This window comes from Thermomonas sp. (genome assembly GCF_041905325.1).
In the GTDB taxonomy this organism is placed as follows: Bacteria; Pseudomonadota; Gammaproteobacteria; order Xanthomonadales; family Xanthomonadaceae; genus Thermomonas.
This window is the reverse complement of record NZ_JAYRLK010000006.1, coordinates 199,854-247,636: the sequence shown is the minus strand read 5'-3', so window position 1 is coordinate 247,636 and position 47,783 is coordinate 199,854. Positions and strand designations below refer to the sequence as shown.

Annotated in this window: 50 protein-coding genes and 2 tRNA genes (1 of these 52 only partly in view); 35 read left to right on the top strand and 17 right to left on the bottom strand. The window is 68.1% G+C overall.

All coding sequences use genetic code 11. The features are described 5' to 3' along the window. Window positions 1-79: 79 nt before the first annotated feature. From prpF to acnD, 4 genes are all read right to left on the bottom strand, one after another. Window positions 80-1,261 carry a 2-methylaconitate cis-trans isomerase PrpF gene (gene prpF, locus ACE3OK_RS09195; protein WP_374249232.1) on the bottom strand — a complete coding sequence of 394 codons (1,182 nt, stop codon included), beginning with the start codon at window positions 1,259-1,261 and terminating at the stop codon, window positions 80-82. A gap of 61 nt (window positions 1,262-1,322) precedes the next feature. Beyond that, window positions 1,323-2,759: a bifunctional 2-methylcitrate dehydratase/aconitate hydratase gene (locus tag ACE3OK_RS09190; RefSeq protein WP_374249231.1), complete on the bottom strand. Its 1,437-nt coding sequence runs from the start codon at window positions 2,757-2,759 to the stop codon at window positions 1,323-1,325. A gap of 135 nt (window positions 2,760-2,894) precedes the next feature. Beyond that, entirely contained in the window at window positions 2,895-4,685 is a 1,791-nt protein-coding gene (locus tag ACE3OK_RS09185; RefSeq protein ID WP_374249230.1) for a diguanylate cyclase, read from the bottom strand. Between the two features lie 84 nt (window positions 4,686-4,769). Continuing rightward, a complete protein-coding gene (gene acnD / locus ACE3OK_RS09180) occupies window positions 4,770-7,382 on the bottom strand; it encodes a Fe/S-dependent 2-methylisocitrate dehydratase AcnD (protein WP_374249229.1) in 2,613 nt (870 codons plus the stop codon). Window positions 7,383-7,456: 74 nt separating this feature from the next. Between acnD and dusA the strand changes: the two genes are divergently transcribed. From dusA to ACE3OK_RS09155, 5 genes are all read left to right on the top strand, one after another. Further along, window positions 7,457-8,476, top strand: a complete 1,020-nt coding sequence (gene dusA, locus ACE3OK_RS09175) for a tRNA dihydrouridine(20/20a) synthase DusA (protein WP_374249228.1) — start codon at window positions 7,457-7,459, stop codon at window positions 8,474-8,476. After that, entirely contained in the window at window positions 8,463-9,374 is a 912-nt protein-coding gene (locus tag ACE3OK_RS09170; protein ID WP_374249227.1) for an arginine deiminase-related protein, read from the top strand. Before dusA ends, ACE3OK_RS09170 begins: the two co-directional genes overlap by 14 nt. A 115-nt stretch (window positions 9,375-9,489) precedes the next feature. Further along, entirely contained in the window at window positions 9,490-9,831 is a 342-nt protein-coding gene (locus tag ACE3OK_RS09165; protein ID WP_374249226.1) for a PepSY domain-containing protein, read from the top strand. A 51-nt stretch (window positions 9,832-9,882) separates the two neighbouring features. Continuing rightward, the gene (locus ACE3OK_RS09160) at window positions 9,883-10,566 is read left to right on the top strand and encodes a response regulator transcription factor (protein ID WP_374249225.1); all 684 of its coding nucleotides are present in this window, start codon (window positions 9,883-9,885) and stop codon (window positions 10,564-10,566) included. Between the two features lie 17 nt (window positions 10,567-10,583). After that, the gene (locus tag ACE3OK_RS09155; RefSeq protein WP_374249224.1) at window positions 10,584-12,032 is read left to right on the top strand and encodes a sensor histidine kinase; all 1,449 of its coding nucleotides are present in this window, start codon (window positions 10,584-10,586) and stop codon (window positions 12,030-12,032) included. A gap of 93 nt (window positions 12,033-12,125) precedes the next feature. On the opposite strand, the gene ACE3OK_RS09150 is transcribed toward ACE3OK_RS09155, so the two are convergent. Continuing rightward, complete coding sequence (locus ACE3OK_RS09150; RefSeq protein ID WP_374249223.1) at window positions 12,126-12,425, bottom strand: hypothetical protein; 300 nt, start codon at window positions 12,423-12,425, stop codon at window positions 12,126-12,128. Between the two features lie 128 nt (window positions 12,426-12,553). On the opposite strand from ACE3OK_RS09150, the gene ACE3OK_RS09145 reads away from it, so the two are divergent. The 8 genes from ACE3OK_RS09145 (at window position 12,554) to ACE3OK_RS09110 (ending at window position 18,743) form a co-directional block, all read left to right on the top strand. Next, window positions 12,554-14,374 (top strand): DegV family protein, encoded by a 1,821-nt coding sequence (locus ACE3OK_RS09145; RefSeq protein ID WP_374249222.1) that lies wholly within the window; start codon window positions 12,554-12,556, stop codon window positions 14,372-14,374. A gap of 43 nt (window positions 14,375-14,417) precedes the next feature. Beyond that, window positions 14,418-15,038 (top strand): glycerol-3-phosphate 1-O-acyltransferase PlsY, encoded by a 621-nt coding sequence (gene plsY / locus ACE3OK_RS09140; RefSeq protein ID WP_374249221.1) that lies wholly within the window; start codon window positions 14,418-14,420, stop codon window positions 15,036-15,038. Next, window positions 15,035-16,024, top strand: coding sequence for a bifunctional biotin--[acetyl-CoA-carboxylase] ligase/biotin operon repressor BirA (gene birA, locus ACE3OK_RS09135; protein WP_374249220.1), 990 nt, complete (start codon window positions 15,035-15,037; stop codon window positions 16,022-16,024). Before plsY ends, birA begins: the two co-directional genes overlap by 4 nt. Continuing rightward, window positions 16,021-16,737 carry a type III pantothenate kinase gene (locus ACE3OK_RS09130; RefSeq protein ID WP_374249219.1) on the top strand — a complete coding sequence of 239 codons (717 nt, stop codon included), beginning with the start codon at window positions 16,021-16,023 and terminating at the stop codon, window positions 16,735-16,737. Before birA ends, ACE3OK_RS09130 begins: the two co-directional genes overlap by 4 nt. A gap of 9 nt (window positions 16,738-16,746) precedes the next feature. Beyond that, window positions 16,747-17,400: an SPOR domain-containing protein gene (locus tag ACE3OK_RS09125; RefSeq protein ID WP_374249218.1), complete on the top strand. Its 654-nt coding sequence runs from the start codon at window positions 16,747-16,749 to the stop codon at window positions 17,398-17,400. Window positions 17,401-17,478: 78 nt separating this feature from the next. After that, a tRNA-Thr gene (locus ACE3OK_RS09120) sits at window positions 17,479-17,554 on the top strand. Between the two features lie 56 nt (window positions 17,555-17,610). Then, window positions 17,611-18,534 carry an arginase gene (rocF, locus tag ACE3OK_RS09115; protein ID WP_374249217.1) on the top strand — a complete coding sequence of 308 codons (924 nt, stop codon included), beginning with the start codon at window positions 17,611-17,613 and terminating at the stop codon, window positions 18,532-18,534. 74 nt (window positions 18,535-18,608) lie between these two features. After that, window positions 18,609-18,743, top strand: a complete 135-nt coding sequence (locus ACE3OK_RS09110) for an entericidin A/B family lipoprotein (RefSeq protein WP_374249216.1) — start codon at window positions 18,609-18,611, stop codon at window positions 18,741-18,743. Window positions 18,744-18,765: 22 nt separating this feature from the next. Here the strand turns inward: ACE3OK_RS09110 and ACE3OK_RS09105 are convergent, their stop codons facing one another. Next, the gene (locus ACE3OK_RS09105) at window positions 18,766-19,572 is read right to left on the bottom strand and encodes a hypothetical protein (RefSeq protein ID WP_374249215.1); all 807 of its coding nucleotides are present in this window, start codon (window positions 19,570-19,572) and stop codon (window positions 18,766-18,768) included. A gap of 116 nt (window positions 19,573-19,688) precedes the next feature. On the opposite strand from ACE3OK_RS09105, the gene ACE3OK_RS09100 reads away from it, so the two are divergent. Further along, complete coding sequence (locus ACE3OK_RS09100) at window positions 19,689-21,014, top strand: tryptophan--tRNA ligase (RefSeq protein WP_374249214.1); 1,326 nt, start codon at window positions 19,689-19,691, stop codon at window positions 21,012-21,014. 184 nt (window positions 21,015-21,198) lie between these two features. On the opposite strand, the gene ACE3OK_RS09095 is transcribed toward ACE3OK_RS09100, so the two are convergent. The 3 genes from ACE3OK_RS09095 to pdhA are packed head-to-tail and all read right to left on the bottom strand — an operon-like array spanning window position 21,199 to window position 24,660. Next, on the bottom strand, window positions 21,199-22,593 hold the full coding sequence (locus tag ACE3OK_RS09095; RefSeq protein ID WP_374249213.1) for a dihydrolipoamide acetyltransferase family protein: 1,395 nt from the start codon (window positions 22,591-22,593) through the stop codon (window positions 21,199-21,201). Between the two features lie 10 nt (window positions 22,594-22,603). Continuing rightward, the gene (locus ACE3OK_RS09090; RefSeq protein WP_374249212.1) at window positions 22,604-23,590 is read right to left on the bottom strand and encodes an alpha-ketoacid dehydrogenase subunit beta; all 987 of its coding nucleotides are present in this window, start codon (window positions 23,588-23,590) and stop codon (window positions 22,604-22,606) included. Beyond that, entirely contained in the window at window positions 23,587-24,660 is a 1,074-nt protein-coding gene (pdhA, locus tag ACE3OK_RS09085) for a pyruvate dehydrogenase (acetyl-transferring) E1 component subunit alpha (RefSeq protein ID WP_374249211.1), read from the bottom strand. The genes ACE3OK_RS09090 and pdhA overlap by 4 nt, the downstream gene beginning before the upstream one ends. A 333-nt stretch (window positions 24,661-24,993) precedes the next feature. Here pdhA and ACE3OK_RS09080 point away from each other — a divergent pair, with 333 nt between their 5' ends. Then, entirely contained in the window at window positions 24,994-26,496 is a 1,503-nt protein-coding gene (locus ACE3OK_RS09080) for a peptide MFS transporter (protein WP_374249210.1), read from the top strand. A gap of 86 nt (window positions 26,497-26,582) precedes the next feature. Here ACE3OK_RS09080 and ACE3OK_RS09075 read toward each other — a convergent pair whose 3' ends face one another. After that, window positions 26,583-27,056, bottom strand: a complete 474-nt coding sequence (locus tag ACE3OK_RS09075; protein ID WP_374249209.1) for a MarR family winged helix-turn-helix transcriptional regulator — start codon at window positions 27,054-27,056, stop codon at window positions 26,583-26,585. Window positions 27,057-27,140: 84 nt separating this feature from the next. On the opposite strand from ACE3OK_RS09075, the gene hppD reads away from it, so the two are divergent. From hppD to nhaA, 3 genes are read left to right on the top strand one after another with little or no spacing between them, the layout of a single operon-like run. Continuing rightward, on the top strand, window positions 27,141-28,238 hold the full coding sequence (gene hppD, locus ACE3OK_RS09070; protein WP_374249208.1) for a 4-hydroxyphenylpyruvate dioxygenase: 1,098 nt from the start codon (window positions 27,141-27,143) through the stop codon (window positions 28,236-28,238). Between the two features lies 1 nt (window position 28,239). Continuing rightward, window positions 28,240-29,535, top strand: coding sequence for a homogentisate 1,2-dioxygenase (hmgA, locus tag ACE3OK_RS09065; RefSeq protein WP_374249207.1), 1,296 nt, complete (start codon window positions 28,240-28,242; stop codon window positions 29,533-29,535). A gap of 33 nt (window positions 29,536-29,568) precedes the next feature. After that, complete coding sequence (gene nhaA / locus ACE3OK_RS09060; protein ID WP_374249206.1) at window positions 29,569-30,780, top strand: Na+/H+ antiporter NhaA; 1,212 nt, start codon at window positions 29,569-29,571, stop codon at window positions 30,778-30,780. Here the strand turns inward: nhaA and ACE3OK_RS09055 are convergent. The 3 genes from ACE3OK_RS09055 to ACE3OK_RS09045 all read right to left on the bottom strand — a co-directional run bounded on the left by ACE3OK_RS09055 (window position 30,777) and on the right by ACE3OK_RS09045 (window position 33,170). Next, a complete protein-coding gene (locus ACE3OK_RS09055; protein WP_374249205.1) occupies window positions 30,777-31,667 on the bottom strand; it encodes a universal stress protein in 891 nt (296 codons plus the stop codon). The two genes, nhaA and ACE3OK_RS09055, sit on opposite strands and share 4 nt — an antisense overlap. Window positions 31,668-31,747: 80 nt before the next feature. Further along, window positions 31,748-32,188: a hypothetical protein gene (locus tag ACE3OK_RS09050; RefSeq protein WP_374249204.1), complete on the bottom strand. Its 441-nt coding sequence runs from the start codon at window positions 32,186-32,188 to the stop codon at window positions 31,748-31,750. 85 nt (window positions 32,189-32,273) lie between these two features. Next, entirely contained in the window at window positions 32,274-33,170 is an 897-nt protein-coding gene (locus ACE3OK_RS09045; RefSeq protein ID WP_374249203.1) for a phosphoribosylaminoimidazolesuccinocarboxamide synthase, read from the bottom strand. A gap of 74 nt (window positions 33,171-33,244) precedes the next feature. On the opposite strand from ACE3OK_RS09045, the gene ACE3OK_RS09040 reads away from it, so the two are divergent. Both ACE3OK_RS09040 and rpe read left to right on the top strand, forming a co-directional pair. Then, on the top strand, window positions 33,245-33,625 hold the full coding sequence (locus ACE3OK_RS09040) for a DnaJ family molecular chaperone (protein ID WP_374249202.1): 381 nt from the start codon (window positions 33,245-33,247) through the stop codon (window positions 33,623-33,625). After that, the gene (gene rpe, locus ACE3OK_RS09035; RefSeq protein WP_374249201.1) at window positions 33,622-34,314 is read left to right on the top strand and encodes a ribulose-phosphate 3-epimerase; all 693 of its coding nucleotides are present in this window, start codon (window positions 33,622-33,624) and stop codon (window positions 34,312-34,314) included. Before ACE3OK_RS09040 ends, rpe begins: the two co-directional genes overlap by 4 nt. Window positions 34,315-34,397: 83 nt before the next feature. On the opposite strand, the gene ACE3OK_RS09030 is transcribed toward rpe, so the two are convergent. Continuing rightward, the gene (locus ACE3OK_RS09030; RefSeq protein WP_374249200.1) at window positions 34,398-34,739 is read right to left on the bottom strand and encodes a VOC family protein; all 342 of its coding nucleotides are present in this window, start codon (window positions 34,737-34,739) and stop codon (window positions 34,398-34,400) included. Between the two features lie 551 nt (window positions 34,740-35,290). Here ACE3OK_RS09030 and trpE point away from each other — a divergent pair. The 9 genes from trpE (at window position 35,291) to ACE3OK_RS08985 (ending at window position 42,752) form a co-directional block, all read left to right on the top strand. Further along, entirely contained in the window at window positions 35,291-36,775 is a 1,485-nt protein-coding gene (trpE, locus tag ACE3OK_RS09025) for an anthranilate synthase component I (protein WP_374249199.1), read from the top strand. 120 nt (window positions 36,776-36,895) lie between these two features. Continuing rightward, window positions 36,896-37,114: a hypothetical protein gene (locus ACE3OK_RS09020; protein WP_374249198.1), complete on the top strand. Its 219-nt coding sequence runs from the start codon at window positions 36,896-36,898 to the stop codon at window positions 37,112-37,114. A gap of 45 nt (window positions 37,115-37,159) precedes the next feature. Beyond that, a complete protein-coding gene (locus tag ACE3OK_RS09015; protein WP_374249197.1) occupies window positions 37,160-37,399 on the top strand; it encodes a hypothetical protein in 240 nt (79 codons plus the stop codon). Between the two features lie 124 nt (window positions 37,400-37,523). After that, window positions 37,524-38,201: a response regulator transcription factor gene (locus tag ACE3OK_RS09010; RefSeq protein ID WP_374249196.1), complete on the top strand. Its 678-nt coding sequence runs from the start codon at window positions 37,524-37,526 to the stop codon at window positions 38,199-38,201. Continuing rightward, window positions 38,198-39,550: an ATP-binding protein gene (locus ACE3OK_RS09005; RefSeq protein WP_374249195.1), complete on the top strand. Its 1,353-nt coding sequence runs from the start codon at window positions 38,198-38,200 to the stop codon at window positions 39,548-39,550. The genes ACE3OK_RS09010 and ACE3OK_RS09005 overlap by 4 nt, the downstream gene beginning before the upstream one ends. 76 nt (window positions 39,551-39,626) lie before the next feature. Then, the gene (locus tag ACE3OK_RS09000) at window positions 39,627-40,211 is read left to right on the top strand and encodes an aminodeoxychorismate/anthranilate synthase component II (RefSeq protein WP_374249194.1); all 585 of its coding nucleotides are present in this window, start codon (window positions 39,627-39,629) and stop codon (window positions 40,209-40,211) included. Beyond that, window positions 40,208-41,248, top strand: coding sequence for an anthranilate phosphoribosyltransferase (trpD, locus tag ACE3OK_RS08995; protein ID WP_374249193.1), 1,041 nt, complete (start codon window positions 40,208-40,210; stop codon window positions 41,246-41,248). The genes ACE3OK_RS09000 and trpD overlap by 4 nt, the downstream gene beginning before the upstream one ends. Further along, a complete protein-coding gene (gene trpC, locus ACE3OK_RS08990) occupies window positions 41,245-42,033 on the top strand; it encodes an indole-3-glycerol phosphate synthase TrpC (RefSeq protein ID WP_374249192.1) in 789 nt (262 codons plus the stop codon). The genes trpD and trpC overlap by 4 nt, the downstream gene beginning before the upstream one ends. Then, window positions 42,030-42,752, top strand: a complete 723-nt coding sequence (locus tag ACE3OK_RS08985) for a haloacid dehalogenase-like hydrolase (RefSeq protein WP_374249191.1) — start codon at window positions 42,030-42,032, stop codon at window positions 42,750-42,752. Before trpC ends, ACE3OK_RS08985 begins: the two co-directional genes overlap by 4 nt. Here ACE3OK_RS08985 and ACE3OK_RS08980 read toward each other — a convergent pair. Both ACE3OK_RS08980 and crp read right to left on the bottom strand, forming a co-directional pair. Continuing rightward, window positions 42,744-43,214 carry a GNAT family N-acetyltransferase gene (locus ACE3OK_RS08980; RefSeq protein WP_374249190.1) on the bottom strand — a complete coding sequence of 157 codons (471 nt, stop codon included), beginning with the start codon at window positions 43,212-43,214 and terminating at the stop codon, window positions 42,744-42,746. The genes ACE3OK_RS08985 and ACE3OK_RS08980 overlap by 9 nt on opposite strands. Before the next feature lie 23 nt (window positions 43,215-43,237). Beyond that, the gene (gene crp / locus ACE3OK_RS08975; protein ID WP_374249189.1) at window positions 43,238-43,918 is read right to left on the bottom strand and encodes a cAMP-activated global transcriptional regulator CRP; all 681 of its coding nucleotides are present in this window, start codon (window positions 43,916-43,918) and stop codon (window positions 43,238-43,240) included. 137 nt (window positions 43,919-44,055) lie between these two features. On the opposite strand from crp, the gene speD reads away from it, so the two are divergent. Continuing rightward, window positions 44,056-44,847, top strand: coding sequence for an adenosylmethionine decarboxylase (gene speD / locus ACE3OK_RS08970; RefSeq protein WP_374249188.1), 792 nt, complete (start codon window positions 44,056-44,058; stop codon window positions 44,845-44,847). Between the two features lie 87 nt (window positions 44,848-44,934). On the opposite strand, the gene coq7 is transcribed toward speD, so the two are convergent. Next, window positions 44,935-45,579: a 2-polyprenyl-3-methyl-6-methoxy-1,4-benzoquinone monooxygenase gene (coq7, locus tag ACE3OK_RS08965; RefSeq protein ID WP_374249187.1), complete on the bottom strand. Its 645-nt coding sequence runs from the start codon at window positions 45,577-45,579 to the stop codon at window positions 44,935-44,937. 179 nt (window positions 45,580-45,758) lie between these two features. Here coq7 and rplM point away from each other — a divergent pair, with 179 nt between their 5' ends. The 5 genes from rplM to ACE3OK_RS08940 form a co-directional block, all read left to right on the top strand. After that, window positions 45,759-46,187 carry a 50S ribosomal protein L13 gene (rplM, locus tag ACE3OK_RS08960; RefSeq protein WP_374249186.1) on the top strand — a complete coding sequence of 143 codons (429 nt, stop codon included), beginning with the start codon at window positions 45,759-45,761 and terminating at the stop codon, window positions 46,185-46,187. Between the two features lie 12 nt (window positions 46,188-46,199). After that, on the top strand, window positions 46,200-46,592 hold the full coding sequence (gene rpsI, locus ACE3OK_RS08955; RefSeq protein ID WP_374249185.1) for a 30S ribosomal protein S9: 393 nt from the start codon (window positions 46,200-46,202) through the stop codon (window positions 46,590-46,592). 24 nt (window positions 46,593-46,616) lie between these two features. After that, window positions 46,617-46,691 (top strand) — tRNA-Gln (locus ACE3OK_RS08950). 128 nt (window positions 46,692-46,819) lie between these two features. Next, window positions 46,820-47,560 carry a 2OG-Fe dioxygenase family protein gene (locus ACE3OK_RS08945; RefSeq protein WP_374249184.1) on the top strand — a complete coding sequence of 247 codons (741 nt, stop codon included), beginning with the start codon at window positions 46,820-46,822 and terminating at the stop codon, window positions 47,558-47,560. A 48-nt stretch (window positions 47,561-47,608) separates the two neighbouring features. Beyond that, window positions 47,609-47,783 carry the 5' end (the start) of a fumarylacetoacetate hydrolase family protein gene (locus ACE3OK_RS08940; RefSeq protein ID WP_374249183.1) on the top strand. The gene runs 812 nt beyond the window's last position, so 175 of the gene's 987 nt are visible here — the first part of the coding sequence; it begins with the start codon at window positions 47,609-47,611; its stop codon lies off the right edge, out of view.

Genomic DNA, 47,783 nt, shown 5'->3' with positions numbered 1-47,783 from the left:
GGAGGCCGCGGGCGCAAGGCCGCTGCCGGGGGGCATTCGCGGAAGGAGGAGGCTCGCTGGCGCTCCCCGCGTCATGCCGTCAGCCCTGCGGCACCCGCACCCAGCCTTCCATCAGCACCCGCGCGGAGCGCGACATCACCGCGCGCGTCACCGCCCACTGCCCGTTGACCTGATCGACGGACGCGCCGACCGTCAGCGTGCCGGACGGATGGCCGAAGCACACCCGTTCGCGGCTGCCGCCGCCTGCCGCGATGTTCACCAGCGTGCCCGGCACCGCCGCTGCGGTGGCGATGGCCACCGAGGCGGTGCCCATCATCGCGTGGTGCAGCTTGCCCATCGACATCGCGCGTACGTTGAGGTCGATGGCATCGGCGGCGATGTGCTTGCCACTGGACGCGGTGTAGTCCTGCGCCGGCGCAACCAAGGCGACCTTCGGCGTGTGCTGGCGGGTGGCCGCTTCTGCCGCCGTCTTGATCAACCCCATGCGCAGCGCGCCGGCCACGCGGATCGCCTCCAGCTTCGCCAGCGCCGCCTTGTCCTCGTTGATCGCCGGCTGCAGCTCGGTGCCGGCAAAGCCGATGTCGGTGGCGTTGACGAACACGGTGGGGATGCCGGCGGTGATCATGGTCGCCTTGAGCGTGCCCACGCCCGGCACGTCGAGATCATCGATCAGATTGCCGGTGGGGAACATCGAGCCGCCTTCCCCTTCGTCGTCGGAAGGATCGACAAACTCCAGCACGATCTCGGCGGCGGGGAAGGTCACGCCATCCAGTTCGAAATCGCCGGTCTCCTGCACCTGCCCGTCGCGCACCGGCACCTGCACCAAGATGGTCTTGCCGATGTTGGCCTGCCACACCCGCACGGTCACGGTGCCGTCCCGCGGGATGCGCTCGGCGGGGATGAAGCCATTGGCAATGGCGAACGGGCCGACCGCGGTGCTCAGGTTGCCGCAGTTACCGGACCAGTCCACGAACGCGGTGTCAATGCTGACCTGCCCGTACAGGTAGTCCACGTCGTGATCGGGCACGCTGGCGGCGGCGATGATCACGCACTTGGACGTCGACGAGGTGGCCCCGCCCATGCCGTCGGTGTGCTTGCCGTAGGGGTCGGGCGAGCCGATCACCCGCAGCAGCAGCGCATCGCGCGCCGGCCCCGCCACCCGCGCCGCTTCCGGCAGGTCGTCGCGCCTGAAGAACACGCCTTTCGAGGTGCCGCCACGCATGTAGGTGGCGGGGATGCGGAGTTGCGGAAGCGATGACATGGGGGTGCCTGCAGTGGGTGCGGACCACCATTTTCACCGCTTGCCGCCGTCGGTGCGAATGTCAGCCCGCCAGCAGGTCCATGAAGTCGCGCACCGGCATCGCTTCCAGCGTGGCTTGGTCCAGTGCCGCGGCGAGGATGCGCTGCTGGCGCCCGGCATCGAAGCGCCGTGCCAGGTTGCGGCGGAATTTTTCCTCCAGCAGCGGGATGCCGTCGGCGCGGCGGCGGCGATGGCCCAGCGGGTATTCCACCAGCACCTCGTCCAGCACGCTGCCATCGTTGAAATGCACGGTCAGGCCGTTGGCAATGCTGCGCTTGTCGGGGTCGTGGTAGTCGGCGGTGAACTGCGGCTCCTCCACGCAGCGGATGCGGGCGCGCAGCGCGTCGATGCGCGGGTCGGCGGCCACCGTGTCTTCGTAGTCGGCGGCGGTCAGGTGGCCCAGCAGCAGCGGCACCGCCACCATGTACTGGATGCAGTGGTCGCGGTCGGCGGGATTGTCCAGCGGGCCGTGCTTGTCGATGATGCGCAGGCACGCGGCATGGGTGCGGATGACGATCTTCTCGATGTCCTCCACGCGGCGCCCTGCCGCCTTGAGCGCGTGGTGCACGGTCATTGCCGCCTCCACCGCGGTTTGCGCGTGGAACTCGGCCGGGTAGCTGATCTTGAACAGCACGTTTTCGATCACGTAGCTGCCGAAGTTGCGGTCGAAGCGGAACGGCCGGCCCTGGAACGAGACATCGTAGAAGCCCCACGCGGGGGCGGTGAGTGCGCCCGGGTAGCCCATCTCGCCGGTCTGCGCGATCAGTGCCAGCCGCACCGCGCGCGCACATGCATCGCCCGCCGCCCAGCTCTTGCGCGAGCCGGTGTTGGGTGCGTGCCGGTAGGTGCGCAGGCTCTGGCCATCCACGAACACCTGCGACAGCGCCGCCAGCGTGCGTTCGCGGTCCAGTTCCAGCAGCTTGCAGGTGACGGCGGTGGACGCCAGCTTCACCAGCGCCACGTGGTCCAGGCCGACCTGGTTGAACGAGTTCCGGATGGCGATGATGCCCTGCAGTTCATGCGCCTTGATCGCGCACTCCAGCACGTCGCGCATCGTCAATGCGGCGCCGTTGCGGCTGCGCCAGTCGGCCACGGCCAGGATGGCGCCGAGATTGTCGGAGGGGTGGCCCCATTCGGCCGCCAGCCAGGTGTCGTTGTAGTCCAGCCAGCGGATCGTGGCGCCGATGTCGAACGCGGCCTTGACCGGATCGAGCTGGTACGCGGTGCCGGGCACGCGTGCGCCGTTGGCCAGGGTGGCACCGGGCACCAGCGGGCCCAGCAGCTTGGTGCAGGCGGGGTATTCCAGTGCCTCCAGCGCGCAGCCCAGCGAGTCGATCAGCATGTGGCGCGCGGTCTGCCACGCCAGCGGGGAGACCGGTTCGAAATCGTGGAGGTAGCGGGTGATCTGGAGCAGTTCCGCATCCCAGCCGGGACGGGTGTTGTCATCGCCAATGGACATGGAAGGGCGGTCCGCGCGTGCAGGAGGCGGCCAGTGTGCGCGCGGGGTTGCGCAGCCCGCGTGAAGCCTTCCAGGCAGTCTTGGAACACGTCGCTATCGTTCGTCATTCCCGCCATCGCGGGAGTGACGGCTTGTTCAGGGCTTCCCTGGGTTGTCGTCGCCGTCGGCATTGGTCCGGTTGCGGCCGCCGCGCTTGGCGCGATACAGGTTGCGGTCGGCCTGTGCGATCAGGGTGTCCGGCGTTGCCTCCGATGTGGGCAGGCGGGTGGCCACGCCTACGCTGACGGTGACCACCGGGGCCACCGGCGAGCCGGCGTGCGCCAGCGCCCGCGCCTGCACCGACTGCCGCAGGCTGTCGGCAAGCCGCAGGGCGCCGCTGGCATCGCACTCCGGCAGCAGGCAGACGAATTCCTCGCCGCCGTAACGCGCGGCCAGATCCTGTGCGCGCAGCAACCCGGCGTGCAGGCAGGCGGCCACCGCTTGCAGGCATTCGTCACCCTGCTGGTGGCCGTACAGGTCGTTGTAGGCCTTGAAATGGTCGATGTCGAACATCAGCAGCGACAGCGGCTTGCCGTTGCGCTGGCAGCGCCGCCATTCGGCCAGCAGGGTTTCGTCGAAATGGCGGCGATTGGCGATGCCGGTCAGGCCGTCGATGTAGGCCAACTGCTGCAGGCGTTCGCTCTGCGCCTGCTGCTCGGTGCGATCTTCGAACGTGGCCATGAAATGGTTGCCGAAGGTCAACCCGCCGATGGCCATGATGCGTTCGCTGCCGTCGCGCAGGGTGATGCGGTAATGCTTGCGCGGAATCTCGCCGTCATGGTTGCGGGCGTGCGCCGTGGCCTCGCGCCAGTCGCGAATGGCCACGATGCGGTAATCCGGGTCCGGGTAACTTTCCCGCCACCACTGCGGCAGGTCCAGCGGCACGTCGTCGGGAAAGCCGAAGTAGTCGTGGAAGCGGCGGTTGCGGAAGTAGAAGTGGCCACTTTCGTCCACCAGGCACAGCCCGATCGGCATCTCGTTCATCAGCCGCTGCAGCAGGCGTTCGGTGTCCCGCAGTTTCAGTTCCTGCTGCTTGTCGGTGGTGATGTCGCGGATGTAGCCGTGCCAGAGCACCGAGCCATTGTCGAGTTTCTGCGGCTTGGCATAGCCGCTGAGCCAGCGTTCGCCGCGCCCGGGCAGGTTGACCCGGTACTCCGCCTGCCAGATGCCCAGCGTGCGCGCCGAGGCCTGGATGCCGGGGATGCCGCGCTCGCGATCGTCCGGATGCAGGCGTTCGAACACCTTGCCGGCGTCGGTGCGCAGTTCGTCCGGGGTCAGGCCGTAGATGTCGACCGCGCCCGCGCTGGCATAGGGAAAATGGCTGCTGCCATCGGGGTCGAGCTGGTACTGGTACAGCATGCCCGGCACGTTTTCGGCCAGTTGATCCAATTGCAGCTGGAACAGTTGTCGCTGGCTGGCTTCCAGCTTGGTGCCGATGATCCGCAGCGGGTGCCCGTCGGCGGCGCGTTCCACCACCCGGCCGCGATCGAGGACCCAGTGGTAGCTGCCGTCGCGATGACGGACGCGGTGGATGTTCTCGTAGAACGGCACGTCGCCACGCCAGTGGCTGGCCATGTCGGCGCGGACCCGCGCCACGTCATCCGGGTGGATGCGCTGCATCCATGCCTCCAGCGTATTGCCGACGGGTTCGTCGGCATAGCCCAGCAGGGCCTTCCACAACTGCGAATGACGCACGATGTCGGCACGCGCGTCGTAGTCCCAGGCACCTTGCTGGGTGGCTTCCAGCACGGCCTGCCAGATGCCGTCGAAGGGCTGCGCCGGGGCGGGTGCGGGCCGGGCGGGGTGCCTGGCCAGCGGGCGTCGTGCCGCGAACCAGTGCCCGCGGCGTTGCCTGTTGCGTGCTGGCCCGCGCCGGTTGTGCTGCAAGACAAGCTCCACCGTCCCTGCGGTCGCAGGGGCTTGTTCGCACCCGATGATGCCGTGGTTCGCGCCGGAAAACGAGGGGGCGGCTTACACGGGGGCGAACGTGGACATGAAATCCTGCGCGAACCGTTGCAGCACGCCGCCGGCCTCGTAGGTGGTCACGTCGTCGTCGGAATCCAGCCGGCAGGTGACCGGCACGTCCACGCTGTCGCCGTTCGTGCGGTGGATCACCAGCGTCAGCGTGGCACCCGGCGCGCGCTGGCCGCGCACGTCGAAGGTTTCGCTGCCGTCGATGCCCAGTGTCCTGCGGGTGGTGCCGGGCAGGAATTGCAGCGGCAGCACGCCCATGCCGACCAGGTTCTGGCGGTGGATGCGCTCGAAGCCTTCCGCCACGATGGCCTCCACGCCGGCCAGCCGCACGCCCTTGGCGGCCCAGTCGCGCGAGCTGCCCTGGCCGTAGTCGGCGCCGGCGATGATGCACAGCGGCTGCTTGCGCTGCATGTAGGTTTCGATGGCCTCCCACATGCGCATCACCTGGCCGTCGGGTTCGACGCGCGCCAGCGAGCCTTGCTTCACCGCACCATCGACCACCACCATCTCGTTGAGCAGCTTGGGATTGGCGAAGGTGGCGCGCTGCGCGGTGAGGTGGTCGCCGCGATGGGTGGCATAGGAATTGAAGTCTTCTTCCGGCAGGCCCATCTGCGCCAGGTACTCGCCTGCCGCGCTCGACCGCAGGATGGCGTTGCTGGGCGACAGGTGGTCGGTGGTGATGTTGTCGGGCAATACCGCCAGCGGCCGCATGCCGGTCAGCGTGCGCGCGCCGGCCAGCGCGCCTTCCCAATACGGGGGGCAGCGGATGTAGGTGGATTGCGGTCGCCAGTCGTACAGCGGTTTGGCGCGGGCCACGTTGCCGCCACGCGCGAACATCGGCCCGTAGATGCGGCGGAACTGCTCCGGCTTCACGCTGGCCTTCACCACCGCGTCGATCTCGGCATCCGACGGCCAGATGTCCTTGAGCCGGATGTCATTGCCGGCGGCGTCCACGCCCAGCACGTCCTTCTCGATGTCGAAGCGCACCGTGCCGGCGATCGCGTAGGCGATCACCAGCGGCGGCGAGGCCAGGAACGCCTGCTTCGCATACGGATGGATGCGGCCGTCGAAGTTGCGGTTGCCGCTCAAGACGGCGGTGACGTACAGGTCGCGTTCCAGCACTTCCTTCTGGATCGCCGGGTCCAGCGCGCCGCTCATGCCGTTGCAGGTGGTGCAGGCGAAGCCGACGATGCCGAAGCCCAACTGCTCCAGTTCGTCCAGCAGGCCGGCGTCCTTCAGGTACAGCTCCACCGCCTTCGAGCCGGGCGCCAGCGAGGTTTTCACCCACGGCTTGCGGGTCAGCCCGCGCGCGTTGGCATTGCGCGCCAGCAGCGCGGCGGCGATCACGTTGCGCGGGTTGGAGGTGTTGGTGCAACTGGTGATGGCGGCGATGATCACCGCGCCGTCGGGGATCAGCCCATGGGCCTCTTCGGTGCGCGCGGCATCCAGCTTGGCGGCGTCGGCGATGCCGCGCTCGGCCAGCGCATCCACCGGCAGCCGGCGGTGCGGGTTGCTGGGGCCGGCCAGCGTGCGGGTGACGCTGGACAGGTCGAAATGCAGGGTGCGTTCGTACTGCGCATGCGCCAGGTCGTCGGCCCAGAACCCGGCGGTGCGCGCGTAGGTTTCCACCAGCGCCACCTGCGCGTCGTCGCGGCCGGTCAGGCGCAGGTAGTCCAGGGTGTTGTCGTCGATGAAGAACAGCGCGGCGGTGGCGCCGTATTCCGGGGCCATGTTGGAGATCGTGGCGCGATCGCCGATGGTCAGCGCCGCGGCGCCCTCGCCACGGAATTCCAGGTAGGCGCCCACCACCTTCTGCTGGCGCAGGAACTCGGTCAGCGCCAGCACCACGTCGGTGGCGGTGATGCCGGGGCCGGGCTTGCCGGCCAGCTCCACCGCCACGATGTCGGGCAGGCGCATCATCGACGGCCGCCCCAGCATCACGCTTTCCGCTTCCAGCCCGCCCACGCCCACCGCGATCACCCCCAGCGCATCCACGTGCGGGGTGTGCGAATCGGTGCCCACGCAGGTGTCGGGGAAGGCCACGCCGTCCTGGGTGTAGATCACCGGCGACATCTTCTCCAGGTTGATCTGGTGCATGATCCCGTTGCCCGCCGGGATCACGTCGACATTGTCGAACGCGCGCTTGCACCATTCGATGAAGTCGAAGCGGTCGGCGTTGCGGCGGTCTTCGATCGCGCGGTTCTTGGCGAAGGCGTCCTTGTCGAAACCGGGCGCTTCCACTGCCAGCGAATGGTCCACGATCAATTGCACCGGCACCACCGGGTTGACCTGCGCCGGGTCGCCGCCTTGCCTGGCAATCGCCTCGCGCAGCCCCGCCAGGTCCACCAGCGCGGTCTGGCCAAGGATGTCGTGGCACACCACCCGCGCCGGGAACCACGGGAAATCCATGTCGCGGCGGCGCTCGACCAACTGCGCCAGGCACGCGGCGATATCCACCGGCTCGGCCATGCGCACGATGTTCTCGGCATGCACCCGCGCGGTGTACGGCAGCTGCGCCCACGCCCCCGGCCTGAGTGCCTCCACCGCCTCGCGGGCGTCGAAATAGTCCAGGGCGGTGCCGGGCAGGTATTTGCGGTAGCTGTTGTTCATGGGGCGTGCTGGACGGGATGCCGGAATGCGTCATTGTCGCGCATCCCGGCTGGGGTTGCTCCCGGCTCCGTACAATGCACCGCGTGAACGCCTCCCCCGCCATTCCCGCCGACCAGTTGCGCCTGTCCGTCGCCCCGATGATGGATTGGACGGATTCGCACTGCCGCGTGTTCCACCGGCTGCTGGCGCCACGGGCGCGGCTGTATTCGGAAATGGTGCATGCCAACGCGGTGGTGCTGGGCGACCGCGCGCGGCTGCTGGCGATGGACCCGTGCGAGCATCCGGTGGCGCTGCAGCTGGGCGGCAGCGAGCCGGCGCTGTTGGCGCAGGCGGCGCGGATTGCCGCCGATTGGGGCTATGACGAGGTCAACCTCAACTGCGGTTGCCCGTCTGACCGCGTACAGGCGGGGCGCTTTGGTGCCTGTTTGATGCGCGAACCTGCGCTGGTGGCCGACTCCGTGGCGGCAATGATTGCGGCAGCGCCGGAGATTCCGATCACCGTGAAATGTCGCCTCGGCGTAGATGATGACCACGAGTGGGAGCGTTTCGCACGCTTCATCGACATCGTCGCCGAGGCCGGCTGCCGAATGTTCGTGGTGCACGCCCGCAACGCATGGCTGAAAGGGCTGTCGCCGAAAGAAAACCGCGAAGTGCCGCCGCTGCGCTACGACTGGGCCTACCGCCTCAAGCGCGAGCGCCCGCAGCTGCAGGTGTTGGTGAACGGCGGCATCGCCGATGCCGAGGAGGCCACGCAGCATCTTGTCCATGTCGATGGCGCGATGCTGGGCCGGGCCGCGTACCACACGCCGTATCTGCTGCATCAGCTCGATGTGCGCTGGTTTGGCGGCGAATTGCGTTCGCGTGCGGATCTGCTGCGCGCCTACCGACCTTATGTGGAAGCGCAGTTGGCCAAGGGCGTTTTCCTCAAACACATCACGCGCCATCTGCTGGGCCTGTTCGCAGGCCAGCCCGGTGGCCGCGCCTTTCGCCAAGTGCTCAGCGAAGGCGCGCACAAGCCCGGTGCCGGCTGGGCGCTGGTCGAGCACGCCATTTCCCTCACCGAACGAGAGCCCGTTTCGCATGATCACCCGTGATGTTGCCGCGTTTTCCACCTTCTTCCAGCAGGCGACGACCGACTTCGGCCCCGCCACGGCACGCGCCACGTTCCTGATTGCCCCCGATGGATTTGCGTTGGCCGAGCAGTCGGCGCAAGACAATGCGTACATGGCCGATGCCGCCGCCTTCGATGCCGTGCGTGCGTCCGCGCAGCATCGTGATTTGCAACGTGCGTTGTCATCGGTGGTGCCGACGGTCTGCTTCGCCGGCCGCGAGGACACGCCGGATGCGCTGTTTCCCAACAACGTGTTCGGCACTGCGGCTGGCCGCAGCATTATCGGCCGCATGCGCCACGAAGTGCGCCAGCGCGAAGCCGCGCGTGACGACATTCGCGGCTTCTTCCGCAACGTGCTGGGGCGCGAGGAAGTCGACTTGTCGCCGCAGGCGCATCCGTGTGAACTCACTGGCGCGCTGGTGATCGACCGCGCGCGCGGGCTGGGCTTTTGCGGCCTGTCCGAACGCTGCGACGAAGAAGGCGCGCGGCTGATGCACGACGCCTTCGGCCTGCGTGCGACGCTGTGCTTCGACCTTGCGCCCGGCGAATACCACACCAACGTGGTGCTGGCGGTGCTGGCCGGGCGAGCGGCGGTAGTGTGCCCGAAGGGCTTTGCCCGGCAGCCGGTGGCCGCAGCCATTGCGCAACTGTATGCGCCGCATGCGGTGCTGTGCAGTGATGCCGAACACGCAGCGTTCGTCGGCAACTGCATCGCGGTGAGCCGCGATGTGGTGTGGATGAGCGCCGATGCCGGGCGCGCCTTGTTGCCGCAGCATCGCGATGTGCTGGCCGCTGCCGGCTTCAGCGTGCGCACGGTGGCACTGGATGCGATCGAGGCGGCCGGTGGTTCGCTGCGCTGCTGCGTCGGCGAAATTTTCTGAAGCGGCCGGCGGCAGGACGCTGAACGAAGCGGTATCCTGTTCAGGAAACTTCAGGGGGGGTTCACCCCCTGTTTCCAAGAATGCCCACGTCTCTTGCAGATCAGCGTCGCACGCCATGTCCCGCACTTCGATCGCACTACCCAACCTGCTTGCCGTCGCCATCCTGGCGGCGCTGCCGGTGGCGTCGGCGTGGGCGCAGCAGATGCCGCCACTGCCGCGCGAGCGTGGCCAGGACCGGCCGCCGCCAACGCGGGACAGCCTGTCCGACGCGGTGCGCCGGGTGGAGCGCGATACCCGCGGCGAGGTGCTGTCGGCCGAGCGCATCCAGTACGACGGTCGCGACATGCACCGGGTGAAGGTGGTGGACGATCAGGGCCGGGTGCGGGTGTACATGCAGGAACCGGCGCGTGCCGGCGGCCAGCCACAACGGGCCAAGCGCGACGGGGATGAGGATTGAGCGCGCGCAGGCGCGTGCTCGACGCTTTCGTTCGTTATCCAAGGAGTGTCCATGCGTATCCTGCTGGTCGAAGATGAGGCCCCGTTGCGCGAGACCCTGGCCGCGCGCCTGAAGCGTGAAGGCTATGCGGTGGATGCCGCGCAGGATGGCGAGGAAGGCCTGTACATGGGGCGCGAGGTGCCGTTCGATGTCGGCATCATCGATCTTGGCCTGCCGAAGATGAGCGGCATGGAATTGATCAAGGCGCTGCGTGCGGAAGGCCGCAAGTTCCCGGTGCTGATCCTGACCGCGCGTTCCAGCTGGCAAGACAAGGTGGACGGCCTGAAGCAGGGCGCCGACGACTACCTGGTCAAGCCCTTCCACGTCGAGGAATTGCTGGCGCGCATCAACGCGCTGGTGCGGCGCGCCGCCGGCTGGAGCAAGCCCACGCTGGAATGCGGCCCGGTGCACCTGGACTTGGCCGCGCAGACGGTCAGCGTCGCCGGCAGCAACGTCGACCTGACCAGCTACGAATACAAGGTGCTGGAATACCTGATGATGCATGCCGGCGAGCTGGTTTCGAAGGCCGACCTCACCGAGCACATCTACCAGCAGGATTTCGACCGCGATTCCAACGTGCTGGAAGTCTTCATCGGCCGCCTGCGCAAGAAGCTCGACCCCGACGGCGCGCTCAAGCCGATCGAGACCGTGCGCGGGCGCGGCTATCGCTTCGCCATCGCGCGCAGCGGCGAGTGAGCGCCTGACCACGGGGCATGACCGCCGCAGCGCCTGAACCCGTCGCCACCGCCGCCCCGTCGCGGCGGCTGCGCATCGCCCAGCCGCGCTCGCTGCAGTCGCGCCAGCTGTGGGCGGCCAGCCTGGGCCTGGTCGCCTTCCTTGCCCTTGCCGGCTATGCACTTGATCGCGCGTTCCAGAGCACCGCGCAGAGCGGCTTGCGCGAGCGCCTGCACAGCTATGCACTGGCCTATGCGAACAGCGATTTCGCCCGCGACGGCAGCGTGATCCCGCCGTGGGACCCGCCGGATCCGCGCTTCCGCCGGCCCGGCAGCGGACTGTATGCGCAGATCGTGATGCAGCAGGGCAATGATTGGGAATCGGACTCCGCGCAAGGCCCGCGGTTGCCGAAGGGCGCGATGCTGGCGCCCGGGCGGCAGGTGTTCGAAGGCCCGTTGCCGCTGACCCAGATCAACGGCACCCCGGGCCAGGTCTATCGGTTCGGCTATGGCCTGGCCTTGAGCGATGGTGCCGAGCAGGCACACGAGATTCCCTACACCGTCTACATCCTCGAAGACAGCACCGCGTTGGGACGGCAGGTGGCGGCCTTCCGCGCCGCGCTGTGGCGCTACCTCGGTGGTGCCGGCGTGGTGTTGCTGTTGCTGCAGATGCTGGTGCTGCGCTGGAGCCTGCGCCCGCTGCGCGACGTGATCGACGAGCTCAAGCGCGTGCAATCCGGTGCCGCCGCCGGCATGGGGCAGGCGCACCCGCGCGAACTGGAGCCGCTGACCGAAAGCATCAACGCCTTCATCCAGAGCGAACGCGAGAACCTGGAGCGCCAGCGCAACACCCTGGCCGATCTGGCGCACAGCCTGAAGACGCCGCTGGCGGTGCTGCGCACGCGGCTCGACAGCGGCACCGGCGAAGCCGAGCTGCGCGGGGAAGTGGATACGCAACTGCGACGGATGAACGATCTGGTGAGCTACCAGCTGGCGCGCGCGGCGCGTTCGGGGCATCAGTTGTTCGCCGCGCCGATTGAAATCGAGCCGCAGGCCGAGCAGATCGTGGTCGGGCTGGAAAAGGTCTATGCCGCGAAGGGCGTGCTGTGCGAATTCGAGATCGCCCCCGAGGCGCGCTTCCACGGCGAGACCGGTGATTTGCAGGAGCTGCTGGGCAACCTGCTGGAAAACGCCTTCAAGTGGGCGAAATCGCGAGTGTTGCTGACCGTGGCGGAAGGCCCGCAGGCCGCCGGTCGCCGCGCCGGCCTGCTGATCGTGGTGGAGGACGACGGCCCCGGCATCGCCGACGACCGCATCGCCTTCGTGTTGCAACGTGGCGTGCGCGGCGACGAGCGCGTGCAGGGCCACGGCATCGGCCTGTCGATCGTGCAGGACATCCTCAAGAGTTATCGCGGCCAGTTGCACGTGGGCCGCTCGCGGGAGCTGGGTGGCGCGCGCTTCGAGGCGGAATTGCCAGCAGGCTTGTAGTGTCTGGCCGGTGCCACCGCAGGCATGTTTCGGCGTGCGGGGAGGCGTGCCCCGTGGGCTGGCAACGCCCGGATGGCGTTGTTCAGGCCTTCCTTAGCGGAACATGCCCGGCAGGAAGCTGTGGAAGCGCGAGGGCAGGGCGCGAGTGTCGCCGGCGGTACGCGCGGCCGGGGCAGGGGCCTGCGTGCGTGCGCGTTGCGGGCGTTGCGCATGGCTGGCGGCCACCGCGCCGTCGATGTCGGCTTCTTCCATGCGGTCGATCTGGCCGGTCGCCGCATCGGCATTGACCGCAGGTTCGGCGGGCAGGTGGCGCAGTTCGGCGGCTGCGACATGGGTGCAGCTGCCCAGCAGGGCGAAACCAACCAGCAGTTGTTGCAGCGTGGGAAGGCGCATGGGCGTCACCTGGGGAGGACGGTTGCCGCGTGGCACGGACAGCCACAGGCGACTATAGCAGGCCACCGCCAGCCCCCCCTGTTGCGATGCAGCAACCACGCCGGGGGCGTGACCGGCACACTGCCGTCATGACCACCGCCACCTTGCCACTACCGCCCTTGCCGTCCCTGAGCGCTGCCGCCCTGCGGCGCGCGTTGATCGCCGGTGCCGCGCGGGTGATCGCCGCCCGCGACGAGCTCAACCGCATCAACGTCTTCCCGGTGCCGGACGGCGACACCGGCAGCAACCTGGCGTCCACCCTGGGCTGCGTGCTGAACGGCGCACTGAGCCGCCGCTGCGTGCATGCCGGCGAGTTGTTGCAGCGCGTGGGCAACGATGCCATCGATGGTGCACGCGGCAATTCCGGCGCGATCATGGCGCAGTTCCTGGTGGGCGCGGCCGAGCACGTGCGTGCATTGCCCAGCCTGGATGCAACGGCCTTGGCGGAGGCTGTGCGACGGGGCGCGGAGAGCGCGCGGGCGGCGTTGGCGCAACCCGTGGAGGGCACCATCCTCAGCGTGATGGCGGCCTTCGCCGAGGCGCTGGGGGACAGTGCACGGCAGCACCGCAGCAATGCCCGTGCCGCGTTTGACCACGCCTTGCAGCGCGCCCGGCAAGCGCTGCAGGACACGCCGAAACAGATGGCGGTGTTGCAGAAGGCGGGCGTGGTGGACGCCGGCGCGCGCGGGTTCGTGGATTGGCTGGAAGGCATGGCCGCCTACGCCGAGGGCGATGGTCGCCTGCCGCGGCCAGTGGGCGTGATGCCTGCGGTGGATGCGGAAGAGGTGCCGCACCTGCATCAGGACGTGGATCCGCAGCGCCGCTACTGCACCGAATGCCTGGTCGTCGGCGAAGGCATCGACCGCGACGCCCTGCGCGTGGCGTTGCTGGCGCAGGGCATCGACTCGCTGGTGGTGGCCGGCAGCAGCCGGCGCGTGCGCGTGCACGGGCACGCCGGGCAGCCGCAGCAGTTGTTCGACACCGCCGCCCGCGTCGGCCGGGTGGAGTCGATGAAGGCCGACGACATGCTGCTGCAACAACGCAGCGTGGAGACCCCCGCGCAGGTGGCCATCATCACCGACAGCGCATCCGACCTGCCGCCGGTGCTGGCCGACCGGCATGGCATCCACGTGGTGCCGGTGCGGGTGAGCCTGGACGGGCGCGACTACCTGGATCGGCTGGGCCTGAGTGCCGCCGAGTTCTACCGGCGCATGGCCCGCTGCGCGCAACTGCCGCAGACCAGCCAGCCGCCGCCGGGGGATTTCCGGCGCGTGTTCGAGCATGTGCTGGGGCACCAGCCCGCGGGTGTGTACGTGGGGCTGTCGCGGCCGTTGTCGGGCACCTTGCAGTCGGCGGAAACGGCGGCGCGCGGGCAACGCCGGCCGTTGCGGTGTTTCGATACCGGCAATGCCACCGCCGGGCAGGCGTTGCTGGCCTGGCGCGCGGGCGAACTGGCGCAGGCGGGCATGGACGCCGATGCGATCGAGGCCGAACTGGCGCGGTTGCGGCCGCAGACGCGGATGTTCGCGCTGGCGCGCGACATTTCGCATGCCGTGCGCGGTGGCCGCATCCCGCGCTGGGCCGGCGTACTGGTGCGCGCGTCCGGGCTGGTGCCGGTGGCGAAGATGACGCCGGAGGGGGTGTTGAAAGTGGCGGGTGGCCTGTTTGCACGCCGGCGCGCACCGGAGGCGTTCGCGCGGTTCGTGGCCCGGCGCATGCCGGCGGCGACGGGCTGGCGGTTGATCGTGGGCCATGCCGATGCACTTGCGGACGGCCAGCGCCTGCTGGCCGCGTTGCGGCAGCGCCTGCCGGTGGTGGAAGCGCATCTGGTGGAAGTGGGGCCGGCGATCGGTGCGCACGCCGGGCAGGGCGCGCTGGTGGTGGGTTTGCAGCCGGCGCCGGTGGCCTGAGCATGCCGCGTGGATGGTGGCCGCGCTTGCGTATCATGGCGCGATGACAGTGTCGCCGATCGTTGTTGCCATCCTGCTGGTCGCTTACCTGTTGGGCTCGCTCTCGGGCAGCTTGCTGCTGGGCCGGTTGCGCGGCGTGGACGTGCGCACGCTGGGCAGCGGCAATGCCGGCGGCACCAATGCGTTCCGCACCCAGGGCGCGCGTTTCGCGCTGGGGGTGGTGGTGATCGACATCGGCAAGGGTGTGCTGGCGGCGTGGCTGGCGCTGCGATTTGCGCCGGCATGGGCATACCCGGCGGCGGCGCTGGCGGTGGTGGGCCATGTCTGGCCGGTCTGGCACGGATTTCGTGGCGGCAAGGGTGCCGCCACCGCAGTCGGCGGCTTGCTGGTGCTGTGGCCGTGGGCGTTGCTGCCGTTGCTGCTGGCGTGGCTGCTGGTGCTGCTGTCCAGCGGCTATGTCGGGCTGGCCACGGTGGTGGCGGCCGCAGTGTTGCCGGCGTGGGGCGCATGGCAGGGGATGTCGTCGCCGCAGGCGGTCTTCGCGGCGGGGCTGGCGCTGTTCATCGCCTTCACCCACCGCGCCAATCTGGTGCGGGTGTGGCGGGGCCAGGAATCCCGCTTCGAAAAAGCGCGCCTGTTGCACCGCTGGCGGATGCGGGCATGAGTGCGGCATTGCACGAACGTGCCCTGCTGCAGCGGTTGGCGGCCGGGCCTGCCAGCGGCGATGCGTTGGCCCGCGAGGCCGGGTTGACCCGGGCGGCGGTGTGGAAGCGGATCGAAGCATTGCGCCAGGCGGGCATCGGGATCGTGGCGGAAGCCGGGCGTGGCTATCGCCTGGCCCACCCGCTCGACTTGCTGGAACCGGAGGCCATTCGCGCCGCCCTGCCGGCAGCCGTGCAGGCCCGGCTGGCCGGGCTGGAAGTGGCGTGGACATTGGAATCCAGCAACAGCGAATTGCTGCGGCGCACGCCACCCGCGCAGGGCTGCGCGGTGTTGCTGGCGGAACGCCAGACCGGTGGGCGCGGGCGACGCGGGCGCAGTTGGGCATCGCCGCTGGCGGCCAACCTGTACCTGTCGCTGGCGCGCTGTTTCGACGGCGGGCTGGCGCGGCTGGGGGGCTTGAGCCTGGCGATGGGCGTGGCCAGCGTCGAGGCGCTGCATGCGCTGGGGGCGGTGCAGGTACGGCTGAAATGGCCGAACGACCTGGTGGTCATCGAGGCCGGCGGGCTGCGCAAATTGGGCGGCCTGCTGATCGAGGGCGGCGGTGAAGTCGCCGGCAGTGCGCGCGCGGTGGTCGGGTTGGGGCTGAACGTGCGGATGCCGCCGGCGTACGCGGCCGGCATCGACCAGCCCTGGGCCGATTTGGCCGGCCTGCTGCCGGTGCCGCCGGCGCGCAACACGCTGGCGACGGTGCTGCTGGCGCATCTGTTGCCGGCCCTGGACGTGTTCGAGGCGCAGGGGTTGCCGGCGTTCCTGCCGCGCTATGCCGCGCTGGATGCGCTGGCCGGGCGCAACCTGCGCATCGAGACGCCTGCCGGCCATTGGCAGGCGCAGGCATTGGGCCTTGCCGACGATGGCGCCTTGCGTGTCCGCGATGCGCAAGGCGTATTGCGGCATGTGCACGCGGGCGACGTGAGCGTGCGGCCATGACGACGTGGTTGTTCGACCTCGGCAATACCCGCGTGAAATATGCCCCGTTGCTGGCAGATGGCCAGCTGGGCCCGGTAGTCGCGTGCGCGCACGACGACGGCGGCTGGCTCGACGCGCTGCCGGTGGGCCGCGTGGCCTGCCTGGCCAGCGTGGCGCCCGCCGCGCACCGGCAGGCACTGGCGGATGCCTTGGCGTCGCGGTTCGCGCAGGTACGCGAGGTGCGCACGCAGGCGGCACTGGGACCGCTGCGGATCGCCTACGCGCAGCCCGCCCATCTCGGCGTGGATCGCTTCCTGGCCCTGTTGGGGGCCTGCACCGGCGAGGCAGCGCTGCTGGTCGGGGTGGGCACGGCATTGACCGTCGACGTGCTGGATGCCGGCGGCCGCCATCACGGTGGCCGCATCGCGCCCTCGCCGCAGCTGATGCGGGCATGCCTGCACGCCCGCGCCGCGCAGTTGCCGGCCAGTGGCGGCACGTATGCCGAATTCGGTGACGACACCGGCCACGCACTGGCCTCCGGTTGCGAGGGTGCCGCCCTGGCCCTCGTCGAGCAAAGCCTGCATGCGGCACACGCCTTGCTGGGCCAGCCGGTGCGCCTGTGGCTGCACGGCGGCGGAGCCGAAGCGCTGCGCGAGCGCCTGCCGGTGCATCGTTGGGCACCGGACCTGGTGTTGCAGGGAATGGCGCGCTGGCACGCGCTGCAGATCGCATAAACTGCACCCATGCTGCTGCGCGCCACCATCGTCATGCTCGTGATGCTCAACCTGGGGGCGGCGGGTTGGTGGGTGTTCCAGCCGGCGGCCAAGCCGGTTGCCGCGTCGACGGCTCCCGCGTTGCGGTTGCTGGCCGAAGCCGGCGTGCCGGCGGCCACCGCTGCCGCACCGGCCGCTGTGCCCGACCAAGACCTCCGCCAGGACACACCGGCGGAGGCGTGCCTGCGCTTCGGCCCGTTTGCCGACGTGCCGGCGCGTGAAGCCGCGCAGCGCGCATTGGCACGTGCGGGGGTATCGGTCCGCGTGCAGGCCGAGGGTGTGCGTGCCGCGCGGGGCTGGAAGGTCTACCTGCCTGCGCAGGCCACCCCGGAAGCGGCGCAGGCGCTGGCCGCCAAACTCAAGGCGGCGGGCGTGTCCGATCTGTTCGTGATGAACAAGGGCGCCGATGCCAACAGCATCGCGCTGGGCCGCTTCAGCAGTGAAGACGCGGCCCGGCGACGGCAGGCGGAGTTGCGGGGCAAGGGCGTGCAGGCCCTTGCCGAACCGGTGGGCGGCACGTCGGCGCAGGCCTGGCTGGATGCGCGCCTGCCGGCCTCGATCGACCCCGCCACGCTGGCGGCCATCGCCCCCGCGCAGCCGCTGGATTGCGCCGCATTGCGCTGAGCATGCCCGGCAAGGGTGGCAAGGGTGGCAAGCGCGGCAAGGCGTGGCCGCAACCTGCCTGCTAGAATCTGCGCCCGCGCCGCTTTAGCTCAGCAGGTAGAGCAACCGCCTTGTAAGCGGTAGGTCGTCCGTTCGATTCGGACAAGCGGCACCATCTCGTGCTTCGCGGGCCCCCGCAGCGGGTACCTGCACCAGACCGGCAGCCTCGCCATGATGCGTACCTATCCCCCCGTTTCCGTATTTGGCGTGCCCACCGACATCGGTGCCTCCCGGCGCGGGGCGTCGATGGGACCGGAGGCCCTGCGGGTGGCGGGGCTGGTGGAAGCGATCGCCGCGCGCGGGGTGGACGTGCGCGACCTGGGCGACGTGCAGGGGCCGCGCAACCCGGTGTCGCCGCCGGTGTACGGTTATCGCCACCTGCACGAAGTGGTGGCATGGAACCGCGCGGTGTTTGACGCCAGCATGCGCGAATTGCGCGATGGGCGGCTGCCCATCCTGCTGGGCGGCGACCATTGCCTGGCGATCGGTTCGATCGCCGCCGTGGCCGCGCACTGCCGTGCCAACGACAAGCAGTTGCGGGTGCTGTGGCTGGACGCGCATGCCGATTTCAATACGTCCGACATCACCCCCAGCGGCAACATCCACGGCATGCCGGTGGCCTGCCTGTGCGGCCTCGGCCCGGAGGCGCTGACGGGGTTGAGTGGCGTGCGTCCGGCGATCACGCCCGGGCAGGTGCGGCAGATCGGCATCCGCTCGGTGGATCCGGGCGAGAAGCGGCTGGTGCAGGAACACGGCCTGGATATCTACGACATGCGCTACATCGATGAAGTGGGCATGCGCCGCAGCATCGAAGAGGCGCTGGAGGGCGTGGACGACAACACCCACCTGCATGTCAGTTTCGACGTGGACATGCTGGACCCGGCCATCGCACCGGGTACCGGCACCCGCGTGCCCGGCGGCGTGAACTACCGCGAGGCGCAGCTGATCATGGAAATGGTGGCCGATACCGGGCGGCTGGGTTCGCTGGACATCGTCGAGGTGAACCCGGCGCTGGATCGCCGCAACATGACTGCCCGGCTCGCGGTGGATCTGGTGGAAAGCCTGTTCGGCAAATCCACCCTGATGCGCGATTGAGCGATATTCACGCGCAGTTCGTGTTCGATCGCGGTTTAATGTAGGCGGCTGTTCCACCCTTTCCCGAGGTTCCCATGAAGCGTCTGCTTGCCCTGCTCGTGCTGGTGGTGTTCGCCAGCGCCACCCTGACTGCCTGCAACACCATGGCCGGTGCCGGCAAGGACATCAAGCGCGCCGGCGAGAAGCTGGAAGGCGCGGCGAAGAAGTAACGCGCCTTCGGCCTGCAGCGGATCACCAGCGCGGCGGATCCGGCACGAACCCGCCGGGAAACGCCTGCGGCGTGCTGCCGGCATAGGTGGGGATGCGCGGCGGTATCACCCCCATCGCCACCAGTGCGTCGGCGTCTTCGTAGCGCAACTGGCTGACCTGTGCCGGCCGGCTGCTGGCGCGCTCGAAGGTGGTCTGCCCGATCGGTGACCATTCGCGCGCGCCATGCCCGGTGCCGATGCGTTGCGGCTGCGCCCGCGCTTCCGACATTGCGCGGCCGGCACTGGCCGGGGCGGCGGATTTGGCCATGCTGTCGCTGGCCTGCTCGCGTGCCGCCAGTGGTGGTGCCGGCATTGGATAGGGTGCGGAATACACCGGCGGCTGCGGTTTTTCGCGGAACACCGCGATCCCCACCACGCCCACGTTGGCCGGGCGCCCGGTGCGCGCGGCGTAGCTGTCTTGCAGGTCGGTGAACACGAACTGGGCGACGTCATCCAGCGATTTGCGCCAACCGGCAATGTCGGTGGACTCCCACGGGCCCAGCACATAGCCGGCCTGCGAGGCGGCGGCGGTCTGCCCGCTGACCGCGTTCACGCCATCCACCGACAACACCACCAGCACGCGTTCGCCGGTGGTGTTGGTCAGGCGCACGGCATAGCGATGCCCGGGCACGCCCGGCACCCAATGCTGGCCATGCCAGGGGTATTCGGGGAGGGTCTGGCCGCTGTCGCGGTCCACCACGCCCAGGGTGACGAGATCGCGGCCCTGCGCGGGCAGCGCGCAGCCGGTGGCGGCGGTGACGGCAAGGGCAAGCACGAGTTGACGGAACATGGCGGTCTCCAGAGGCGCGACGATCGCGCTGCCCTCCTGTCAACGCGCGGGCAAGGAAAACGGGGTTGCGCCGCGACCGCTTAGAATGCGGATCCGTTTCGAAACCAGCCCCGCGCATGAGCAAGACCCGCATCCTCACCGGCATCACCACCTCGGGTACCCCGCACCTGGGCAACTACGTCGGGGCCATCCGCCCGGCGTTGGCCAGCGCGCAGGCCAGCGATGCCGAGAATTTCTACTTCCTCGCCGACTACCACGCACTGGTGAAGTGCGGTGATCCGACGCGGGTGCAGCGCAGCACGCTGGAGATCGCGGCGACCTGGCTGGCCTGTGGTCTGGACGTGGAGAAGAACTGGTTCTACCGCCAGAGTGATATCCCCGAGATTCCCGAGCTGACCTGGCTGTTGACCTGCGTGGCCGGCAAGGGCTTGCTCAATCGCGCCCACGCCTACAAGGCGGCGGTGGACAAGAACCGCGCCGAGGGCGAGGACGACGATGCCGGCATCAACGCCGGCTTGTTCATGTACCCGGTGCTGATGGCCGCCGACATCCTGATCTTCAACGCCCACAAGGTGCCGGTGGGGCGCGACCAGATCCAGCACATCGAGATGGCGCGCGATTTCGCGCAACGCTTCAACCATCTGTACGGCGAGCCGGCTTCGGAACAGTACTTCGTGCTGCCGGACGTGGTGATCGACGACAACGTGGCCACCTTGCCCGGCCTGGATGGCCGCAAGATGAGCAAGAGCTATGACAACACCATCCCGCTGTTCGCCCCGCGCAACGAATTGAAGAAGCTGATCGCCGGCATCCTCACCGATTCGCGCGCGCCGGGCGAGGCCAAGGCCACCGAGGGCTCGGCGGTGTTCCAGTTGTATCAGGCGTTTGCGTCGAAGGAAGAAACCCGCGCCTTCGCGCAGGCGTTTGCCGACGGCATCGGCTGGGGCGATGCGAAGACGCAGCTGTTCGAGCGCATCGATGCGGAAATCGCACCGCTGCGCGAGAAGTACCTGGCGTTGATGGCTAGGCCCGCCGAGATCGAAGCCATCCTGCGCGATGGCGCATCACGCCTGCGCGCGCAGCACGCCACCCCGGCGCTGGCCCGCCTGCGCGCGGCGGTGGGTTTGCGGGATTTGTCGCAGATGGTGCAGGCCTCTGCCAAGCCCGAGAAAAAGAGTGCGACGCCGCTGCCCACCTTCAAGCAATACCGCGAAGCCGATGGCAAGTTCTATTTCAAGCTGATGCTGGGCGAGCGCGTGCTGCTGCAAAGCATCGGTTTCGATTCGCCGCGCGATGCCGGCGTGCGGCTGGCCTCGATCAAGCAGGGCGCGCTGGACGATGACGGCGGTGATTTCACGCTGGGCGCAGGCGTGAGCAGCGACGAGGTGAATGCCGCGCTGGCCGCGTTCGTGGAAGCGGCGCTGGAAGGCGAGAAGGGGTAGAGCGAAGAAAGCACCCCCATCCCAACCCTTCCCCCGTGAAGGGGGAAGGGCTTTGAAGCCAGGGCCGTGCCGTGATTTGCTTTGGCCCTCTCCCTCGTGAAGGGGGAAGGGCTTGAGAGTGCCTTGCTTTGCCCCCTCCCCCTTGACGGGGGAGGGCTGGGGTGAGGGTGCGCTCTGCCGGGGTTTACTGCGGCAAGCCCAGATCGTCCAGCAGCGCCTTCAGGAAGCGTGCCGCCTCGCCGCCGGTGCAGGCGCGGTGGTCGAAGGTCAGGCTGATCGGCATGCGGCGATGCACTTCGATGCCGCCCATCACCGCCACCACGTCGTGCGACAGCTTGCCCACGCCGACGATGGCCACGCACGGCGGCACCACCACCACGGTGCCGTAGCGGCCGGCGAACACGCCGAAGTTGGACAGCGAGATGGTGTAGCCGGTCAATTCCGACGCCGGGATCGAGCGGTCTTCCACCTGCGTGCGCAGGCGGTTGATGCCTTCGCGCAGGCCGCGGCCATCCAGCAGGTGGGCGTTGCGCAGCGCCGGCACGAACAGGCCGTCGGGGGTGTCCACCGCCAGCCCAAGATCGACGTGCGGGTGCTTGGTGAGGGTCAGGTTCTCGTCGTCGAACCAGGCGTTGAGCGCGGGTTCGGCCTTGCAGGCAGCAACAATTGCGCGAATGGTGCGGGCGGTGATGTCCTGCTTGCCAATCCAGCCATGCAGGTCGGCATCGTCCACCAGGGTGGTCTGCACCACGCGGTCGCGGGCATCGGCCATCACCCGCGCCATGTTGCGGCGCACGCCCTTGAGTTGTTCGGGCTGGCCGGAAGCCGGGGTGGCCGACGGTGGCTGGGTACGCATCGGCTTGCCGGCCTGCGACAGGGTGCTGCGCTGCTGTTCTTCCCTTCTCCCTGTGGGAGAAGGTGCCCGAAGGGCGGATGAGGGCTCGTGGCGCGGCGCACCCTCACCCCCAGCCCCTCTCCCGGAGGGCGAGGGGAGCAACAGCGAGCCGTCGGCCGCCGCCTGCTTCACGTCCTGCATCGTTACCGTGCCATCCGGGCCGCTGGGCCGCACGCGGGCCAGGTCGACGCCCAGCTTGCGCGCCGTGGCGCGTACCGCCGGCACCGCCTTGACGCCGCCGACGGCCACGGCCGTCTCGCTGACCACCGCGTTGCCCACTTGCATCGCGCCGACCACGGTGCCGGCGTCGGCCTGCGCCCCCTCATCCGCCTTCGGCGCCTTCTCCCCCGCAGGCGGGGGAGAAGGAAGCGCAGCGGCTGCGGCGGCGTGGGACGGGCCGTGGTGGTGGCCGGTGTCCTGGCCTTCCGCGCGTTGCGGCAGGTTGGGGTCGATCTCGAATTCGGCCAGCATCTTGCCGGTGACGATCACGTCGCCGGCCGCGCCGGCCAGCGCGATGACCTTGCCGGAGACCGGCGAGGGCACGTCGACGACCGCCTTGGCGGTTTCCATCGACACCAGGTTGTCGTCGAGGCGGATCACGTCGCCCACTTTCACGTGCCATTCGACGATGGTCGCGTCCGGCAGGCCTTCGCCGAGGTCGGGGAGGTAGAACTTCTTGCTCATGGACTGTCCTTTACGAATACGCCATCGCACGCTTGGCGGCGGCGACGATCTTGTCGGTGCTCGGCAGGTATTTCATTTCCAGCCGGAACAGCGGAATGTGGGTGTCGTAGCCGGTCACGCGCTCGACCGGTGCCAGCAGGTCGAACAGGCATTCCTCGGCCACCCGGGCGGCGATTTCCGCACCGAAGCCCGCGGTCTTGGCGGCCTCGTGCACGATCACGCAGCGGCCGGTCTTGGCCACGCTTTCGGCGATCGTCGGGAAGTCCAGCGGGGTCAGGGTGGCGACGTCGATCACTTCCGCGCTGATGCCTTCTTTCGCCAGCGCGTCGGCGGCTTCCAGGGTTTCCTTGACCTGCGCGCCCCAGCTCACCAGCGTGACATCGCTGCCGTCACGCAGCACGTAGCACACGTCCAGCGGCAGTGCTTCGCCGTCGTCCGGCACCAGCTCCTTGTACTGCCGGTAGATGCGCTTGGGCTCCATGTAGATGACCGGGTCCGGGTCGCGGATCGCGGCCAGCAGCAGGCCGTAGGCGCGCTGCGGGGAGCTCGGCATCACCACCCGCAGGCCGGGCACGTTGGTGAAGATGGCTTCGTTGGCTTCGGAATGGTGTTCCGGCGCGCGGATGCCACCGCCCCACGGCACCCGCAGCACCATCGGGCAGGTCAGCCGGCCGCGGGTGCGGTAGCGCATGCGCGCGGCGTGGCAAATGATGAAGTCCACCATCGGGTAGACGAAGCCGTCGAACTGGGCTTCCGCCACCGGGCGCATGCCCTGGCTGGCCATGCCGACGGTGAGGCCGGCGATGGTGGTTTCGTCCAGCGGAGTGTCGAGGATGCGTTCGGGGCCGAACTGCGCCGACAGACCGGCGGTGGCGCGGAACACGCCGCCGTTGACGCCGACGTCTTCGCCCAGCACCACCACGGACTCGTCCTTGCGCAGCTCGAAGGCCAGCGCCTGGGTGATCGCCTCGATCAGAGTGATGGGTTGCGCGCTCATGCCCGGCCCTCCCGCGCGATGGCTTCGGCCCGTTGCGCCCGCAGGTCCTCCGGCAGCTCCGCGTAGAGATAATCGAACATCGCTTCCACCGGCTGCACCGGGGTGTTCAGGTAGGCGTTGATTTCCTCGTCCACTTTCTTGGAACACTCCTCGATCCAGGCTTTTTCCTGCGCGTCGTCCCACAGCTTCTGGGCGGTCAGGTAGGTGCGCAGGCGAATGAAGGGCTCTTTTTCCCACGCCGCCTTCACTTCGTCCTCGCCGCGATAGCGACGGGCGTCGTCGGCGGTGGTGTGGTCGTGCAGGCGGTAGGTGAGGAACTCGATCACGCTGCCGCCGCCGCCGCTGCGCGCCAGCTCCAGCGCGCGGCGCATGGCTTCCAGCACCGCCACCAGGTCGTTGCCGTCCACCTGCAGGCAATGCAGGCCGCCGGCCAGGCCTTTTTGCGCCAGCGTTTCCGCGCCGGTCTGCGCGGCACGCGGCACGCTGATCGCCCAGCCGTTGTTGACCACGCACAGCACCAGCGGCAGCTTGTAGGCGCCGGCCGAGTTCACGGCGGCGTAGAAGTCGGTCTTCGAGCTGCCGCCGTCGCCGCACACCGCCACCGCCACGCGTGCCTGCTTGCGCAGCTTGAACGACAGTGCCGCGCCCGACGCCATCAGCATCTGGGTGGAAATCGGCACGCACCACGGATAGTCGTTCTTCGGGCCTTCGAACACGTTACCGCGTTCGTCGCCGCCCCAGTACAGCAGCACGTTGCGCGGTTGCACGCCGCGCTCGAACTGCGCGCCGTATTCGCGGTAGCTGGGTGCGAACACGTCTTCCGGGCGCATCAGCGCGCCGATGCCGATGTGGGTGGCTTCATGGCCGAGACAAGCGGCATAGGTGCCCAGTTTGCCGGTACGTTGCAGGGCGATGGCCTTGCCGTCGAAGGTGCGCAGGAACAGCATCTTCCTGAAAATGGCCACCAGCAGGTCATTGTCGGGAACGGCGGGCGGCAGCGGGCCGTTCAAGGTGCCGTCCGGCTTGAGGTATTGCAGGAACTCGATTTCGAATCTGGCCGCAGTGGTCATGGGTGCCTTGTGCGTTGGAGCAATTACTCCATGATACTGCCGCGACCGTCGCGCGCCGTTGCGCAGTGCGGCATTGCAGCATGGTTGATCGCCATCAGCGCCAACCCGCGCGCGCTATGCGAAAATCGCGCGAATGCCGCGTGGCGCCACCACCCTGCAAGCCTCCGCAGCGCGTGCGCGGGCTGCGCACGCGGGGCGCCGGATTGTTGCGGTGCGACATCACCTCGGGTTTGACGCGGCCCCGCGTTCTCCGCCATCCTCGCCCGGCTCCGCGTTCGCAGCGGACGGTTCGACGCGCCATTTCCTACCACACACATCAGATGGGGACCCCGCATGAGCGGAGCCGCAGAAAAAGCAACGCCGGGGATGCTCCCCGAATTCAAGCAGGTGATGGGCCATCCCAAGCCGTTGTGGATGCTGTTCATGACCGAATTCTGGGAGCGCTTCGCGTTCTACGGCATCCGCTGGGCGATGGTGTTGTACATCGTGGCCCAGTTCAAGAACGGCGACCCCGCCGGGCAGAAGGAAGCCAGCCACCTGTACGGCGCGTATCTCGCGCTGGTGTACGCGGCGGCGATCTTCGGCGGCTACATCGCCGACAAGTTGATCGGCTACCAGCGGTCGATCCTCACCGGCGCATTGATCATGGGCGCGGGGCTGTTCCTGCTGGCCTCCCCCACCGAGCCGCTGTTCAAGTTCGGCCTGGCCACGATCATCGTCGGCAACGGCATGTTCAAGCCGATCATCTCCACCCTGGTGGGCAAGATCTACCGGCAGGGTGATGAGCGCCGCGATTCCGGGTTCACCATCTTCTACATGGGCATCAACCTCGGCGCGATGATCTCGCCGATCATCACCCAGTTCCTGGCGCAGCAGGTGTTCGGCCAGGACGGCATGCCGGCCTACAAGGTGGTGTTCATCGCCTCCGGCGTGGGCATGGTGCTGAGCTTCCTGTGGTTCTGGTTCGGGCGTGCGCAGTTGCAGGGCATCGGTGCCGCGGAAGGCGCGCAGACCAGCAGCAGCCGGTTGGCGTTGGTGATCGTGGCCAGCCTGGCGGTGGGCATCCCGCTGTTCTTCTTCCTGCTCAGCATCGACGCCAGCGTGCTCAACTGGATCCTGATCGCCTGCCTGGTGGTGCCGGCGATCATGCTGGCGGTCGAGGGTGTGCGCGAGGGCACGGTGCAGCGCGACAAGGTGCTGGCGATGCTGATCATCCTGGCCTTCAACGTGTTCTTCTGGTGCTTCTTCGAGCAGGCCGGCAGCAGCTTCACCTTCCTCGCCGACCAGATCGTCGACCGCGAGCTGGGCTTCATGACCTTCCCGAATGCCTGGTTCCAGTCGGTGAACTCGGTGGCCATCATCGTGCTGGCGCCGATCATCGCGTGGATCTGGGTGAAGATGGGCAAGGCCAACCCGACCATCCCGCGCAAGTTCAGCCTCGGCCTGATCTTCAACGGGCTGGCGTTCCTGCTGCTGATGTTCGCGTTGAAGGACCTGGTCAACGACGCCGGCAAGATCCCGTTCTGGACCTTGTTCGCGGTGTACTGGATCCAGTCCATCGGCGAGCTGTGCCTGTCGCCGATCGGCCTGTCGATGACCACCAAGCTGGCACCGGCGCGCCTCACCGGTTTCGCGATGGGGGCATGGTTCCTGTCGATCGCGATCGGCAACAACCTGGCCGGCATGTTCGCCGGCGAGGCCAGCGGCGATTCCGGCATGACCACGACCTCCGCGTTGGGGGCCTACACGCAGGGCTTCTGGATCCTGATGATCGCCGGCGCGCTGCTGTTCCTGATCGCGCCGTTGGTGCAGAAGCTGATGCACGGCGTGAAGTGACGCGCCGGCTGCGGTACGGATGAAGGAAACGGCGGCCGCGAGGTCGCCGTTTCCCGTTTTGCGGCAGGGCGTGCCCGCGGCCGGCTTCAAGCGGTGGCGTGGGTGTTGCCGGTTTCCGCCCGCAGCTCCAGTTCGTCCAGCCGGTCCAGCAGGCGGAACAGCAGGCTGCGTTCGGTGGCGTCCATGTCGGCCAGCAACTGGCGTTCGAAGCCCAGCGCCAGCGGCACGATCTGGTCGTACACCGCCAGCCCTGCTTCGGACAGTTTCAGCACCGAACGGCGGCGGTCGTCCTCGTCGAACTCGCGCAGCAGGCGGCCCGATTCCAGCAGCTTCGCCACCGCGCGGCTCACCGCCACCTTGTCCATCGCGGTGCGCTGCGCCACCTGGTTGGCCGACAGGCCCGGATACCGCCCCAGCACCGCCATCACCCGCCACTCGGTCACGCTCAGCGCGAAACGTTGCGAGTACTCGCGTGCGATCGCGTCCGAGGCGCGGTTGGACAGCACGCTGAGGCGGTAGGGCAGGAAGTTCTGGAGTTCGAGCTGGGTGTGGTTGGGCATGGCGGGGGCGAGGTCGGGGGGCACTTGAGATGGTTGCAATTGCAACTATAGAATGCGGCTTCCCGGTGTCGATGGAGTTCCACCATGAGCGCGTCCCCCAATCTTGGCATGCAGCCGACCACCTTTGACAACCCGATGGGCATCGACGGTTTCGAGTTCGTCGAATATTCCGCCCCGCAGGAGCAGCAGGGGCATCTGCACGATTACTTCCGCAAGATGGGCTTCGTGCAGGTGGCGCGCCACAAGACCCGCCCGATCCATACCTACCGGCAGGGGGATTGCACCTTCCTGATCAACGAAGACCCGGATTCGTTCGCCGCCCGTTTCGCCGCGCAGCACGGCCCGTCCGCCTGCGGTTTCGCGATCCGCTTCAACAAGCTGGCGGAGTGGGTGCGCGTGCAGGCGCTGAAGAACGGTGCCGAGGCGTTCGACGCCCGTGACGAGCTGAGCAAGGCGGTGGCCGCGCCGGTGATCCAGGGCATCGGCGGCTGCATGCTGTATCTGGTGGACCGCTACGACAACGCGGGCACCATCCACGACCCGGATTACGAATGGCTGCCGGGTGCGGAGAAAATGCCCAAGGGCTTCGGGCTGACCTTCATCGACCACCTCACCCACAACCTGTTCCAGGGCAACATGGCGAAGTGGTCGGACTACTACGAGCGCCTGTTCAACTTCCGCGAGATCCGCTACTTCGACATCAAGGGTGCCAAGACCGGCTTGTTGTCGCGCGCGATGACCGCACCGGACGGCATGGTGCGCATCCCCTTGAACGAATCCTCGGACCCGAAGTCGCAGATCAACGAATACCTCGACCAGTACAAGGGCGAGGGCATCCAGCACATCGCCTGCTTCACCGATGACATCTACGACACGGTGGAGAAGATGCACGCCGCCGGGATCGAGTTCCTGGACACGCCGGACACCTATTTCGACGTGGTGGACCAGCGCATCCCCAACCATGGCGAAGACCTGGCGCGCCTGCGCAAAAACAGCATCCTGATCGACGCCGACCCGGAGACCAAGCAGCGCAAGCTGTTGCAGATATTCACCCAGAACGCGCTGGGGCCGATCTTCTTCGAGATCATCCAGCGCAAGGGCAATGAAGGCTTCGGCGAGGGCAATTTCCAGGCGCTGTTCGAGAGCATCGAGCGCGACCAGATGCGCCGCGGGGTGCTGTGAGATGGACGCCCGTGGCTACCAGACCGGCTTCGGCAACGAGTTCGCCAGCGAGGCGCTGCCCGGCGCGTTGCCGGTGGGGCGCAATTCGCCGCAGCGCGCGCCGCTGGGACTGTATGCCGAACAGCTGACCGGCACCGCGTTCACCGCGCCGCGCCACAGCAATCGCCGCAGTTGGCTGTACCGCATTCGCCCGGCGGCGATGCATGGCAGGTTCCAGCCGTTCGCGCAGGCGCGCTTCCACAACGATTTCGGCGTTGGCCCGGTCACGCCGGAAAAGTTGCGCTGGGATCCGATGCCGCTGCCCGAGGCCGGCACCGATTTCATCGAAGGCCTGTACACCATGGCCGGCAACGGCGGCCCGGAGGCCGGCACCGGCCTGGGCATCCACCTGTATGCCGCCAACCGCGACATGCAGGGACGCTGGTTCTGCAATGCCGATGGTGAATTCCTGATCGTGCCGCAGCAGGGACGGTTGCACATCGAAACCGAGTTGGGCGTGCTGGATGTCGAGCCGCAGGAGATCGCGGTGATCCCGCGCGGCATCCGCTACCGGGTGACGCTGCCCGACGGCCAGGCGCGCGGCTATGTCTGCGAGAACTTCGGCGCGTTGTTCAAGTTGCCCGACCTCGGCCCGATCGGCAGCAACGGGCTGGCCAACCCGCGCGATTTCCAGTATCCGCAGGCGGCGTTCGAGGACGTGGAAGGCGACTTCGAATTGCTGACCAAGTTCCAGGGCCACCTGTGGCGGGCCGACATCGATCATTCGCCGCTGGACGTAGTGGGCTGGCACGGCAACTACGCGCCGTACAAGTACGATCTGCGCCGCTTCAACGTGATCGGTTCGATCAGCTACGACCATCCCGACCCGTCGATCTTCCTGGTGCTGCATTCGCCCAGCGACACCCCCGGCACCAGCAGCGTGGACTTCGCGGTGTTCGCGCCGCGCATCCTCGCCATGCAGGACACCTTCCGCCCGCCGTGGTTCCACCGCAACGTCGCCAGCGAATTCATGGGGCTGGTGCAGGGCGTGTACGACGCCAAGGCCGAAGGCTTCGCCCCGGGGGGTTGCTCGCTGCACAACTGCATGACCGGCCATGGCCCGGATGCGGCCACCTTCGAAAAGGCCAGCAATGCGGATACCGGCAAGCCGGACTACCTTGAAGACACCCTGGCCTTCATGTTCGAAACCCGTGGCGTGATCCGCCCGGTGGCGCAGGCGATGGCCGCACCGCATCTGCAACAGGACTACCCGGAGTGCTGGATGGGGTTGCGCAAGCTGTTCCACGCACAGGGCTGAGCCGGTGCCATTGCGCCCCTATACTGGCGCGCAATGAGCGCATCGCCTTCCGTCCTCGCGCGTGCGCAGCGCGTATTCGCAGAATTCTTCCGGCTGGAAGCCGCCGCCGGACTGGTGCTGATCGCGGCGGCGGTTCTGGCGCTGCTGGCCGCCAATTCGCCGTGGGCGCATGCCTATGTGCTGTTCCGCGACACCCCGCTGGGCAATGGGGCCTGGGGCAAGTCGCTGCATTGGTGGGTCAACGACGGCCTGATGGCGGTGTTCTTCCTGCTGGTGGCGCTGGAGATCAAGCGCGAGGTGGTGTCCGGGCAGTTGGCCAGCCGCAGCCAGTTGCTGCTGCCGGTGGTGTGCGCGGTGGCGGGGGTGGCGCTGCCGGCGTTGGCGTTCACGGCCATGAATCGGCACGATGCGCTGGCGATGCGCGGCTGGGCGGTGCCCACCGCCACCGACATCGCGTTTGCGCTCGGCGTGCTGGCCCTGCTGGGCACGCGGGTGCCGCAGGGCATGAAGTTGCTGCTCTCCACCATTGCGGTGGCCGATGACCTGATCGCCATCCTCATCATCGCGCTGTTCTATGCGCAGGGCTTGCAGTGGGGGGCGCTGGCCGGGGCTGTGGGGGTGGCGCTGCTGATGGCCGTGCTGAACCGGCGCAAGGTCACGCGGCTGTGGCCCTACCTGGGCTTGGGCGTGCTGCTGTGGGCGCTGGTGTTGAAATCCGGCGTGCACGCCACCTTGGCCGGCGTGGTGACGGGTTTGCTGATTCCGCATTACGACCGCGGCAATGCGATCGACGACGCCATCGAGCATTCGCCGCTGGAAACGCTGGAGCACGCCCTGCATCCGTGGGTGGCGTTCGCGATCCTGCCGCTGTTTGCTTTCGTCAATGCCGGGTTGGCGTTGGGGGGCGTGCGGTTGCATGACCTGCTGGTACCGCTGCCGCTGGGGATTGCGCTGGGCCTGTTTCTGGGCAAGCCGGTGGGCGTCGTCGGCGCGGCGCTGGTGCTGCGTGCGGCGGGCTGGGCGCGCTTCCCCGCGGGCATGGACCTGCGGGCGATGCTGGGGCTGGGCCTGCTGTGCGGCATCGGCTTCACCATGAGCCTGTTCATCGCCAACCTGGCGTTCACCGCGCGGCCGCTGCCGTACGCGGAGAGCGTGCTGGGCGTGCTGGCCGCATCGGTGCTGGCGGCGGTGGCGGGCCTGCTGTGGCTGCGTGCGGTACTGCCGCGCGCGCGTGGCGGCGACTAGCGCGGACGCACCAGCAGCAGGTCGGTGCCCACGGTTTCCAGCAGGCGCTCGGCCACGCTGCCCATCAGCTTGTCCATCAGGGCGGTGCGGCCGTGCGAGGCGATCACGGTGAGTTCGGTGCCGGCTTCGCGCGCATGCTCGCGCAGCAGCCGGATGGGGCCGCCGGCGCGGACTTCCGGCGTCCAGCCCGTGGTTGCATCCAATGCGCGCAGCAGTTGCGCATCGGCATCGCGACGGGCTTGGTCATGTAGCACCGCCAATGCATCGCCACGCGCGGCATCGGGCAGGGCCAGCGTGGCCAGCGGCACCGCGTAGCCATGCAGCAGGGTGCGCGAAGACGCATCCGCGAACCAGCCCGCCACCAGCCGCAGGGCGGCATCGGCGGCCGGGGAGAAGTCACTGGCCATGGTCACGGACTGGTAGGCGGCGCGGGTGCGTTGCTGCACGGCCAGCACCGGCACGCTGGCATGGCGGGCCAGCCAGCGCAGGGTGGATCCCGGATCCAGCCGCATCACCGCATCGCTGCGCGAGCTGCCGGTGACGATCAGGCCGCAGCCGCAGCGGCTGGCAATGGCCGCCGCCACCGCACCGGGGGCACCCGCTTCGACATGAATCTCGACCGGCACGCCGGCATCGGCCAGCTCCCGCTGCGCCAGTCGCTCCACGTAGGCCAGCGGCGACTCCGGCGCGGGTGCATCCGCCGGGGCGTCGGGCTCCTGATAGGCATTGGGCAGGCTGAAGCTGGCATCGGTGGAGGTGGCCACCGCCACCACCAGCCGGGCCTGCCAGTGGCGGGCCAACTGCACCGCCCGCGCCTGTGCGCGATCGGAACGGGCGGACAGGTCGGTGGCAAGCAGGATCGCGGACGGCTTCGCGGGGACAGGCATGGCGGCACTGCGTGAAAGGCCAGCTTGCAGTCTACGAAGCCGGGGGCACGATTGCGACTCCCCGGGGAAATCCGCAGCTCTTACCGTGCAGGCGATTGGGGCGCGGCGGCAGCCTGTATTTTGCGCGACGCCTCCAGGATGGGGAGATTCGTTTCCGTGGGCACGTAGATGACCTGGTTGCTGGTGTGCTCCAGCCCGTTCACGAACAGGTAGCGCAGGTAGTCCTCGTTGTTGTGCAGGGAGTCACCGATGATCTTGTTGGCTGCTGCCACGCCCTTGGCCCGCTCAACCTCGGCAGCAGCCAGCGAGATGGCTGCCTCCCTCTTGGCCTTGGCCTCGAGGATGGCGACCTGCCGGCTGCTTTCGGCTTCCGCCAGGATGGCGCGCCCGGCCATTTCCTGCTTGTAGACCTTGTACTGCGGCAGGCCCCACATGCAGCCGCCGATGCCGCCGAGGGTCACGAACAGGCCAAGCAGGATGGCAGCGAAGCCCTGGATGGGCGAAATGCTTTCACGGGACATGGATTTTCCTTCTGGCGGTTCGGTAAATGAATGCATCAACTATCGTCGATGGTTGCGGCCATCGACCACCGGCGGTCCCGTGGCTTCAGCCGACGTCGATCCCGGCCAGCTTTTGCAGCGCCTCGGCGTATTTGGCGCGGGTTTTTTCGATGACTTCGGCCGGCAGCTTCGGGCCGGGGGCGGTCTTGTTCCAGTCGAGCGTTTCCAGGTAGTCGCGCACGAACTGCTTGTCGTAGCTGGGCGGGCTGGTGCCGACGGCATATTCGCTGGCCGGCCAGTAGCGGGAAGAATCCGGCGTCAACATTTCATCCATCACGTGCAGCTTGCCGTCGGCGTCGGTGCCGAATTCGAATTTGGTGTCGGCCAGGATGATGCCGCGCTGTGCGGCGTAGTCGCGCGCGAAGCTGTAGATCGCCAGCGTGGCATCGCGCACCGCTTCGGCCTGCTCGCGGCCCACCAGGTTGACCGCAGTGGCGAAATCGATGTTCTCGTCATGGTCGCCCACCGCCGCCTTGGTGGAGGGCGTGAAGATCGGTTCGGCCAATTTTTCCGCCTGTTGCAGGCCGGCGGGCAGGGCAATGCCGCTGATCGCGCCGCTGCGCTGGTAGTCCTTCCAGCCGCTGCCGATGATGTAGCCGCGGGCGATGCATTCCACCGGCACGGGCTTGAGCTTCTTGGTCACCACCGCGCGCCGGGCGTACAGCGCCGCGTCCACGCCGGCCGGCAGTACCGAGGCGACATCGATGCCGGTCAGGTGGTTGGCGATGATGTGGGCGGTCTTGTCGAACCAGAAATTGCTGATCTGGCACAGCATCTCGCCCTTGCCGGGGATCGGGTCGGGCAGCACCACGTCGAACGCGGAAAGACGATCGGTGGCCACCATCAGCAGGTGGCCGTCGCCGAGGTCGAACACGTCGCGGACCTTGCCGCGGTGGATCAGGTGCAGGCCGGGCAGGTCGGACTGGAGCAGGGTGGTGGCCATGGGCAGGGCAAGGGGCGGGAAGGGGGGGCTTAGTTTAAGGCCGGCCGGCCCCGGCTGCCCTGTACACTGCGCGGATGCGACGCTGGTACGGACAATTCCTGGGGTTCATCGCCGGCTTCCTGCTGCTGCGGCACCCGGTGGGCGGCTTCATCGGCCTGCTGGTGGGCTACGCCTTCGACCATGATGCGTTTTCCTCCCCGCGCCGTCCGGCAGCGCCGCAAGAGCGCGCGGACAGCCCTTCCGGGGATGCCGACGTGGATTGGGCCTATCGCGTGTTCGGCTTGCCGGAAAACGCCAGCAATGCCGAGCTCGACCGCGCCTACCGCAAGCTGATGGCGCAATACCACCCCGACCGCGTGGCCGGCGCCGCGCCGGAATTGCAGAAGCTCGCCGAAACCAAGTCGCGCGAGATCAACGCCGCCTATGACCGCATCCAGAAGTTGAGGAAGAAATGAGCACGCAAGCCACCCTGCTGCAAGACACGGTGATCGCCCCGTCCATCCTGTCCGCCAATTTCGCCCGGTTGGGCGAAGAAGTGGACAACGTGCTGGCCGCCGGTGCCGACTGGGTGCATTTCGACGTGATGGACAACCACTACGTCCCCAACCTCACCATCGGCCCGCTGGTCTGTGAGGCGCTGCGCAAACATGGCGTCACCGCGCCGATCGACGTGCACTTGATGGTGGAGCCGGTGGACGGATTGATCCCGATGTTCGCCGACGCCGGTGCCAGCCACATTAGCTTTCATCCCGAGGCCAGCAAACACGTCCACCGCAGCGTGCAGCTGATCAAGTCGAAGGGCTGCCAGGCCGGCCTGGTGTTCAACCCCGCCAGCTCGCTGGACGTGCTGGACACGATGCTGGACGAGATCGACTACGTGCTGCTGATGTCGGTGAACCCCGGCTTCGGCGGGCAGTCGTTCATCCCCTCCGCGCTGAAGCAGCTGCGCAAGGTGCGCGCCATGATCGACGCCCGCGGCCGCCCGGTTCGCCTGGAGATCGACGGCGGCGTGAAGCCCGACAACATCGCCGAGATCGCCCGGGCCGGTGCCGACACCTTCGTGGCCGGCAGCGCGATCTTCGGCAAGCCCGACTACGCCGGGATCATCCGTGGCATGAAACAGGCGGTGGCGGCGGTACGCTGAAGCGGGCGGCGGCAACACCGCCGTCGCGGCGATCCCTGCAAGCCACTGGCCGGCATGTGTTCACTGCGTGAATGCGCCGCCACTCATGACCCGTCTGGCTGCATGGCCGCCAATTCGTTGCCGCCGGGGTCCAGGAACTGGAACCTGCGGCCACCCGGGAAACCGAAGATGGGCTTCGTGATGCGTGCGCCGCTTGCCGTGACCGCCGCGTAGACGGCTTCCAGGTCCTCCACTGCAATGACCGGCAGAGGGGCACGGGTCGACTCCTGCGGATCGGCCTGTAGCCCGACGTCCACGTCGCCGGTGAGCGTGCATGCGTACGAAGGCCCGAAATCGGTCATCTGCATCCCGAACACCGATTCGAAAAACGCCCGGCTTGCCACGAGATCGCGCGTCGGCAGTTCGATGAAATTGGGTCTGGCCACGCTGCCCTCCTGACGGGCGTCATCACACGCACTCAGGGTGCCACCGAAGCTGCCTTCAGGCCAGCATCACCGCCGGCCGTCGGGTGGCGCAGGCCTGCGGCCTGGCCCGGGCCGCTGGAGGGCCGCCATGACCGCGCGCGTCGCCAGCGCGGCGCGTGCCCATCTGGACGGCATCATGGCGCGGGCTGTGCAATCCCATCGTCCTGTCCGCATCACCGACAGGCGCGGCAGTGCGGTGATGGTTGCCGCGCGTTGCGCCCGGCGCGGCACGGGCAAAGCCTGGTTGGAGCCTGGTTGCTGCGGCCGCCGCCGCGTGTGCGGTGGCCGCGGAATGGTTGGGCGTCCTGCCCGTCCTTCGTCCCTGCGATGGCCTTCCATGTTCCGGGCGGTGGGTGACAGTGGCATGACGAAACGTCATCTGCGCGCGTTGCACGGGTTGCGGGCCTGCGGTTAGGCTAGGCGCATGAACCGGGCGATTCCCACGAATGTGCATGGCTGGCGATGGTGGCGTGGCAATGCCGCCGCTCTCGTCCGCTTGTCCATTCCGAAGGATGTCGCTTGTGACCACGCACGCCCAGTTCAACCAGTACGCCGCTGACGGCTTCAACCTCGTGCCGGTGGTGCGCGAGGTATTGTCGGACCTCGATACGCCGCTGTCCGTCTACCTGAAGCTGGCCGACGGCCCGCACACCTACCTGTTCGAATCGGTGGAAGGAGGCGAGCGCTTCGGTCGCTATTCGATCATCGGCCTGCCGGCGCGCACGGTGTATGAATTCCGTGGCCACACGCTGGCGGTGCGCGAGCATGGGGACATCATCGAGACCCGCACCGTGGCCGACCCACTGGCCGAAGTCGAACGCCTGCGGGCGATGCACAACGTGCCGGAAATCGCCGGCCTGCCCGGTTTCACCGGCGGGCTGGTGGGCTGGTTCGGCTTCGAGTGCATCGAATACATCGAGCCGCGGCTGGCGGCCAACCCGAAGCCGGACGAGCTGGGCACGCCCGACATCCTGCTGATGCGCAGCGATGCGCTGGCGGTATTCGACAACCTGAAAGGCCGGTTGTACCTGATCGTGCACGCCGACCCGCACCAGCCACAGGCGTGGGCGCGCGCCAATCGGCAACTGGACGCGCTGGCGCACCGGCTGCGCCACGGCGGCGCGCCGTATCCGGAAACCCTGCAACCGGCGGCGCTGGACGAAGCCGATTTCGTCAGTGGCTTCACCCGCGAAGGCTTCATCGCCGCGGTGGAAAAAGTGCAGGACTACATCCGCGCCGGAGATGCCTTCCAGGTGGTGCTGAGCCAGCGCATGAGCGTGCCGTTCCACGCCCGTCCGGTGGATGTCTACCGCGCACTGCGCGCGCTGAACCCGTCGCCGTACATGTATTTCCTCGACGTCGGCGAAACCCAGGTGGTGGGCTCCTCGCCGGAGATCCTGGTGCGCCAGCAGCAGGGCAAGGTGACGGTGCGCCCGATCGCCGGCACCCGTCCGCGCGGCAAGACGGTGGCAGACGATCTGGCGCTGGAAGCCGAATTGCTGGCGGACCCGAAAGAGCGCGCCGAACACCTGATGCTGATCGACCTGGGCCGCAACGATGCCGGCCGCGTGTCGCAGGCGGGCACGGTGGAAGTGGGCGAGCAGTTCGTGATCGAACGCTACAGCCATGTCATGCACATCGTCAGCGAAGTGACGGGCCAGTTGCAGGACGGCCTGAGCTACGCCGACGTGCTGCGTGCCACCTTTCCCGCCGGCACCGTCTCCGGTGCGCCCAAGATCCGCGCGCTGGAAATCATCCGCGAACTGGAGCCGGTCAAGCGCAATGTGTATGCCGGTGCCATCGGCTACATCGGCTGGCACGGCGATGCCGACACCGCGATCGCCATCCGCACCGCCGTGATCCAGCACGGCCGCCTGCACGTGCAGGCCGGTGCCGGCATCGTGTTCGATTCCGACCCGCAAAAAGAGTGGGACGAAACCATGAACAAGGGCCGCGCGCTGTTCCGCGCGGTGGCGCAGGCGGCACAGGGGCTGTAGCGCTGCCTGCACATTAACGATTCTTCATGCTCCGGCCATCCCGGGGTGAAGGGTGTCGGCGCAGTCTGTACTTGCGATGGGGATAAGCCCCACCGAACACGACCCTGGAGAGGAATCGTCATGAACACCATCAGCAAGTCCCTGTTTGCCGTTGCCCTGGCCGCATTGGCCGGCGCCGCCGTGGCCGCCACCCCGGCCGCCCCGGCCAGCACCACCGCCACGCCGGCCGCTGCCCCCGCCAAGGCGGCTGCCCCCGCCAAGGCCAAGGACGCGAAGGCCATGAAGCCGGCGGCCAAGCCGGCCGCCAAGGCTGCCGCTGCCGCCCCGGCCAAGAAGTAATCCCGCAGCACCGAACCTTCCTTCCACAGACCCGAGAGAATCGCCATGAATACCGTTCGCAAGTCCTTGCTCGCCGTTGCCCTGACCGCCCTGACCGGTGCCGCCGTTGCTGCCGTGCCGGCCACCCCCGCCCAGGCCACCCCGGCCCAGCCGGCCACCAGCGCCGCCCCGGCGGCCACCGCTGCCGCGCCCGCCAAGCACAAGAAGCACCACCGCAAGCACCACCGGCACCACAAGGGTGCCGCCAAGGCAGCCGCCCCGGCTGCGGATGGCGCCAAGAAGTAAGCCTTCGCCAGCGGGCAAATCCCGGGCCGGCCGCTCCTCGCAAGCCGTCCTGCCGCCCGCCACGCGAGACATACCCCGCAGGTACGCCTGCGGGGTATGCTTTTTTGGGAACACGGGAGGTTTCATGCGCATCCTGCTGGTGGAAGACGATGCCCACACCGCCGCCTTCATCGCCAAGGGCCTGCGCGAAGACGGGCACACGGTGGATCAGGCCGCCGACGGCAAGCAGGGCTTGTTCCTGGCCAGTACCGAGCCGTTCGATGCGGTGGTACTGGATCGCATGTTGCCCGGGCTGGACGGCCTGACCCTGCTGCGCACCCTGCGCGGCGCGGGCAACCCGCTGCCGGTGCTGCTGCTGACCGCGCTGGGTGATACCGATCACCGCGTCGAGGGCCTGCGTGCCGGGGCCGACGACTATCTGGTCAAACCCTTCGCCTATGCCGAGTTGAGCGCACGGCTGGACGGCATCGTGCGGCGCGGGCGCGGCGGCGGCGAGCGCGAGCCCACCCGCCTGCAAGTGGGCGAACTGGAGCTTGACCTGCTGTCCCGCGAGGCGCGGCGCGAGGGCCGCCGGATCGAATTGCAGCCGCGCGAGTACCGCCTGCTGGAATACCTGATGCGGCATGCCGGCCAGGTGGTCACCCGCACCATGCTGCTGGAGGCGGTGTGGGACTACCATTTCGACCCGCAGACCAACGTCATCGACGTGCACATCAGCCGCCTGCGGCAGAAGATCGACCACGGTTTCGCCAAGCCCATGCTGCACACGGTGCGTGGGGCCGGTTACCGGCTGGACGAATGAAGCGCCTGTTGCCCTCCACCAGCACGCGGCTGGCGTTGGTCGTGATGGGTTTGTTCCTTGCCGCGTTCGTGCTGATCGGTGGCGGCGTGTATCTCGCGGTGTCCACCCTGTTGTTGCAGGATGCGCGCGAACTGGTGCGGGCCGACGCGGTGACGTTGGTGGATACCTGGCACGAGGGCGGCCATGCCGCGTTGCTGGCCGAGCTGCAAAGCCGCCTGCGCGACGACGGTGACCCGGATGCGGTCTATGCCCTGGTGGCTGCCGATGGTGTTGCGCTGATCGGGCGCATGCCGGATGCGCGGCGTCCCGGCGTGCGCGGGCGCTGGGTGGAATTCGCCGAGCAGGCACCGGAAGAGGGCCAGACCGAGCGCGTGGTGGCGTACATGCAGGTGCTGGGGGATGGCGAGTGGTTGCTGACCGGACAACGCCTGCAGGCGCAGGACCGGCTGCTGGAATTGATGCAGCGTGCGGCGCTGCTGTCGCTGCTGGTGGCGGCCAGCCTGGGGGCCCTGGTGGGCTGGTTGACCTCGCGCTGGGTGGCGCGCCGCTTGCGTGCGCTGGATGCCACGGTGGCCGGCGTGGGCGGCGGCGAGCTGGGCTTGCGTGTGCCGCTGGACCACAGCGGCGATGCCTTCGACCTGATGGCACATCGCTTCAATGCCATGCTCGACCGCATCGAGGAACTGCTGGCCGGGGTGCGCCATGCCACCGACCACATCGCGCACGACCTGCGCACGCCGCTGACGCGGCTGCGCAATCGGCTGGAAGGCGTGCGCCACGACGTCCATGACCCCGTCGCCCAGCACAAGCTGGAGCGCGCACTGGCGGAGACCGACCAGTTGCTGCAGGCCTTCGGCGCGCTGTTGCGCCTGGCGAAGATCGAGGCGCAGCCGCTGGATGATGCGGTCGGGGTGCTGGCGCTGCGCGAGCTGGTGGCCGATGCGGTGGAGATGTATGCGCCGATCGCCGCCGAGCGCGGCATTCGCATCCTGGCGCGGTTGCAGGATGCAAGCATGCGCGGGGATCGCGACCAGCTCTTCCAGATGGTGGTCAACCTGCTCGACAACGCGCTCAAGTACGCACCGGCAGGCAGCGAGGTGGATGTGGCGCTGGTGCCGGCGGAGGCCGGGGTGGCGCTGACGGTGGCCGACAGCGGCCCCGGCATCCCGGCCAGCGAGCGCGTTCGCGTGTTCGACCGCTTCCAGCGTCTGGAAACCCACCGCGGCTCGCCCGGTGTGGGGCTGGGCCTGAGCCTGGTGCAGGCCATCGTGCGCCACCACGGCGGCCGCGTGGAGTTGCAGGACAACGCCCCCGGCCTGCGCGTGTGGGTTATGTTGCCATTGCCGTGAGTGCCGATGGCCGGGTGTGGGCTTGCGGTATCCTGCGCAGCCTCCCCGCACGCCGCCCAGCCGGGCGCTGGTCGCCATGCTTTTGATGCTCGACAACTACGACAGCTTCACCTTCAACCTCGTGCAATACCTGCAAGAGCTGGGTGCCGACGTGCGGGTGGAGCGCAACGATGCGCTCACGGTGGCGCAGATCGAGGCGCTGGCACCCAGCGGGATCGTGATCTCGCCCGGCCCGTGCACGCCCAACGAGGCCGGCGTGTCGTTGGACGTGCTGCGTGAACTGGGCCCGCGCATCCCCATCTTCGGCGTGTGCCTGGGCTATCAGGCGCTGGGGCAGGTCTACGGCGGCCAGGTGGTGCGGGCGGGCAGGATCATGCACGGCAAGACCTCGCCCATCCATCACACGGGCAAGGGCGTGTTCGCCGGGCTGCCGACGCCATTCGAAGCCACCCGCTACCACTCGCTGGTGGTGGAAAAAACCAGCGTGCCCGACTGCCTGGAAGTGACCGCGTGGACCGAGAACGACGACGGCAGCGTGGAAGAGCTGATGGGCCTGCGCCATCGCGAGCATCCGGTGGAAGGCGTGCAGTTCCATCCCGAATCCATCCTCACCCGGCACGGCCACGCCATGCTGAAGAACTTCCTCGACCGCATCGCATGAGCATCACTCCGCAAGAAGCCCTGCAACGCGCGATCGAGCATCGCGAAATTTTCTTCGACGAAATGGTCGAGCTGATGCGCCGGATCATGCGCGGCGAGGTCAGCCCGGCGCTGACCGCCGCCATCCTCACCGGGTTGCGGGTGAAGAAGGAAACCGTGGGCGAGATCGCGGCGGCCGCCAGCGTGATGCGCGAATTCGCGCGCCCGGTGGTGGTGGCCGATCGTCGGTACATGGTGGATATCGTCGGCACCGGCGGCGACGGCGCGCACACCTTCAACATTTCCACCGCGGCGATGTTCGTGGCGGCGGCCGCCGGCGCGAAAGTGGCCAAGCACGGCGGCCGCAGCGTGTCCTCGAAATCCGGCAGCGCCGACGTGCTGGAAGCCCTGGGCGCGCGCATCGAATTGCAGCCGGAGCAGGTGAGTGCCTGCATCGACCGTTGCGGTGTCGGCTTCATGTACGCACCGCTGCACCATCCGGCGATGAAGGCCGTGGCGCCCGTGCGCAAGGAACTGGGCGTGCGCACCCTGTTCAACATTCTCGGGCCGCTGACCAACCCGGCGGGCGCGCCGAATACCCTGATGGGCGTGTTCCATCCCGATCTGGTCGGCATCCAGGTGCGCGTGTTGCAGGAGCTGGGCGCGCAGCGCGCACTGGTGGTGTGGGGGCGCGACGGCATGGACGAGCTGTCGCTGGGTGCGGGCACCCTGGTGGGCGAGCTGCGCGATGGCGTGGTGCGCGAATACGAGCTGCACCCGGAGGATTTCGGCATCGCGATGGCGCACAGCCGCAATTTGCAGGTGGCCGACGCGACCGAGTCGAAAGCCATGCTGCTGGAGGCGCTGGACAACCGCGAGGGCTTGCCGCGCGAGATCGTGGCCTACAACGCCGGTGCGGCGCTGTACGCGGCCGGCGTGGCCGAGGACATCGGTGACGGCATCGCGCGTGCGCGCAAGGTGCTGGCCGATGGCTCGGCGCGGGCAACGCTGGATCGCTACGTGGCAACCACCCGGGACTTGGCGGAAACAGGCGCATGAGCACCATCCTCGACACCATCCTGCGCCGCAAGCACGAAGAAGTGGCCGCCCGCCGCGAGCAAGCCTCGCTGTTCGAGCTGAAGACCCGCGCCGCCAGCGCGCCGCCGCTGCGCGGCTTCGCCGATGCCGTCGCCGCGAAGATCGCGGCCGGCCAGCCGGCGGTGATCGCCGAGGTGAAGAAGGCCAGTCCGTCGAAGGGCGTGATCCGCGCCGACTTCGACCCGGCCGCGATCGCCCGCAGCTACGGGGCTGGCGGCGCGGCCTGCCTGTCGGTGCTGACCGACGTCGACTTCTTCCAGGGCAGCGACGCCTACCTGCAGCAGGCGCGCGCGGCTTGCGCGCTGCCGGTGCTGCGCAAGGACTTCATCGTCGATCCATATCAACTATACGAAGCGCGCGTGCTGGGTGCCGACTGCGTGCTGCTGATCGCCGCCGCGCTGGACGATGCGCAGTTGTCCGAGTTCGCCTTCATCGCGGCGGAGCTGGGCATGGACGTGCTGCTGGAAGTGCACGACCTGGACGAGCTGGAACGTGCGTTGCCGGTACCGGCGCGGCTGCTGGGCATCAACAATCGCAACCTCAAGACCTTCGATGTGTCGCTGCAGACCACGCTGGACCTGAAGGCGATGGTGCCGGTGGATCGCCTGCTGGTCACCGAGAGCGGCATCCTGGCACCCGCCGACGTGGCGCTGATGCGCGAGGCCGGCGTGCACGCCTTCCTGGTCGGCGAGGCGTTCATGCGCCAGCCCGAGCCGGGGGATGCCTTGCGCGAGTTGTTTGCATGAGTCAGGCATGCCCGGCGCCGGCCAGCGATGCGCCGCTGGTGGTGTTCGATTTCGACCACACCCTGTACGACGGCGATTCCGGCAGCCACCTGTTCAAGTGGCTGATCGAGCGCGCGTGGTGGCGACGCATCCTGGCATTGCTGGTGGCGCCGGTGGCGGGGCCGTTGGTGGCGTTCCTGCCTACCCGGCGCGCGGGCATTTCGGTGTTCGTCTGGGTGGGCACGCTGGGCGTGCGCGACCGCGCCGCGCTGGATGCGCTGATCGACGAGTATGTCGCCACCCATGTGCAAACCATTCGGGCCCGCCTGCTGCCGGTGGCGCTGGCGGTGTTTCGCAAGCATCGCGAAGCCGGTGATCGCGTGCTGGTGGCCACCGGCGCGCCACCAGAACTGGCGCGGGCGATTTTGGCGTTTGCGGCGCAAGACGGCGTGCCGGTGATTGGCACCGCGCTGGGGCCGAAGCTTGGCGGCATGGGCGTGCGGCAGCACTGCCATCACGCGATGAAGATGACGATGCTGCGCGCTGCCGGCTACACCCGGCCGGTGGCGTTCGCCTATTCCGACAGCAGTGCGGACCTGCCGCTGCTGCGGGCGGCCGAAAGGCCGGTGGTGGTGAACCCGAAGGCACGGCGGGTGGCGCTGTTCCGGCGCGTGCTGCCAGCCGGCACGCCGATCCTCAACTGGGGCTGCCCCGGTCGCGCCGGGGAAGGCTCAGGCTGAACCCAGCGCCTTGACGAAGCGCACCGAGCTGCCGCTGTAGCCGCAGGCCAGGTAGAACGCATGCGCTTCGGTGCGTTGCGCGCCGGAGGTCAGTTCGATGCGCGCGGCACCACCACTGCGTGCGCGGCGTTCGGCTTCCTTCAGCAGGTGGCGGCCGATGCCCATGCCCTGCGCGCTGGTCGTGACCACCAGTGCGGTGACGCGGCAAGTGGTGGTGCCCAGCGGCAGGTAGTACATGAAATCCAGCGCCACCAGCCCGCAGACCGCGCCGTTGCGGCGGGCCACCACCAGCGCCTGACGGTCGTTGGCGAGGATCGTGCTGATGCGCTCGGAGGCATCGGAAAGTTCGCAGGGGTAGCCCAGCTCCGCCAGCAGGCGGGCCACGTCGTCGGCGTCGGCCAGCACCGCGTTGCGCAGGTCCACGTCCAGGGCCGGATGTCCGGGGGAGAAGGCGTGGCCCATGCGTGAAACTCCTCGTTCAGTGGCTAGCGGGTGCCGTAGACCACCACGGTCTTGCCGCGGGCGTGCAGCTTGCCGTCCACCTGCAATTTCTTCAGTACCCGCCCGGCCATCTCGCGCGAGCAGCCCACCAGCCGCGCCAGCTCCTGCCGCGATACCCGCAGCTGGGTGCCCAGCGGATGCGACATGGCTTCGGGCTCCTTGGCGAGGTCGAACAGGGTGCGGTAGATGCGGTCGGAGACATCCAGGAACGCCAGCCGGCCGGCCTTGCGGCTGGTGTCCAGCAGGCGCTGGCTGATCTGCGCGCCGATCGAATGCAGCAGACGGGTGGCGTCGTTGGCCTGCGCGGTCAACAGGGTCAGCAGGCGCTCGTAGCTGATCTCGGCCAGCTCGCAGACGGTGCGGGTGCGCAGCGCCACGCCACGCTGGTCGTTCTGCACGAACAGGCCCATCTCGCCGACGAATTCGCCGGAGCCGATGTAGCCCAGCACCAGCTCGCGGCCGTCGTCCTCGCGGGCGATGATGCTGACCGAGCCGGAAATGATGTAGTACAAGGTGCCGGCGGGGTCACCGGGGTGGAACACCTCGGTGCGGGCCGGGTACTTGCGGCGGTGGCAGTTGGCGATGAACCGCTCGATGGTGGCCGGATCGGCACCCAACGGATTGGACGGTCGCTGCAAGGCGGGTTTGGGGAAGGTGCTGCTCATTCATCGGGCCGACTGTGGATGCCAGAGCTTAGGCCGATCCGTGACCATCGGCAAACTCCCGGGAGTCATGGGGGCGCACCGGCCGGCGCTTTGCCGCATAATCGCCGCCCTGTCCCGTTCCCGCTGGATCCAATGCCGTGGTCAAGCCGCTGCCGCGCCTGAAGCTTCAGGGCTTCAACAACCTCACCAAGTCGCTGTCCTTCAACATCTACGACGTGTGCTACGCCGCGTCGGAGGATGAGCGCAGGCGCTATATCGAGTACATCGACGAGGAATACAACGCCGACCGCCTCACCCAGATCCTCACCGACGTGGCGGAGATCATCGGCGCGAACATCCTCAACATCGCCCGCCAGGACTACGACCCGCAGGGCGCATCGGTGACGATCCTGATCTCCGAGCAGCCGGTCATCGACAAGGCGGATGCCAAGGGCGTGATCTCCGACGCGGTGGTCGCGCACCTCGATAAGTCGCACATCACCGTGCACACCTATCCGGAGACCCACCCGGACAACGGCATCGCGACGTTCCGCGCCGACATCGACGTGTCCACCTGCGGCGTGATCTCGCCGCTGAAGGCGCTGAACTACCTGATCGAGTCGCTGGAGTCCGACATCGTGGTGATGGACTACCGCGTGCGCGGCTTCACCCGTGACGTGAAGGGCAAGAAGTACTTCATCGACCACAAGATCAATTCGATCCAGGACTACCTGGCCAAGAACATCCGGTCGCGCTACGAAATGCTGGATGTGAACGTCTACCAGGAAAACCTGTTCCACACCAAGATGCACCTGAAGGACTTCGATCTCGACCAGTACCTGTTCGAGGAGAAGGCGCGCAACCTGTCGTTCAAGGAGCGCATGAAAATCGAGGCGCGGCTCAAGCGCGAGATCGAGGAGCTCTACCACGGCCGCAACCTGGTTGATTGACGCCATCTGACGACATGAAAAAGCCGGCGCAAGCCGGCTTTTTCATTGAATCGAGCGCAATGGTGGGGCGACGGAAGGCGGGGCAGCTCAAACCCGGTACGCCACCGCTTTCATCACCTTTGACATCCCCGCCATCACCGTCGGAATCGGCGGAGGCAAAATGCGCGCCCCCGCCGCCAGCGCGTTGTCGGCATGGCGCGCTTCGTCGTCCTTCATCACCGACAGGATCGCCCGGCTGCGCGCATCGGCCTCCGGCAGCGATTGCAGGTGTTCTTCCAGGTGGGCTTCCACCTGCCGCTCGGTTTCGACCACGAACCCGAGATTCCAGCCGTCGCCACGCAGCCCGGCGGCCAGCCCGATCGCGCAGCTGCCGGCATACCACAGCGGGTTGAGCAGGCTGGGGCGGGCATCCAGTTCGCGCAGCCGGTCGGCGCACCACGCCAGGTGGTCGGTTTCCTCCTGCGCCGCTTCCAGCAGGTGCGCGCGGGTGGCGGCATCGCGGGCCACCGCCGCCTGGCCGATGTACAGCGCCTGCGCGCAGACCTCGCCGACATGGTTGATCCGCATCAGGCCGGCGGCGTGGCGGCGTTCGGGCGCGTCCAGCGCGGCGTCGGGCACCTGCCGGCCGGGGTTGGGGCGTTCGGCGCGGGGCGTGCCGGCGACCGTCATCAGGGCGTTCTGGGCGGCGTCCAGCAGGCGGTCCAGCGGGGTCAGGCGGCGCAAGGTGTCCATGCGCGCATTCTAGGCGGTTGCCGGGGCGAACCGGCCACGGCTTGCGCCGGCCGACACAAGCCGTGTATGATTCCGCCTCTTTCGCGTCCGTGGCTGCATGCCGGGTGCGGGGAAAACAACGCGAGGCGTCGTTCGCATCCGCGAACCAGCCCGACCAGGTACCCCCAACAGAGTTCGTCATGAAAACTTTCATCGCCAAGAACGAGACCGTCCAGCGTGACTGGTACGTCGTCGACGCCGAGGGCAAGACCCTGGGTCGTCTGGCCGCAGCACTGGCCTATCGCCTGCGCGGCAAGCACAAGCCCGTGTTCACCCCGCACGTCGACACCGGCGATTATCTGGTCGTGATCAATGCCGACAGGATCACGGTGACCGGCAAGAAGATGCAGGACAAGATGTACCACCGGTTCACCGGTTACATCGGCAACCTGAAGACCGAATCGCTGGCACAGGCGCTGGAGCGCCACCCGGAGCGCGTGATCGAAATCGCGGTCAAGGGCATGCTGCCGAAGGGCCCGTTGGGTCGCCAGATGTATCGCAAGCTCAAGGTGTATGCCGGTGCCGAGCACCCGCATGCCGCCCAGCAGCCGCAGCCGCTCGAACTCTAAGGTCAGACCATCATGGCTATTTCCCAGAATTACGGCACCGGCCGCCGCAAGTCCTCCACTGCTCGCGTGTTCCTGCGCAAGGGCAGCGGCAACATCACCGTCAATGACCGTCCGCTGGATGAGTTCTTCGGCCGCGAGACCGCGCGCATGATCGTGCGCCAGCCGCTCGAGCTGACCAAGAACACCGAGAGCTTCGACATCCTGGTCACCACCACCGGCGGCGGCACCACCGGCCAGGCCGGTGCCATTCGCCTGGGCATCGCCCGTGCGCTGGTGGAGTACGACGAAACCCTGAAGACCGAGCTGCGCAAGGCCGGCTTCATGACCCGCGACGCCCGCGAAGTGGAGCGCAAGAAGGTCGGTCTGCACAAGGCCCGCCGCGCCACCCAGTTCTCCAAGCGCTAAGCATCGCGCTACAATCCGCTGCATAGCCCCGTCGCCAAGCGGTAAGGCACCTGACTCTGACTCAGGCATTCGGTGGTTCGAATCCATCCGGGGCTGCCATCTTCGAAACCCGCCGCAAGGCGGGTTTTGTTTTGTGAGCCCCGCCGCAAGGCGGGTTTTGTTTTGCGCGATGCACGACGGTGCGAGAATGCGGCCTGCGGTTGTGGAAAGGCCGCGTGGAGAGCCCGATGGTTGCCTTGTTTCCCGCACCGCGGACGCCGCTGGATGGGCTGGATGCCGCCCTGCAGGCACGCGGGTTTGTGGTGCTGGATGCCGCGTCGGTGGCCGCGCTGGCAGGCGTGGCGCGCACCGATTTCGATGCGCTGTTGCCCAGTTGGGAGGATCTGCGCGCGGACGAGTACCTCAAGGATGGTGGCCGCTACCGCAAGCGCCGGCATGCCTGCTGCATCGTCGCGGCCGGCGTCGTGCATCCGGTGCCGCACCGGATGCACTACCAGCCGGTGGAATACAACGCGCTGCACGGCGGGATGCAGCGCTGGTTCGCGCCGATCGACGCCTCCACCCTGGCGCAGCCAGCGTGGCCGGCACTGGTGCTGGCGCTGGCCGGTGCCTGCTCGCGCCAGCGGCCCGACGTCGTGCGCTGGCACGTGGAGGCGCACCAGTTCCGCATCGACACCAGCGATGGGGTGGGCCGGCCCACGCCGGAAGGCGCGCATCGCGACGGCGTGGATTTCGTCGCCGTGCTGCTGGTGGCACGCCATGCCATCAAGGGCGGCGAGACCCGGGTGTTCGCCGCGCAGGGGCCGGAGGGGCAGCGTTTCACCCTGGCCGAGCCGTGGTCGTTGCTGCTGATGGACGATGCGCGGGTGATCCACGAATCCACCCCGATCCAGCCCCTCGATGCCCGGGGCGGCCATCGCGACACCTTGGTGCTGACGTTCCGCGCGGCGGGGTTCCTCGGGGACTGAGGCATTGATTACAATTGCAACCAACATGCGAATGCGCGCGAGGTCGGAATGAAGCTGGGTTCTCTGAAGGAAGGCGGGCGCGACGGCACCCTGATCGTGGTGTCGCGTGATTTGTCGCGCGCGGTGCGCGCCACCGGGATCGCCGGCACCCTGCAGCAGGCGCTGGAAGACTGGGAAGCCGCTGCGCCGCGCTTGAACGCCTTGTACGAAGACTTGAACGCCG

What these genes read in the sequence shown, in the direction of transcription:
- ACE3OK_RS09150 (WP_374249223.1), bottom strand. Translation starts at nt 12,425, where the DNA reads ATGCGCCTTCCCACGCTGCAACAACTGCTGGTTGGTTTCGCCCTGCTG.
- ACE3OK_RS09100 (WP_374249214.1), top strand. Translation starts at nt 19,689, where the DNA reads ATGAGCAAGACCCGCATCCTCACCGGCATCACCACCTCGGGTACCCCG.
- rplM (WP_374249186.1), top strand. Translation starts at nt 45,759, where the DNA reads ATGAAAACTTTCATCGCCAAGAACGAGACCGTCCAGCGTGACTGGTAC.
- ACE3OK_RS09155 (WP_374249224.1), top strand. Translation starts at nt 10,584, where the DNA reads ATGACCGCCGCAGCGCCTGAACCCGTCGCCACCGCCGCCCCGTCGCGG.
- ACE3OK_RS09020 (WP_374249198.1), top strand. Translation starts at nt 36,896, where the DNA reads ATGAACACCATCAGCAAGTCCCTGTTTGCCGTTGCCCTGGCCGCATTG.
- ACE3OK_RS09075 (WP_374249209.1), bottom strand. Translation starts at nt 27,056, where the DNA reads ATGCCCAACCACACCCAGCTCGAACTCCAGAACTTCCTGCCCTACCGC.
- plsY (WP_374249221.1), top strand. Translation starts at nt 14,418, where the DNA reads ATGACAGTGTCGCCGATCGTTGTTGCCATCCTGCTGGTCGCTTACCTG.
- ACE3OK_RS08980 (WP_374249190.1), bottom strand. Translation starts at nt 43,214, where the DNA reads ATGGGCCACGCCTTCTCCCCCGGACATCCGGCCCTGGACGTGGACCTG.
- hmgA (WP_374249207.1), top strand. Translation starts at nt 28,240, where the DNA reads ATGGACGCCCGTGGCTACCAGACCGGCTTCGGCAACGAGTTCGCCAGC.
- ACE3OK_RS09110 (WP_374249216.1), top strand. Translation starts at nt 18,609, where the DNA reads ATGAAGCGTCTGCTTGCCCTGCTCGTGCTGGTGGTGTTCGCCAGCGCC.
- acnD (WP_374249229.1), bottom strand. Translation starts at nt 7,382, where the DNA reads ATGAACAACAGCTACCGCAAATACCTGCCCGGCACCGCCCTGGACTAT.
- pdhA (WP_374249211.1), bottom strand. Translation starts at nt 24,660, where the DNA reads ATGACCACTGCGGCCAGATTCGAAATCGAGTTCCTGCAATACCTCAAG.
- hppD (WP_374249208.1), top strand. Translation starts at nt 27,141, where the DNA reads ATGAGCGCGTCCCCCAATCTTGGCATGCAGCCGACCACCTTTGACAAC.
- ACE3OK_RS09190 (WP_374249231.1), bottom strand. Translation starts at nt 2,759, where the DNA reads ATGTCCATTGGCGATGACAACACCCGTCCCGGCTGGGATGCGGAACTG.
- dusA (WP_374249228.1), top strand. Translation starts at nt 7,457, where the DNA reads ATGCACCGCGTGAACGCCTCCCCCGCCATTCCCGCCGACCAGTTGCGC.
- ACE3OK_RS09160 (WP_374249225.1), top strand. Translation starts at nt 9,883, where the DNA reads ATGCGTATCCTGCTGGTCGAAGATGAGGCCCCGTTGCGCGAGACCCTG.
- trpD (WP_374249193.1), top strand. Translation starts at nt 40,208, where the DNA reads ATGAGCATCACTCCGCAAGAAGCCCTGCAACGCGCGATCGAGCATCGC.
- ACE3OK_RS09050 (WP_374249204.1), bottom strand. Translation starts at nt 32,188, where the DNA reads ATGTCCCGTGAAAGCATTTCGCCCATCCAGGGCTTCGCTGCCATCCTG.
- ACE3OK_RS09130 (WP_374249219.1), top strand. Translation starts at nt 16,021, where the DNA reads ATGACGACGTGGTTGTTCGACCTCGGCAATACCCGCGTGAAATATGCC.
- prpF (WP_374249232.1), bottom strand. Translation starts at nt 1,261, where the DNA reads ATGTCATCGCTTCCGCAACTCCGCATCCCCGCCACCTACATGCGTGGC.
- birA (WP_374249220.1), top strand. Translation starts at nt 15,035, where the DNA reads ATGAGTGCGGCATTGCACGAACGTGCCCTGCTGCAGCGGTTGGCGGCC.
- ACE3OK_RS09055 (WP_374249205.1), bottom strand. Translation starts at nt 31,667, where the DNA reads ATGCCTGTCCCCGCGAAGCCGTCCGCGATCCTGCTTGCCACCGACCTG.
- trpC (WP_374249192.1), top strand. Translation starts at nt 41,245, where the DNA reads ATGAGCACCATCCTCGACACCATCCTGCGCCGCAAGCACGAAGAAGTG.
- ACE3OK_RS09170 (WP_374249227.1), top strand. Translation starts at nt 8,463, where the DNA reads ATGATCACCCGTGATGTTGCCGCGTTTTCCACCTTCTTCCAGCAGGCG.
- ACE3OK_RS08985 (WP_374249191.1), top strand. Translation starts at nt 42,030, where the DNA reads ATGAGTCAGGCATGCCCGGCGCCGGCCAGCGATGCGCCGCTGGTGGTG.
- ACE3OK_RS09000 (WP_374249194.1), top strand. Translation starts at nt 39,627, where the DNA reads ATGCTTTTGATGCTCGACAACTACGACAGCTTCACCTTCAACCTCGTG.
- ACE3OK_RS09010 (WP_374249196.1), top strand. Translation starts at nt 37,524, where the DNA reads ATGCGCATCCTGCTGGTGGAAGACGATGCCCACACCGCCGCCTTCATC.
- ACE3OK_RS09045 (WP_374249203.1), bottom strand. Translation starts at nt 33,170, where the DNA reads ATGGCCACCACCCTGCTCCAGTCCGACCTGCCCGGCCTGCACCTGATC.
- nhaA (WP_374249206.1), top strand. Translation starts at nt 29,569, where the DNA reads ATGAGCGCATCGCCTTCCGTCCTCGCGCGTGCGCAGCGCGTATTCGCA.
- ACE3OK_RS09040 (WP_374249202.1), top strand. Translation starts at nt 33,245, where the DNA reads ATGCGACGCTGGTACGGACAATTCCTGGGGTTCATCGCCGGCTTCCTG.
- ACE3OK_RS09105 (WP_374249215.1), bottom strand. Translation starts at nt 19,572, where the DNA reads ATGTTCCGTCAACTCGTGCTTGCCCTTGCCGTCACCGCCGCCACCGGC.
- ACE3OK_RS09080 (WP_374249210.1), top strand. Translation starts at nt 24,994, where the DNA reads ATGAGCGGAGCCGCAGAAAAAGCAACGCCGGGGATGCTCCCCGAATTC.
- ACE3OK_RS09095 (WP_374249213.1), bottom strand. Translation starts at nt 22,593, where the DNA reads ATGAGCAAGAAGTTCTACCTCCCCGACCTCGGCGAAGGCCTGCCGGAC.
- rpsI (WP_374249185.1), top strand. Translation starts at nt 46,200, where the DNA reads ATGGCTATTTCCCAGAATTACGGCACCGGCCGCCGCAAGTCCTCCACT.
- ACE3OK_RS09005 (WP_374249195.1), top strand. Translation starts at nt 38,198, where the DNA reads ATGAAGCGCCTGTTGCCCTCCACCAGCACGCGGCTGGCGTTGGTCGTG.
- coq7 (WP_374249187.1), bottom strand. Translation starts at nt 45,579, where the DNA reads ATGGACACCTTGCGCCGCCTGACCCCGCTGGACCGCCTGCTGGACGCC.
- ACE3OK_RS09125 (WP_374249218.1), top strand. Translation starts at nt 16,747, where the DNA reads ATGCTGCTGCGCGCCACCATCGTCATGCTCGTGATGCTCAACCTGGGG.
- crp (WP_374249189.1), bottom strand. Translation starts at nt 43,918, where the DNA reads ATGAGCAGCACCTTCCCCAAACCCGCCTTGCAGCGACCGTCCAATCCG.
- trpE (WP_374249199.1), top strand. Translation starts at nt 35,291, where the DNA reads ATGTCGCTTGTGACCACGCACGCCCAGTTCAACCAGTACGCCGCTGAC.
- ACE3OK_RS09015 (WP_374249197.1), top strand. Translation starts at nt 37,160, where the DNA reads ATGAATACCGTTCGCAAGTCCTTGCTCGCCGTTGCCCTGACCGCCCTG.
- ACE3OK_RS09090 (WP_374249212.1), bottom strand. Translation starts at nt 23,590, where the DNA reads ATGAGCGCGCAACCCATCACTCTGATCGAGGCGATCACCCAGGCGCTG.
- ACE3OK_RS09165 (WP_374249226.1), top strand. Translation starts at nt 9,490, where the DNA reads ATGTCCCGCACTTCGATCGCACTACCCAACCTGCTTGCCGTCGCCATC.
- rpe (WP_374249201.1), top strand. Translation starts at nt 33,622, where the DNA reads ATGAGCACGCAAGCCACCCTGCTGCAAGACACGGTGATCGCCCCGTCC.
- rocF (WP_374249217.1), top strand. Translation starts at nt 17,611, where the DNA reads ATGATGCGTACCTATCCCCCCGTTTCCGTATTTGGCGTGCCCACCGAC.
- ACE3OK_RS09145 (WP_374249222.1), top strand. Translation starts at nt 12,554, where the DNA reads ATGACCACCGCCACCTTGCCACTACCGCCCTTGCCGTCCCTGAGCGCT.
- ACE3OK_RS08945 (WP_374249184.1), top strand. Translation starts at nt 46,820, where the DNA reads ATGGTTGCCTTGTTTCCCGCACCGCGGACGCCGCTGGATGGGCTGGAT.